This is a genomic window from Vibrio nereis NBRC 15637 (assembly GCF_001591105.1).
In the GTDB taxonomy this organism is placed as follows: Bacteria; Pseudomonadota; Gammaproteobacteria; order Enterobacterales; family Vibrionaceae; genus Vibrio; species Vibrio nereis.
This window is the reverse complement of record NZ_BCUD01000014.1, coordinates 1-57,671: the sequence shown is the minus strand read 5'-3', so window position 1 is coordinate 57,671 and position 57,671 is coordinate 1. Positions and strand designations below refer to the sequence as shown.

Genomic DNA, 57,671 nt, shown 5'->3' with positions numbered 1-57,671 from the left:
TAGTTCTTCACACACTGCTGCGATAACACCTTGTTTAATGCTGTCTGTTGTCCAGTCTTGAAGCGCTTCGGCTTTCGCTAAAGCTAGCTCTAGTGGCTGCTTGGCTACACCGCGTAAGTGCTTCTTAGCTGCACCTGCTTCAAACTCCGAGAAGTCTTCGTAGAAGTAGCGGATCTGCTCAGCAAGCTCAATAAGGGTATTACAACGCTCACCTACTAGCTTGATCACTTCTGTTAGCGCCGGGCCATTTTCTACATTCAGGTTCTGCTGATCTAGGTGCCATTGAAGGTGCTTAGCAACATACTCTGGTTCTGATGTTTTGATGTAGTGGTTGTTTAGCCACAGTAGTTTTTCAGTGTTAAACGCTGAAGCAGATTTAGAAATTGCATTTAGGCTGAACAGTTCGATCATTTCTTCTTGAGAGAAGATTTCTTGGTCACCGTGAGACCAACCCAAACGCACTAGATAGTTGTTTAGTGCGTTTGGTAAGTAACCTTCGTCGCGATATTGCATTACCGATACAGCGCCGTGACGCTTCGAAAGCTTCGCACCGTCGTCACCAAGGATCATGGCACAGTGTGCAAATGTTGGTACGGGTGCACCTAACGCTTCATAAATGTTGATCTGACGTGGTGTGTTATTGATATGGTCTTCACCACGAACAACGTGCGTAATGCCCATATCCCAGTCATCGACAACCACAACGAAGTTGTAAGTTGGTGCGCCATCGGTACGACGAATAATCAGGTCGTCCATCTGTTCGTTGCTGATTTCGATACGACCACGGATCTGATCGTCAAAAACCACGCTACCTTGTTTTGGGTTGCGGAAACGAACGACACAAGGGTCACCTTCTTTCGCAGCCGCATTTGCCGCTACGATTTTCGGGTGATTCGCATCGTAACGAGGCATTTCTTTGTTTGCTTCTTGCTCTGCACGAATTTCTTCAAGCAGCTCTTTAGGTGCATAACATTTGTATGCTTTGTCTTCAGCAAGCAGCTTTTCAATGACTTCGTTGTAACGGTCAAAGCGTTTTGATTGGAAATAAGGACCTTCATCCCACTCCATGCCTAACCATTTCATACCTTCTAGGATCGCATCTACCGCTTCCTGAGAGTTACGCTCCAAATCCGTATCTTCGATACGCAGAACGAATTCACCACCCTGACTTTTAGCGAATAACCATGAGTAAAGTGCTGTACGCGCACCGCCAACGTGAAGGTAGCCTGTAGGGCTAGGAGCAAAACGAGTTTTAACCGTCATGTAAAATACCTTGATTGTCTAAATGACAGCACCGTGTAACGATGCTAAAAATTGCGCGTTATTTTAGCACCGATATGCAAATCTACAATCCGTCATTGATAGGTTTTCCAAGTTAAAAACAAAGTCACGCGCCATAGCTACCCCGCCACTTACTCTAATATTATGTTTCAAGCTTGACCTTACCCTTGAGTCAAGGTTTATTCTCAATGACAGTTATCGTCAGAGGGCTTTGATTATGTATCAGTTCGATATTCCACTATCAGGCTTAAATTGCATGGGATGTGCAAGAAAAGTGGAACGTGAGCTCTTATCTAAACATCATGTTTTGATTCAAGAGCTATCCCCTACTCAAATCGTGTTAGAAAGCGACAGCACATTTGCAGAACTAGAAAAATCCATTAGTGAACTTAGTTATCAAGCTGGTTATAAACACCATTTCTATTTGTCAGGGCTTAACTGTGGCAAGTGTGTCAATAAATTAAAGTCGCAGCTTGAAGAGAGTCCGTCAATTGGTGAATTCGACGTGTCGAAAACAGAGCTTACTGTTTCGACCCTACTATCAGCAGAGGAAATTAAAGCGCTTGTTGCAGAGTGCGGTTACAAGGCTGATGAGCAAGCCTCTTCGCCAACACCAAACACACAAGAAGATCTAGCGGATACGCAGCCGTCTGAGCCAGTAACCAATAGCGAACAGCATCAAGTCAGCGATGAGAAAACAATACACCTAGTACTATCAGGCATGACGTGCGCGAGTTGTGTCTCTTCGGTCGAAAAAGCGTTAACAAGCATTCCCGAAGTCACACGTGCACAAGTGAGTTTGGCAGAGCAAAGTGCTTTGGTCTTTTCTGATTCAGTTGCGCCTGAAGTGGCTGAAGCCCTTCTTGGCGCGGTTAAAGCCGCTGGCTATCAAGCCGAAGTGATTGACGATCCTCAAACACAACAACAAAGACAGCTTGAGCAACAAATTAAAACTCAGAGCTACCACAAGAAAAGTGCTTGGGCTGGCATTGCTGTTGGTGCTCCGCTTATGGTTTGGGGCATGGCTGGCGGCAACATGATGATCCGCAATGGCTCAGACCAGTTAGCTTGGGGCGTAATAGGACTAGTTTGTTTGGCTCTACTAGCCACTGCGGGTAAAAGCTTTTTTGTTAACGCCTGGCAAGCACTGACCCATAAACGTGCCACCATGGATACGTTAGTCGCCTTGGGTACAGGGGCTGCGTGGCTTTTCTCTATGTTAGTTGTCGCGTTTCCACATTGGTTCCCCGAAGCCTCTCGCCACGTTTACTTTGAAGCCAGCGCGATGATCATTGGTTTGATTTCTCTCGGCCACTACATTGAAGCCAAAGCCAAAGCCAAAACGACGCGCTCTCTGCAAGCCCTCATTAACCTGCAACCCAACGAGGCCACGCAGGTTACTGAACAAGGCGATGTGACCATTCATATCGACAGCATCACACTAGGAATGCAACTACGCATCAAACCCGGTGAGAAGGCTCCCGTTGACGGTAAAGTGATTTCGGGTCACTCCTATATTGATGAGTCCATGCTTACTGGCGAGCCCGTCCCTGTTTACAAGCAAACCAATGATGCGGTTTCCGCAGGTACGCTTAACCAAGATGGCAGCTTAGTGATTGAAGCGACTGGGATCGGTAGCAATACGATGCTCTCTCGGATCATCAAAATGGTAAGAGAAGCTCAAAGCAGTAAACCCGCCATTGCCAAGCTGGCTGACCAAATCTCGGCGGTCTTCGTCCCCGTTGTGGTGGCTATTGCTCTTTTATCCGCCGCGATCTGGTTTATGGTTGGCCCAGACCCGAAAGCCAGTTATATGCTGGTTGTCTCAACCACAGTATTAATCATCGCGTGCCCATGTGCGCTCGGACTCGCGACCCCACTCTCCGTGACCGTTGGGATTGGTAAAGCAGCCGAAATGGGTATTCTGATTAAAGATGCTGATGTACTTCAAAGCGCCAGCAAACTGGATATGGTGGTGTTCGACAAGACAGGGACATTGACCCAAGGCAAACCTGAGGTACAAAACCTTTTTGCGCTAGATGGCAACGAAGATGAACTTCTGGCTTTAGCAGCAGGTATAGAGCAGCACTCCGAGCACCCATTAGCAAAAGCGATTGTTAATCAAGCCAAAGCGAAAGGCGTCGTGTTTGCGGAAGTGAGCAAATTCGAAAACTTACGTGGGCAAGGTGTACTCGGGCAGTTCCAAAATAACACAGTATCAGCCACTTCCCTTGGATATGCGAAAAAACAAAACTGGGATTTGTCCAAAGTCGACTCAGTGGTTGAGCAGTATCAAGCTCATGCCTCGACCCCTATTCTGATCGCAGTAGACAACGAAGTTATTGGTGCTATCGCGATTGCCGATTCAATTAAAGAAGACGCCAAACAAGCGATCGCAGCACTGAAAAGCATGCAGATCAAAACCGTCATGCTCACTGGTGATAACCAACACGTAGCTAATGCTATTGCCAAACAACTTGGGATTGAGCAAGTGATTTCTGAAGTGTTGCCCGATGAAAAAGCCGCTCATATTCAGGCACTCAAATCTCAAGATGCTTGCGTAGCGATGATCGGAGATGGGGTGAATGACGCTCCTGCACTCGCCTTAGCGGATATCGGTATTGCTATGGGCAGCGGCAGTGATGTCGCGATAGAAAGCGCTCAGATGACTTTACTCAACTCCTCTCCTCTTGCCGTCGTGAGAGCAATAGAACTCTCTAAGGCAACGGTAAAAAATATGAAGCAAAACTTATTTGGAGCCTTTGTTTACAACTCACTGGGGATCCCCATCGCAGCTGGTGTTCTTTACCCGGCATTTGGCTTTTTATTGAGCCCAGTCGTCGCCGGGGCAGCGATGGCACTGTCATCGATTACCGTCGTAAGCAATGCGAATAGACTAAGATTATTTAAAACAGAAATACACTCATAGAGGTCATTATGAATAAAACCATTTTATCCTTAGCAACGTTTATGTTGTTGTCTGGCCCTGCGGTTGCTGCGGATGTGCTGAATCACAAGTCACCTTACTGCGGCTGTTGTACAGAGTGGACAAAGCATATGCAAGAAGCAGGTTTTAATGTGCAAGAAGAATTACATAAAAACATGAACCCGATAAAGCAGGAACTTGGGATCACTCCTGAGCTGGCGTCATGCCATACCGCACAAATCGATGGTTACGTTTTCGAAGGACATATCCCAGCGGAAGATATCAAAGCATTCTTAGAAAACCCGCCTAAAAACGCAATTGGTCTAGCTGTTCCGGGGATGCCTATGGGCTCGCCGGGTATGGAGTATGGCGATAAGAAAGATGAGTTTTCTGTGTACGCTTTCAATGACAAGGGTCAAGTGTTTGAATACCGTCATTACGACAGCAAATAATACACAGAAATAAATATTACGCATTAAGGGCTGCACAGGCAGCCCTTAATAGTATTAGCCGATATAAACTAGCTTTTAATCAGCTCAGCCATCATTTCGATATGAAGATCATCATCGTTCAAACATGGGATAAAGTTAAAGCGGCTTCCCCCATTCTCCATGAATATCTCTCGACATTCTTCAGAAATCTCTTCTAACGTTTCCAAACAATCAGAAGAGAAGGCCGGTGACATAATGTCTAGATTCTTTATGCCCTTGCCAGGCAAAGTTTCTAACGTTTTATCGGTGTATGGCTGCAACCACTCTTCTCGACCAAAGCGAGATTGGTATGTCATGCCAATCTGATTCGGCTCTAAACCCAGTTCACGCGCCAGTAGTGTAGTGGTCCTATCACAATGATTAGGGTAAATATCACCATTGTCAGCGTAACGCTTGGGGATGCCATGGTATGAGCAAAGCAAGTAATCGCCTTTGCCTTTCTGCTCCCAGACACGTTTTACGCTTTCTGCCAATGCTTTAATGTACAACGGGTGATCGTGGTAATCACGAATAAACCGATAAGCAGGCATCACCGGAATATTTTTAAACGCTTTCGTCAGGCCATCAGACACTGCGGCTGTCGTTGTCCCTGAATATTGCGGGTATAACGGCAATACGATGACTTCTTCCACGCCTTGCGCGAGCAACGCTTCTACGCCAGCTTGAAGGCTTGGGTTACCGTAAGTCATCCCTAGTTCAACAGGCATATCCACACGTTTTCTCAGCTTTTCTACCTGGCGCTTTGAATACACCATCAATGGAGAGCCGTCATCCATCCATACCGATTGATACAACTTGGCAACTTTCGGAGCACGAATAGGAAGAATTGCGCCATGCAAAAGTGGACACCATAACCATCGAGTCATATCTACGACGCGTTTGTCATGTAAAAACTGGCTTAGGAAACGTTTTACCGCAGGTGCAGTGGGTTCATCTGGCGTGCCTAAGTTAACCAATAACACGCCCTGTTTTTTATCGTTTTGCATAGAATCCTATCGACACTTAATGTGGTTATCTAGGTAAGATCACCGTTGTGAATCAATATGTAAGCATAAAAAAAGCGACCCATCAGGGCCGCCTTCACTATAACAAACTTTCAAACTTACTCGAAGAGTTGCTCAAATAATTGAGCCCTCGATTAAGCTAGTGCTTTTTCGATATCAGCGCTTACTTCAGCTACTTGTTTAGTACCATCAAATTTTAGGTACTTAGTGTTGCCTGCTTCAGCTTCTTTGCCGTAGTAATTGATAAGAGGCGCAGTTTGCTCGTGGTAAACACCAAGACGTGCACGTACTGTTTCTTCTTTGTCATCATCACGAACAACAAGGTCTTCACCTGTTACGTCGTCTTTGCCTTCTTCTTTAGGCGGGTTGTAAACCACGTGGTAAGTACGACCAGAAGCTAGGTGTGCACGACGACCCGCCATGCGCTCAACGATAACGTCGTCTGCTACGTCAAATTCGATAACGTAATCAACGTCTACACCCATTTCTTTTAGGCCATCAGCCTGAGGGATAGTGCGTGGGAAACCATCCAGTAGGAAACCTTTCTCGCAATCGTCTTGAGCGATGCGCTCTTTGATAAGGCCAAGGATAATTTCATCAGAAACTAGCTGACCAGCGTCGATAACAGCTTTTGCTTGTTTACCAAGCTCTGTACCTGCTTTGATAGCAGCACGAAGCATATCACCAGTAGAGATTTGTGGAATACCGTACTTTTCCATGATGAAGTTTGCTTGTGTGCCTTTACCTGCACCTGGAGCACCTAGAAGAATGATGCGCATGTTTAATCCTCTTAACATAATAATAATTTATACCGAAGCTCACTATTGCCTGCCAATCAATGATGGCTTAGCTCACGGTAAGTTTCGGTATAACTGTTTAAACAGTTCACAATAAAACAGGCGTGCACATTACACACCTGTCCGCTTCGTTTCAAGATTGCATTCTATCATACAATGTTACATTGAAGCGCGAACTACGACTAAAGAATGCTTAAACACTCACACTTAGCCGCCAGTTTTTCACTTTTTATTCACGATGAACGCAAATAAATCAAAAAGCCCGCATATTGCGAGCTTTTCGAACCTTTTGAGCTATTAGCCCTTAGTCAAAAGCGAATTTACCGCCCCTAAGAACTGTGATGGATCCGCCAAAGAGCCGCGCTCTGCCAGCATGGCCTGACCAAGCAGAACCTCAACCCAGCGGCCAAATGCCTCTTCGTCGGCTTCATCAGCCATACGTTTCACCATTTCATGTTCAGGGTTAATTTCAAAGATGTATTTCACTTCTGGTGCCGCCTGGCCTGCTGCTTCAAGCAATTTCGCCATTTGTGTGCCCATCTCAAAATCATCGGTCACGACCACTGCAGGCGTTGTCGCCAGTTTGAACGTTGTGCGTACTTCTTTCACTCGGTCACCGAGGTAAGCCTGAGTGCGCTCAACAACAGATTTGAACTCTTCTTCAGTTTCTTTCTGCTTCTCTTTTTCCGCTTCGTCTTCAAACTTGCTAAGGTCCAGACCCGCTTTTGTAATAGACTGGAACTGCTTACCGTCAAATTCTGTCAGGTAGTTCATCAACCACTCATCAATGCGGTCGTACATCAGAACGACTTCAATGCCTTTGGCCTTGAACTGCTCTAAGTGTGGGCTGTTCTTAGCGGCTGCGTAGCTATCTGCTGTCAGGTAGTAAATCTTATCCTGACCTTCTTTCATACGTTCAACATAAGACGCCAAGCTAACCGTTTGTTCTGCAGAGTCCACTTCTGTAGAGGCAAAACGCAGTAGGCCAGCAACTTTCTCTTTGTTGCTCATGTCCTCTGCAGGGCCTTCTTTCATCACGAGACCAAACTCTTTCCAGAATGACTGATATTTCTCTTCGTCATTCTTCGCCATGCGCTCAAGCATGGTCAGCACACGCTTAGTACATGCATTGCGTAACGATTGAGTGACTTTGTTGTCTTGAAGGATCTCACGAGAAACGTTCAATGGCAGGTCGTTTGAATCTATCAGACCACGTACAAAACGTAGGTAAGACGGCATGAATTGCTCTGCGTCATCCATAATAAACACGCGCTGAACATACAGTTTAAGACCTGATTTGTGGTCGCGGTTCATCATATCCCATGGCGCTTTTGCTGGGATGTAAAGCAAGCTGGTGTAATCGTTCTTACCTTCCACACGGTTGTGGCTCCACGTCAGTGGATCTGCAAAATCATGCGAAACGTGTTTATAAAATTCTTGGTACTCTTCTTCAGAGATATCCGACTTGTTACGCGTCCAAAGTGCTTGAGCTTTGTTGATTTTCTCCCACTTTTTCTCGCCCGTTTCTTTGCCTTCTTCGTCACGTTCTGCGGTCTGAATTGAAACAGGAATGCCGATATGATCAGAGTACTTGCTGATAACATCACGAAGACGCCACTCATTTAGGAACTCTTTACCGTCTTCACGCATGTGAAGGATGATGTCAGTACCGCGAGACTCTTTTGAGATGCTCTCAATGGTGTATTCGCCTTCACCTGAAGAATGCCATTGAACCGCTTGGTCAGCAGATAAACCAGCAGCACGAGTACGTACTGTTACCGCGTCAGCCACGATAAAGGCCGAGTAGAAACCGACACCAAACTGACCGATCAACTGGGAATCTTTGGATTGGTCTTCTGATAATTTAGAGAAAAATTCAGCAGTACCTGATTTCGCAATTGTACCTAAATGTTCGATCACGTCATCTCGGCTCATGCCAATACCGTTATCAGAGATCGTTAGCGTATTGGCTGCTTCGTCGAAAGAAAGCTTAACACCCAGATCAGCGTCACCTTGATACAATTCAGGGTGAGACAGCGCCTGGAAGCGCAGTTTATCTGAGGCGTCAGATGCGTTTGAAATCAGCTCGCGTAGGAAGATCTCTTTATTGGAGTAAAGAGAGTGAATCATTAAATGAAGTAGTTGCTTTACTTCTGATTGAAAGCCACGAGTTTCTTTGTTTGGTGTCATTGTATCGCTCATGATTGCTCCATTACTTCTATGACATCTCTGGCCTCAAACAAACGTGAGGCCGTCACCAAGTGAATCTGCAGGTAAACATGAGGGTGCCAAATGTAAATTCAAGGTCAAAGGTTATAAAAACAGTGTTTTTTTGTTTCAATTTTGACTATCCTTGCGGCTCGCAAAATTCTAGCTGAAGATACTCCCCCTAAGCTAGACAGCCTACTCCAAGACGGAGCGTGCTGAAAATAGCGCTAAACTACTAATAAAAATGGCTGAAATTGATGAGTAATATAGGTACCAAATTCAATCTCGCAAATAAATTTATCTTTGACCCAAATACGAATTCGCTTGTAGACAAAGAAAACAATAATGAGACCATTCATCTAGGCAGCAATGAAAGCCGGATCTTGAGATTACTGTGTGACAAACCAGGCGAGGTCATAACGCGTAATGACTTACACGACTTTGTTTGGCGTATGCAGGGGTTTGAAGTGGATGATTCCAGCTTAACACAGGCCATTTCCACACTGAGAAAGTCGCTCAACGATTCAACTAAATCGCCTCAGTTTGTGAAAACCGTACCGAAAAGAGGCTATCAGCTCATTTCGTCGGTAGAAAAAACAGTGCCTTTAATGAAAGGAGAATCAAAACCTGACGATCAGCCACCAGCAGAACCTGTCGTTGCTGCCGAGATCATTGATGAGCCCGTAGTTGAGCCAGAAATCAGTGAGGCTCTAGCAGCCCCCCAACCAGAAACGGTAGTAGATACTCCTGAAACTGCCCCTCAACGCTCGTCCAAAGATTGCCGAAACAAGCTGCTATCCAAGGTATCCCTTGCACTCGCATTGTTCTTACCTTTGTGTGTTGTGCTGTTCACAAACCCTGCGAAATCGAGCTTTCGTCAAATCGCAGTCTATGACAACACGCCCGTAAAAACGCCCGCCAACCACCCAAGCCTCAATATGTGGGCTCAATCTATTGAGCAGTGCGTAAAACGCTACAACGAATCTCATACCGACTCGTATGCACCTGTCGAAGTGATTGCCACGGGCGGACAAAACAACAGCGTGGTTCTTAACTACATTCATTCGCTAGAGCATTCAGGTGAAAATATCACGCTAAAAATCTATGCGGATCAAGAAGATCTCAGCAACGTGTGCCAATAGGATGAGTATCATGAATCAGAAACTAGCTGTCGGTTTATTAGTCCTTTCTGCCATTTTCAGTAGCTGGCTCTATTGGGGAAGTGATTTAAAAGTTGAACAAGCCCTCACATCTAAAGAGTGGCAATCAAAAATGGTGACACTGATAACTGAGCCACCGCTAGACAACTCTGTCGGACCGCTACGTAAAGTTGATGTCAGTTCTAACGTGAAATACCTGAAGAGCGGCACATACATTCGCGTCGCCACCGTCCGCCTATATGCAAACGATGCAGAAAACGAAAGTATCATTAGTATCTCCGAGACGGGAGAGTGGGAGATCAGCGACAACTATTTGCTTGTATCACCTACCGAGTTTAAAGATATTTCTTCAGCACAAAGCAAAGACTTCACTGAAGAGCAACTAAAGCTTATTACTCAGATCTTTAAAATGGATGCTCAACAAAGCCGTCGCATCGATATTGTCAATGAGAATACTCTACTTTTAACTAGCTTAAACCACGGTTCTACAGTACTTTTCTCTAATTAATCATTTTGATAAGGGGCAGGACGCCCCTTTGTTTTGTGACTCATGGATTGGATTAACTCTCTCGCACTCTTCTTTGGTTCCTTTGTTTCTAACACTCTTGCTTCGTTATCTGGCGGCGGTGCTGGGTTGTTACAATTTCCTTTACTTATCTTCTTTGGTTTGCCGTTTTCTGTCGCCCTTGCCACTCACAAAGTCGCCAGTGTGGCTTTGGGGTTAGGCGCCGCATTTACACATATCAAGCAAAAAAGTTTTAGCCCGAAAGTCGCCGCATACCTGGTTGTCGTCGGCAGCATTGGTGTCGTTATCGGCGCTAATATCGTCTTATACATTCCCGAACAGATAGCGGAAACACTGCTGGGGTTAATGATTTTAGCGATTGGCATATACTCCCGCGTAAAGAAACAACTCGGGCAATCTGCACGTCCTATCAACAGAGACGCGAAAGGCTGGCTGTTGGGAGGGCTAGGAATAGTGGTTATCGGTATTATTAATGGTTCGCTAACGGCGGGCTCTGGCCTGCTCGTGACCATGTTTCTTGTACGTTGGTTTGGTTTCAACTATAAACAGGCAGTAGCGCTGACGATGATCTGTGTCGGATTATTCTGGAACGGTATTGGCGGAGCTGCGGTCGCACAAGCAGGAGCACCTGTTTATTGGCCTTGGCTACCGATACTCTTGCTAGGGTCATTCTTGGGTGGCGGCTTGGGGGCCTACCTCACTACACGCTACAGCAACCAAACCATTAAAGTGTGTTTTGAAGTACTCACTTTTGCCGTGGGAATTAAACTACTATTTTGAGGATATATGGATAAAGCCGTTATTGATATTTACTACTGTCGCCAGTGCAACTGGATGCTTCGCTCTACATGGCTATCTCAAGAGCTACTCCATACATTTAGTGAAGAGATAGAAACCGTATCTCTTCATCCTGATACTGGAGGTCGATTTGAAATCCATTGTAACGGTCAGATCATTTGGGAAAGAAAACGAGATGGCGGCTTCCCTGAAGCCAAAGTGCTGAAACAAAAAGTCCGTGACGTTATCGACCCTGAGAGAGATCTAGGCCACTCGGATAGCAAATAAAACAATAAAAGGCAGCACCACTCGCTGCCTTTGTGAAAATAGAATCAACCCATATTAATACTGGCCAGTACCTCACCCTCAAAGGTCACCACTTTAAGCGTTTCGCCTTCCATTAAGCCATAACTGGCCGCAAAGCCATTACGAGGAAAAGTGACAGAGCCAGGGTTATAGATGAACTGCTCGCCCTCTTTTTCTGCGACGGGAATGTGTGTGTGACCATGAACAATCACATCTCCCTGCTTTAGTGCTGGCCGCTTTTGTGCGTTATACAAGTGGCCATGAGTTAAAAATAGTCGTTGTCCCGACGCCAACAAAATCCAAGCGTAGTCAGACATCATTGGGAAGGAGAGCAACATTTGATCCACTTCGCTATCGCAATTCCCGCGGACCGCAATGATTTTATCAGCGTACTGATTCAACAATTCCGCCACTTGAGGCGGGTTATAACCGTCAGGGATTGGATTACGCGGCCCATGGTTAAGCACGTCGCCCAAAAGCACCAAGGTTTCTGCGCCCGACTGTTTGAATTTCTCGAGCGCTTTTTCGGTTGCTGGCAAACTGCCATGCAAGTCTGAGGCAAAAAATAATTTCATGACATCATATCCTCATAAATACAGAGGATATTCTACGTTAAACGGTATCTAATCGTCATCCCGCGCCATGCCGTTAATCACAATATTGTTGTAACTCACCATGCCGATCACTTTGCCACAGTCCACAACGGGTGCGCGGCTAATGCCGAAACGCTCAAACAGTCTTGCACAGTACTTCACATGCATATCCGGTGGAACAGACAAAGCGGGCTTAGTCATAATCTCATATATGTTGGTTCGGTCTGGTGAGCGGTTTTTTGCTAACACTTTTTTAGCAATATCGTTCATCAGTACGATCCCGTATTCATCATCATCATGACGTTTATTTACCACCAAAGCCTTGACCTGATATTGCTTAGCCAACTGGATGCCTTCACGTACTGTGGTTAAACCATCAATCATGACATAAGTGTTCGCCATGACATCTCTGACGCTAATTTTCTCATGGCTACTCATAACTCATCCTCTACCACTTTAGTTAGTTTTTCGACCTGGTGAGCAACGCCAACCGCATCTTCAATATCGATTTGAACCGCGATGCCCTGCCCTGACTCCAAGTCAAACTCGCCGACACTGCTGATTGTTTCTAAAATATGCCGGGATAAGTGCTCCTCCACCACGAAGAGCAAAACGTCTTTTTGCACATCCAATGTCAAACCTAAAAACGTTCGCTTTTTAATGAGCCCTTCACCTCTGGCATTGTTAATCACGGTGGCCCCTGTAGCTCCTGCATTTCTTGCAGCATCCAGTACAGCGTCTGTTCTGCTGTCCTCGACAAAAGCTAATATCAATTTAAAGCGCATTTTCATTATCCTCCTTCTCTGACCCACGACTGAGCCAGCGAGTGATTTGGGCATAACCCATAACAGAAATGATCGGAAACAAACTCGCAAATGCAATCAAACCAAACCCATCTATCATGGGATTTCGCCCCGGCACTGTCGATGCTAAACCTAACCCAAGAGCCGCCACTAAAGGCACGGTGACCGTTGAGGTTGTGACACCTCCAGAATCGTAAGCAAGGGGCACTATTAATTTTGGCGCATAAAAGGTTTGAACAACAACTACGATATAACCTGCAATGATGTAGTAATGAATAGGATCCCCCACCACAATACGGTAGCTGCCCAAAGCTATACCAATCGCGACCCCAAGCGCGACCGCAAACCGCAAGCCATTCACGCTAATCGTGCCACCAGAGACTCGATTCGCTTTTATTGCGACTGCGATAAGAGAAGGCTCCGCTACCGTTGTGCTAAAACCAATACAGAAAGCAAACAAATACACCCAGTAATAATCTTTCCAATGGATGGCGCCTTGCTCAGACAGCCTAAACTGCTGCAAAAATTCCGGAGCAGTGAGTTGAATTGCCATTGTTTCCCCCAATGGAAACAACGCCATTTCTAAACCAATTAGAAACAGTGATAAACCCAAGATGACATACACAAATCCGAGGATAATTTTGGGTAAATTCGTGACAGGCTTTCGAAGAATTGCAAACTGGAAACCAAAGAGAATGGCCGATATAGGCAGTACATCACCGATGGTACTAATAAACGTCGCGGAAAAATGGGACCACTCAATCATGCCACCACCATTCCATACACCATGACAAACATCATCGGCAGTAGTGACGCGAAAGCGATCAGACCAAAACCATCAATCATGGGATTACGCCCTTTAATTGCAGAAGCAAGACCCACTCCCAATGCAGTGACCAACGGCACCGTGATGGTCGAGGTTGTCACACCACCAGAGTCATAAGCCACGCCAATAATGCTTTCTGGTGCAAACATGGTCAGCACAACCACACCGATGTAACCTATGATGATCATGTATTGAATCGACCACCCTTTTAAGATTCTTAGGACGCCAAGCATAATCGCGAACCCAACCGACAAAGCGACACTCAACCTTAACCCATTGGCGTATTCCTCCATCGCCACCTCATCATTTGGGATCATTCCCCCTTCAGCGGCGACTTCTGCGGCTTCATCTGCAACCGCGGTCAAAGCCGGCTCTGCCACTGTGGTGCCAAAACCAAGGCAAAATGCAAACACCATTAGCCAGAACAGACTTCCTTTGCGCGCAAATGCCTGCGCCATGGACTCGCCAATAGGAAATAACCCCATTTCCAAACCGAAGATGAAAAACGTCAACCCGGCCACCACGAGCAACAGGCCAAACAAAATAGAGAGCAAGTTAGGAAGTGGTTCCTGCAGCACAATAAGCTGAAAAAATGCGATAACAATAATAATAGGCAGGAGATCTCTCAGACTCCCTAAAAACGCTTTTATTAACGCAGCTATTGCTTCCATATGTGTCCCTACTCACTATGCGGTAACTACATAATGACAAATGAGTTTCTGATTTGATGTGATAGTGCTTGAGAGACGATCAATAAACGTAACAAATTGTTAATTTTGTGATAACCATTATCTTTGCATAAACAATGCCCCGGTATTGATCTAACTCGCTATAATAAATAGGGTTACGTACAGTCATTAACCTGCACATATGTTCAAGGAGAGATGGATGAAGATACTGCTCACTGGGGGCACTGGGTTTATTGGTAGGGAACTAATTAAGCATCTGACAACCCATCATCTGGTCATGCTCACCCGCTCACCAAGTAAAGCAAAGTCCATCGTCAATCATGCTGATATGGGCAATATTTCATACATATCTAGCTTAGACCATCTTCATGATCTCAACGAGTTTGATGCTGTGATTAACTTAGCTGGGGAACCCATCGCTGATAAACGTTGGAGCAAAAAACAAAAGAAAGAGATTTGTGACAGTCGCTGGAATCTGACTGAGAGGATTGTTGATCTCATCCACGCCAGTACAGCCCCTCCCTCTGTTTTTATTAGTGGCTCCGCAGTCGGCTACTACGGTGACCAACAAGAGCATCCATTTGATGAAGAATTGCAGGTCCACCATGAAGGGTTTCCGCACCAAGTGTGCGCGACTTGGGAAAACATAGCCAACCGTGCTAGCTCTGAGTCAACGCGTGTCTGCACCCTAAGAACAGGCATTGTGCTTTCGCCTGAAGGGGGCGCACTGAGTAAAATGCTGCTGCCATACAAACTCGGCCTTGGTGGCCCGATTGGTAATGGCCAACAATATATGCCTTGGATCCATATGCTAGATATGGTTCGTGGCATTGTTTACTTACTGGAAACCGAGCACGCACACGGTCCGTTTAATCTTTGTGCCCCCCACCCTGTGACCAACACATTTTTCAGTAAAGCGCTCGCGAAGACATTAAAACGTCCTCATTTACTCTTTACGCCTAAATGGGCACTTAAGTTAGCCATGGGTGAAAGCTCGGTACTGCTGTTTGATAGCATCCGCGCCAAACCGAAAAAGTTGACTGAGCTTGGGTATAAATTCAGTTACTCTCGACTCGCACCTGCTCTAAAAAACTTATTACAACATCATGAATAATCTTTTACTCTAATGACTTAGTGAAGTCTTAGAGAATGGAAACATGACGAAATCAATTCTTATCACCGGCTGTTCAACGGGCATCGGATACGTCAGCGCACACGCACTTCATCAGCGTGGCTACCAAGTAATCGCATCCTGCAGAAAGCCTGAAGATGTTGATAAGTTGAGGACGGAAGGCTTAACATGCATTCAACTCGATCTTTCCGATCCACAAAGTATCTCGAATGGCGTAAAGCAGACCCTGAAACTCACCGATGGCCGTTTAGATGCACTGTTTAACAATGGCGCTTATGGACAACCGGGCGCAATTGAAGATCTCCCGACTCAAGCATTACGTGAACAGTTTGAAGCTAACTTTTTCGGCTGGCACCAATTAGTTTGTGAGTTGCTGCCAACTATGCGAAAGCAAGGCTATGGCCGAATTGTACAGAATAGCTCTGTGCTTGGGTTTGCAGCGATGAGATACCGTGGCGCGTACAATGCGTCTAAATTTGCACTAGAGGGTTGGACTGACACACTAAGGTTGGAGCTTAACGATACGGATATTCATATCAGTCTACTGGAACCCGGCCCAATCGAAACTCAGTTTAGAGCCAATGCAAAACAAGCGTTCTTGAAATGGATTACTCTCGAAGGCAGTCCCCATGAATCTCAGTACCAACAACAATTGCAGCGCTTAGAGCAAGAAACATCAAACAACGCGTTTGTGCTTCCACCAGAATCTTGTGTTGATCCTCTTATCCATGCATTAGAGTCCCCAAAGCCCAAGATCCGCTACCGAATCACAACACCAACAAAAGTATTCGCCATACTAAAGCGCCTACTTCCAACGAGGCTACTCGATAAAATCTTGATAAAGGCCACATAAAAATGTCGCTCAATGTAATTTTACCGTAACAATATTGCGTTAATTTTAACCACAACACTAAGTACAAGTTAATTAACCCAAGGTTACATTCGGTCAAATTGCATGTCATTAAACCAATTAAACTGGCTTGGTGTGGGTGTTGCGCTCGTTTTGTTTATCGTTTTGTAACCACCTTCACCGCTTATCAGTAGCAAAAGGCACCATACAACTTGTGGTGCTTCTTGTCTCCTCCAACCCCTTGATATCTGTATGCTCTGCCCATATCTTAAATGTATAGAAACCGCAGCAAGGATACGTTAGATGCAATCACCTTTTATTGTCGAGCTAAACGAACAGAACTTCCGTCAAGTACTGGAAGGCTCAATGCAAACTCCTGTGCTTATTCATTTTTGGGCACCGATGAGCCAAGAAAGTGCACAAATTATTCCCGAACTTCAAACCCTAGCTCAGCAATATAATGGCGCATTTACGCTAGCACTGCTTAATTGTGAACAAGAGCAAGTCATCGCCTCTCAGTTTGGCGTTCAGGCACTACCGACAATTGCGCTATTTGTTAATGGACAACCTGTTGATGGATTGGGTGGTCCGCAAGAGCGTTCAGCTATACAAGCTATGCTGGCCAAGCATCTTCCTAGCCAAGAAGAAATGAGCTTAAAACAAGCCCTAGAGTTAATTCAGCAAAGCCAACACGCGCAAGCGCTGCCTATTCTTCAGCAACTTCCTGTTGATATGCAGCAAAAGGGTGATGTGAAACTGGCTTTAGCCGAGTGCTACTTAGAAACGCAAGATTTCACTGAAGCCAAAACACTGCTAGAGCATATTCCTCTGGAATACCAAGACAACTACTACAAGAGTCTTGTTGCCAAGCTTGAGCTTCACGAGCAATCAGCCAATAGCCCTGAAATACAACAGCTTGAATCTTCGCTTCAAAGTAACCCTAGCGATACAAAAATCGCAGCCGAACTGGCGCTTAGCTACCATCAAGTCAACAGAGATGAAGAAGCGTTAGAACTTTTATGGGGGTTTTTACGTACAGACTTAAATGCACAAGATGGCGAACTGAAAAAGCACTTTATGGATATCTTGTCTGCACTTGGCCAAGGCAATGCTATTTCAGCCAAATATCGACGCCAACTGTATTCATTGCTGTACTAGTTTCCTACCTAGCATTCACAAAGCCGGTTTTGCCGGCTTTTTATTTTCCTAAACTTCGCTGCACTTCTCATTTATTTCTTTGTCCGCAGTGTTTAATTACGCAACAATCGACATATTTAATTAATCAAGGAAATGAAATATGGTTGTTGAGTCACTTATCACAATTGGCGGCTTTCTTATTGTCGCTATCGCCTTTATCTTCGCTGGTGTTAAAACCGTCCCTCAGGGTAGCCACTGGACGGTAGAACGCTTTGGACGTTACACACATACGTTAAAACCTGGGCTAAACTTTATTATTCCATTTGTCGATGGGATCGGTCATAAAGTCAACATGATGGAACGTGTGCTTGATATTCCAGCGCAAGAAGTGATCTCTAAAGATAACGCGAACGTTACCATTGATGCCGTTTGTTTTGTACAGGCTATTGATGCGCCAAAAGCCGCGTATGAAGTGAACCAACTTGAGCATGCGATCCGAAACTTAACCTTAACCAACATCCGTACGGTTCTCGGTTCCATGGAGCTTGACGAGATGCTCAGTCAACGCGATATGATCAACACCAAGCTGCTTACTATTGTCGATGAAGCAACAAACCCTTGGGGCGTCAAAATTACCCGTATCGAGATCAAAGATGTACAGCCACCGACAGATCTGACCGCGGCTATGAACGCTCAAATGAAGGCAGAGCGTAATAAGCGTGCTGAAATTCTTGAAGCAGAAGGGATTCGTCAAGCCGAAATTCTTCGTGCCGAAGGGCAAAAACAATCGGAAATTTTAAAAGCAGAAGGTGACAAGCAGGCCGCTATTTTACAAGCTGAGGCCCGCGAACGCGCGGCAGAAGCTGAGGCCAAAGCGACAACAATGGTTTCTGAAGCAATTTCACAAGGTGATATGCAAGCAGTCAATTACTTTATCGCGCAAGGCTACACCGACGCGCTAAAAACTATCGGACAGGCAGAAAATGGTAAAATCATCATGCTACCACTAGAAGCATCTGGTTTGATGGGCTCGGTGGCAGGTATTGCGGAAATGTTTAAACATCAAACTGATGAGAAAAAATAGGCACACACTTGGTTGAGTTATTAGATTCGATAAATTATTGGCACTGGCTTGCGCTGGGTTTACTTCTGTTAGCAGCAGAACTACTTGGCGCGGCTGGCTACCTACTTTGGTTAGGGTTATCTGCTCTTTTAGTCGGTATTTTATTGGCTGTAGTCCCTTTAAGCTGGCAGTTACAATGGACATCGTTTGGTTCTTTTTCTCTCATCACCACATGGTTATGGTGGCGACGTCAGTTAACGCACGATAAACAAAGCGATGACCAGAGAGATTTAAATCAAAAACAAAAGCAGCTTGTGGGGCAAGTGATAAAACTTGATGAGGATTTTCCTGCTGGAAAAGGCAGAGTAAAAGTCGGTGATACAACTTGGACCGCTAAATCGGAGACACTTTTGACAGCTGGTACTCTAGTAGAAGTAATCGCTGTTGATGGCATTATCTTAACGATAGAAGCAAAAAAATAACTCCTTCTGGACGGGCTCCTCATATTCTCTTAAGGAGCCCCCGTTTTAAGCTCTCATTCTTAAATGCACTTCCACAAAACACATTACCAATAATAAAAAACAACTGCGTAAGATCGCTTCACACCCAAAAGCCACATAAAAAGATATGTTTTTAGCCATTTATAATAGTTAAAAATAAACATAACTATCTAATTTAATTTTAATAAAATAAAGTGAAACAGCGACAAACTTATCCATTAGCCTATTTTCCGGTTGAATTTAACTAGCGCTAATATTTTCCTTAAAAAGTTTAGAGCCTGCTCAAAGAAAATAACTCTATTTCCCTTTCAAAAACAATACTTAAACAAAAACCACCAACTAGCCACACTTACTTATTTTTAAAAATAAAGCTAATAATTTCAGCCATTTACTTGATGTATCAACCTTCATTTCTATACTAACCAGTATGAGTGAAAAGCTTCACTCTATTGCAGGTCAAAGCACGTATTGCGTTTGGTTTGGAGAGTTTACATGAAAAGTTTAATTGTATTGCTAGTAGGTTTTGGCGTGGCAGTGTTTGGAGCGAATGCAAACACTATGAACTCAACAGGAAGTACTCAACTAGGGCCTTTGGTTCAATGTGAAATGCCAAATGGTGAGCAAAAATACATCCCAGTTGAAATGTGTCGCCTCCAAGGCGGTAAGTCGTAAGAAAAAAGCCAGTGATTTTTCCGTCACTGGCTTTCTACTTTTTAGTAGGATTAATAGTTATTGCATGATCGCCCAAGAAAGAAACTCTTTCTTCTGAGTAGGTGTTAAGCTTTTAAACTGCCCTTTTAAAGCCTCTACTTTTACCGTTTCTCTGAGAGATACTTGTACGTTTCCACTCTGTTCTGATGCTACTTTGGTATCACTTTTTGGTAAATTAGCATCTTTTGATGAGGTTTCAACAACGGTATCACCTACACTATTCAGGTTACCTGAATAAGTAAATGTATAGTCATTGGCCATATTGTAAGCCGCCAACTCTTCTCCAAAGTCTCTAACCAGCCCTTTGCCTCTCGGTAATGTCTGAATATGTGTATCCAATAGTCGCCCATCTGCTTGAGTAATTTTTAGCGTTGGATTTGTTTGAAAGTCTCCAACCTGCTCGGCAGACGAAAACTTCTTGCCTGGCTCCAGGTAAATACCGACGTTGGCGGCATCAAACGTTACGACCAAAGGTTCTGATTTAAATTTAGTGTATACACCGTTTTTACGGATTAACTTTGATACTCGAACGACCATTTGATTTGGTCCGTCATCTAATTCCGCTTTAGTCATTTGGGTAGCGAAAGAACTCACTTCTTCCCCATTAATAAGTAAAGGCTCAATCGCAACATCAAAATCCACGTCAACAGCTGCAAAAGAACTAAATGACGCCATCATACCCGCTGCAAAAATCGTACTTCTTAATAATTTCATTATTTAGTCCTCTAGAGATAAAAATGCGAGTGCCTACCCGGCACTCGCGAAAAGTCAGTGAAATAGCTAAAGCTTGATTAGAAGTAGTACTCAGCACCAAGCAGAAGGTTAGTTGAATCCTTATCTTCAGTTGAACCATTCATGTCGTAGTTACGAACATCTAGGTACAAATAAGTACTCGGCAACAGGTAACCTAAACGACCGGTTAGCGCTTGATCATCCGTATTCGTTGTACCATCAACTTCATCGGTTGCGGCGTAACCGACTTTCATCAGGAACTTATCGGTAAACATATACTGAGCCGTTGCTGACAATGCATTTTGATCTTTACCATCATGCTCCATCATTTTATAAGCTGCCGTCAGTGTTAGTTTATCTAGGTATAAACTACCACCAAAGATGCCATAAGAATGCTCTTTAAACGATTTGTCTGCAGCTTCACTACGGTCATATAAGCCTGCGTGAACACTGAACATATCTTGAGAGTAAGATGCCGCTACAGACGTAACAACGTCTGACGTTGAATCTTCCATACCAGATAGAGACGCTTGGAAGTTAAAGCCGTTCCATGTTGCAGAATCAAAACGGATGACGTTATCAGCACGGTCTTGGAAGCCTTGACCAAGGTCATTATTCCAATCGAAAACGTTACCTAGACCTGGATTACTGTGTGGCCAATCCACGTAGTTATACGCTGCCACTAGCTGACGACCAATTTTGATCGAACCGACATCATCGAAATCTAAACCAATAAACGTATCACGGCCACCTAGAATACCTTTGTCATGGCTGCCACCAGCTTGTCCTTCGTGAGAAGCCCAACCAGATTCAATTTGCCAGATTAGGTTGGGGCCAAAATCTTCAAATACGTGTTTACCTTTAAAACCAATCTTCGATTCAACGCCAACCGTGTTGGTAGTCTCTGCACCGCTAGGCTCCGGCATACTTGTCATATTATACAGCGCTGCTGTACCGTAAATTTCAAAATTCTCGCCGGCTAATTGTACGGCCGCATTTGCAGAACCTGCTGCTGCCACTGTCGCGATTGCAGCACCCACAAGGGTACGTTTAAACATTTTGTCCATGGAAAAACTCCTAAAAAATTGGATATAGCTGTTTTTTCTTTTTCTCACCTTAAGTTGGCCGCCGAAGGGAGAAAGGATTTCCTATTTTTGAAAATCTCGAATTATTAACTAATTTTTTGATTTTCTATTTTCTGCATACACCGTGTGTATCCATGGCTTCAGACTAACTTCGCGACAAAAAACATCAATAGGAACTTAGTTTTCATCTAAAAAAATATGAGCCGCTACAAAGTTTTTGTTACTCAGTGATCGCGATCGACAACAAACGGAATGAAATTCTGTTTAAAGAAACAAAACTCAATAAAAACAAAACCTTAAACAATAAAAACCATAACCCCCTATTGATATGCCTCGCAGTAATTGATAGAGAACACCTTATTTTATGGTTATTTGAACACGATCACTGACGATAATAGTGGGTTTAACATGCTTTATATTGGCAGTTATTTTTGGACAAAAAAAAGCCACCTAAACGGTGGCTCTGACAGCAAAATAAATTAGATTTATTTACAGCATTTCTATGAGATCTTGCTCGCTTCGAACTTCAATACCGAGTTCTTGTGCTTTTGCTAACTTTGAGCCAGCATTCTCACCAGCAAACAAAATATCGGTTTTCTTCGAAACACTGCCAGTCACTTTAGCGCCTAAGTTCTGTAACGCGGCCTTCGCATCATTACGAGATAATTGAGATAAAGTACCCGTTAATACCACTGTTTTGCCCGCTAGAGGCTGTGGGACATCATCGCCTTTGTCTTCAATTTCAGCCCAACAAACGCCTTGCTCAATCAACTCATCAATCACGTTCAAGTTTTTCTCTTGCGCGAAAAATGCCGTGATATGACTCGCAACAATAGCACCAATATCCTGAACTTCTATCAATTGTTCATGCGTTGCGATCTTCACTGCCTCAAGAGTTTTAAAGTGTTGGGCGAGATTCGCTGCAGTCGCCTCACCGACTTCTCTAATTCCTAAAGAATATAGAAAACGAGGAAGAGAAGTCTCTTTTGATTTATTTAGTGCATCTACAACATTCTGTGCTGACTTTGGTCCCATACGGTCAAGCACGGTGAGAACGCCTGCCGATAGCTTAAATAGATCCGCTGGGGTTTCTACCATTTCTCGGTCAACAAGCTGCTCAATGACTTTGTCACCTAGTCCATCAACATCCAGTGCTTTTCGGGATACAAAGTGCTTCAATGCTTCTTTGCGTTGAGCTTGGCAGACTAGGCCACCAGAGCAACGAGCAACCGCTTCCCCTTCTACTCGCTCAACCTCTGAGTTACAAACCGGGCAGTGGGTTGGGAAAGTAATCTCACGTGCGTCATCAGGGCGACGTTCCGTCACGACCGAAACAATCTGAGGAATCACGTCACCGGCACGTCGAATCATGACGCAATCACCAATCATCACGCCCAAACGTGCAATCTCATCTGCGTTATGTAAGGTCGCATTACTCACTGTCACACCACCCACAAAGACAGGCTCCAGTTTTGCTACTGGCGTAATTGCACCGGTACGCCCTACTTGGAACTCGACCTCATTTAGTGTGGTGATTTCTTCTTGTGCTGGGAATTTATACGCGATGGCCCAACGCGGTGCTCTCGCCACAAAACCAAGCTGTTCTTGAAGCGAAACGTCATCGACTTTGATCACAACGCCATCAATCTCATAACCGAGCTCGTCTCTACGAGCCAATATGTCTTGATAGTAAGCTTTCACTTCATCCAAGGTGCCGACAAGACGTGTCTCAGGGCACATTGGTAATCCCCAACCTTTAAGCTGTAAGAATCGCTCATAATGGCTTTTTGAAAGTGTTGCACCTTCGACAACTCCTACGCTATAGGCGTAAAAACTGAGTGGACGGGTTGCGGTAATCTTCGAATCCAATTGGCGCAAACTACCCGCCGCCGCGTTACGTGGGTTAACGAAAACTTTTTCCCCTTTTTTTAACGCTTGTTCGTTTAGCTTCTCAAAGCCTGCTTTAGGCATAAATACTTCGCCACGCACTTCGATTCTTGCTGGCCAACCGTCGCCATAAAGTTTTAGTGGAATGGCCTTAATCGTACGTACATTTTCCGTAATGTTCTCACCTGTAGCGCCATCTCCTCGAGTCGCAGCCTGAACTAAAACACCATTTTCATACAGTAAGCTTACCGCCAAACCGTCCAATTTAGGCTCACAGCAAAACGCATCGAATTTAGCTAAAGGAAGACGATCGGACATGCGCTTATGAAATGAATTGAGCTCGCTGTCGTCAAACGCGTTATCAAGAGATAGCATTGGGATTTCATGAGCAACCGATTCGAATGCAGATAAAGGAGCCCCACCTACACGTTGGCTCGGAGAGTCCTGACTGATTAATTCTGGGTGTTGGGCTTCTATGTCCAGTAACTCTCGCATTAAGCGATCATACTCAGCATCCGGGATTTCTGGGCTGTCTTCGACGTAGTACTTCACGCCGTGATAATGAAGGGTTTCACGTAACTGGTTGAGTTTATCTTGAATCTGTTGCGACATAACTAACTCTGGTGTGTAAATCATTCCAAACTTGGTACCGTGGTTAAGCGGGATACCAATATATTTGCAATGGAGTATGAACAGACAGCTACCTATTAGCAATAGTTAGAATAGGTATCTACCAAAAAAGAAAAGGCTCCGTAAAGGAGCCCTAAGAATGCATTTTATACATTTAAGCAGTAGCGGATTTGAATGCTTTTATTTGCGCCTTATAAGCATCAATGCGGTTTGGCGTCATTAAATTACGCGCATCATCAAGTACGTTGCCGCCCAAATCATCCGCTATTTGCTGTGCCGTTTTCAGCATCAGCTTGAAGTTATGCTCCGGGTCGCCAAAACAAGGCAATGTCATAAAGAATGAGATCCCGTTTGTGGAGAACTCTGCAGGATCATCGTGCTTTAAGGTTCCTGGTTGCATCATGTTGGCAACACTAAATAACACCTTCCCAGTACCAGAGAGATCAGCATGACGGTGGAAAATATCCATTTCACCGTAGAGAAGCCCATTTTGTTGCATGCTATCAAACAGTCTAGTACCAACAAACGGCTCATCACCTGCACAGTGCACATTGATGACTATGACCTGCATTTCTGGCTCTGGTTTTGGCTCGGCTTTTTTCTCTACCTCAAGCTCAATATTTTCTACTTCAGCTTGGGGCGCTTCAATCACTGGTTCAACCTTGTCTTCAACATCATCAAACGATTTGGTTGATATTGATGGCAAATCGAGCTCTGGTTCATCAATAATTTTTGCTTCGGGTTTAGCAACAGGCTGAGGTTCTGAGTAACCATCTATTAAAGGGTCAGCCATTATAGGCTCAGCTGAAAATTCTGACTCATTTTTGTCTTTGCGGATAATCTCAAAGTCATCTTCAGGAGCAAATGAACGCTCTGATAAAACGTCTGACTCATCTTCATTATCAACATCTAGTTTGCGCAGAGGCTTGTTACCAAACTTAGCCGCACCTTCTTTTTTGCTTGTCCATAAACCGTGGAACAGCAAAGCGGCAATCGCTAGTGCTCCGACAATTATGAGTACGAATCGCAGTTCCTGCATTTTTTACTCTCAATTATTCGATAAATCGCGCCCACAAAGTCACGATATTGAATCTGGTTAAACCTAACTAACAGTAACTCTACCAAAACTCTCACCTGTTTTAGAACAACTTAATGTTAGAAGTTCCCAGAATGTTGTGATTTTGAACACGCTTTTTTCTTGTTAAGATAACTGTCGTTCGTTTTTAAACCACTAAATGATTTTAAAATATGAGTTTTACTACACGTCAACGTTCTGGCTTCGGCTACTTTTTTTATGGTTTAGAGCTCGCGCTTACCCCTGGTATTCGTCGGTTCGTTCTATTCCCACTTCTCACTAACATCTTACTTGTTGGGGGGGCTTTGTTTTACCTATTTTCCAACCTAGATAGTTGGATAAACCAGATGATGGGGCAACTTCCTGATTTTCTTTCTTGGTTAAGCTACATACTGTGGCCAATTCTTGTACTGACAATTTTGGCAACCTTCTCTTATTTCTTCAGCACACTCGCCAATTTTATAGCAGCACCATTCAATGGCTTGCTTGCTGAGAAAGTTGAGGAGCATTTAACCAAGCAAAGAGTCAACGAAGACGGCATGCTTGCTGTAGTCAAAGATGTTCCACGCGTTCTTGCTCGTGAATGGAGAAAGTTGGTTTATGTATTACCAAAAGCCATTGGCCTGTTTCTTCTTTTGCTTATTCCTGGTCTTGGCCAAACACTAGGCCCAGTACTTTGGTTTGTGTTTACTGCTTGGATGCTGGCCATTCAATACTGTGACTACCCGTTCGACAACCACAAAGTCAGCTTTAACGACATGCGTTACAGTTTGAAACAAAAACAAGGGAAGGCTTATGGATTTGGCGCTCTGGTTGCTTTTTTCACAACGATCCCGTTACTAAACCTTATCGTAATGCCAGTTGCGGTCTGTGGCGCGACTGCCATGTGGGTCAACGAGTTTAAAAATAAATAGCCTGCTATGCATTTTTGAAGAAGGGGAGATAGAAACACTCATCTCCCTTCTATTCATAGCCGTGACTACATGTTCATATCATATAACTTTTTAATCCTTTTCTAGTTTTTTCACCTGTCCTACTCTCTACACAGTCAAATTTTAATAGAACATAAGTAGTTTTGAGAGTTAAATACCCTCGAAGCGAATCAATATGATGAAGGATCACGCCATGAGCAAAATCTACGAAGATAATTCACTGACTATCGGTAACACACCTCTAGTACGCCTGAACAAAGTAAGTAACGGGAAAGTACTTGCTAAGATCGAAGCGCGTAACCCGAGCTTTAGCGTGAAGTGCCGTATCGGTGCAAACATGATCTGGGATGCAGAAAAACAAGGCAAACTGAAACCAGGTGTTGAACTAGTAGAGCCTACCAGTGGTAATACAGGTATCGCGCTTGCTTTTGTTGCCGCGGCTCGTGGTTACAAACTGACTCTGACTATGCCGGAGTCAATGAGTTTAGAACGTCGTAAGCTGCTAAAAGCACTAGGTGCAAACCTAGAATTAACAGAAGCAGCTAAAGGCATGAAAGGCGCGATTACTAAAGCAGAAGAAATTGTGGCAAGCAACCCAGAAAAATACCTACTGCTTCAGCAATTCAACAACCCAGCAAACCCAGAGATCCACGAAAAGACAACAGGACCTGAAGTTTGGGATGCAACAGATGGTGAAGTAGACGTGTTTGTTGCTGGTGTTGGTACTGGCGGTACTATCACAGGTACAAGCCGCTACATTAAAGGCGAGAAAGGCAAGAACATCGTGTCTGTTGCCGTCGAACCTGCTGAATCTCCAGTGATCACTCAAGCATTAGCCGGAGAAGAAATTCAACCAGCGCCACACAAAATTCAAGGTATTGGCGCAGGCTTTATCCCTGAAAACTTGGATTTAGAGCTTCTAGACCGCGTTGAGACAGTAACTTCTGAAGAAGCAATTGAAATGGCTCGTCGCCTAATGGAAGAGGAAGGTATCCTAGCTGGTATTTCATCAGGCGCAGCGGTTGTGGCAGCGAACCGATTAGCAGAACTCCCTGAATTTGAAGGAAAAACAATCGTTACCGTTCTACCAAGTTCAGGTGAGCGTTACCTAAGTACCGCACTCTTTGCAGGTATCTTTACGGAGAAAGAGAACCAGCAATAATATGGTTCGAAATCAATTTTTCGTTTAAAAAAGCCCCGTGTAGGGGCTTTTTTGTTGATCCTTACCTCACCTTTGGTAATATCAGGACAGTTTTATTTCTAGCTTCAAAATAAAAAGCTTAATAAGAAATTATCTCGCTATGAAATCCAACACAGATTGGGGTCATATGTGAAAAATTGATAACCAGTATCAGTTATGACACGGACATTAGGTTCAGTTGATAGCGGATTACAAAGTTAGCAGTTAAGCTAATTCTGGTTAATAAACTATCTAAAATATAAATCAATTGGGGTATATAACATGTACGAGAAGCAAGTAGAAATCACTGCTGAAAACGGTCTTCACACTCGTCCAGCGGCGCAGTTCGTTAAAGAAGCAAAAGCATTTGATGCGGACATCACTGTGACTTCTAACGGTAAAAGCGCTAGCGCAAAGAGCCTGTTTAAACTACAAACTCTTGGTCTAGTGAAAGGTACAGTAGTTTCTATCTCAGCTGAGGGCCCACAAGCTCAACAAGCTGTAGACCACCTAGTTGCTCTAATGGACCAACTACACTAATCCGGTCTACTATTTCTAAAGCCATTTTGTGAAAGCAAAATGGCTTTGTTGGAAATAGAGCAGAATTTAAGCTACTAATTATCGTTAGTGCACTCATTAGTCTCCCGTTTTTAAAGTTGACCAATTTAAGGTAAAGCTATGATTTCAGGCATCCTAGCATCTCCTGGTATTGCTATTGGTAAAGCATTACTACTTCAAGAAGATGAAATTGTCCTAAACACAAACCCTATTTCTGATGCTCAAGTAGAAACAGAAGTTGCGCGTTTCTTTGACGCTCGTAACAAATCTGCTGCACAGCTAGAAACCATCAAGCAGAAAGCACTTGAAACCTTCGGTGAAGAGAAAGAAGCGATCTTTGAAGGTCACATCATGCTTCTTGAAGACGAAGAGCTAGAGGAAGAAATCCTAGCACTTATCAAAAAAGATAAGATGTCTGCTGATAACGCAATTCATACCGTTATCGAAGAGCAAGCATCTGCTCTAGAATCTCTAGACGACGAATACCTAAAAGAACGTGCAACGGATATCCGTGATATCGGTACACGTTTTGTTAAAAATGCTCTAGGCATCAACATCGTTTCTCTAAGCGATATTGAAGAAGAAGTTATCCTAGTCGCTTACGACCTAACACCATCTGAAACTGCACAAATCAACCTAGACTACGTTCTTGGTTTTGCTTGTGACATCGGCGGTCGTACTTCACACACTTCAATCATGGCTCGTTCTCTAGAACTTCCAGCTATCGTGGGTACTAACGACATCACTAAACAAGTTAAGAACGGCGACATGCTGATTCTTGACGCGATGAACAACAAGATCGTTATCAACCCTTCTGACGCTGAAGTAGAAGAAGCGAAAGCAGTGAAAGCGGCATTCCTAGCAGAAAAAGAAGAGCTAGCGAAACTAAAAGACCTGCACGCAGAAACAACTGACGGCCACCGCGTAGAAGTTTGCGGTAACATCGGTACTGTTAAAGACTGTGACGGCATCATCCGTAATGGCGGTGAAGGCGTTGGTCTGTACCGTACTGAATTCCTATTCATGGACCGTGACGCACTTCCAACTGAAGAAGAGCAATACCAAGCGTACAAAGAAGTTGCAGAAGCAATGAACGGCCAAGCTGTGATCATCCGTACTATGGATATCGGCGGCGACAAAGATCTACCATACATGGATCTACCAAAAGAGATGAACCCGTTCCTAGGCTGGCGTGCAGTACGTATCAGCTTGGATCGCCGTGAAATCCTGCGTGACCAGCTACGTGGTATCCTACGTGCATCTGCACACGGTAAACTACGCATCATGTTCCCAATGATCATCTCTGTTGAAGAAATCCGTGAGCTTAAGAAAGCGATCGAAGAGTACAAAGCAGAACTACGCTCTGAAGGTCATGCATTCGACGAAAACATCGAAATTGGTGTAATGGTTGAAACCCCAGCTGCAGCAGCAATCGCACACCACCTAGCGAAGGAAGTGTCTTTCTTCTCTATCGGTACTAACGACCTAACTCAGTACACGCTAGCGGTTGACCGTGGTAACGAGATGATTTCTCATCTATACAACCCACTATCACCAGCAGTACTAACCGTGATCAAGCAAGTGATTGATGCTTCTCACGCGGAAGGTAAGTGGACTGGTATGTGTGGTGAGCTTGCAGGCGATGAGCGCGCAACACTTCTTCTTCTAGGTATGGGCCTAGATGAGTTTTCTATGAGCGGTATCTCTATCCCTAAAGTGAAGAAAGTCGTTCGTAACTCTAACTTCGCAGAAGTGAAAGCGATGGCAGAAGAAGCCCTTTCTCTTCCAACCGCTGCAGAGATTGAAGCTGTTGTTGAAAAATTCATCGCAGAGAAAACTCAATAAACAGTTAATTCCAATAAGATAGACGGCGAAAATAGTCGTCTATCTTGTAAGATTGGTATACTATAATTCGACAGAATTACATAAAAACGTTAGGAGCATGACACAATGGGTCTGTTTGATAAACTTAAGAAGCTTGTATCTGATGACAGCGCTGACGCTGGTGCAATTGAAATCATCGCGCCACTTTCAGGTGAAATCGTAAATATCGAAGATGTGCCAGATGTTGTTTTCGCTGAGAAAATCGTTGGTGACGGTATTGCTATCAAGCCAACAGGCGACAAAATGGTAGCTCCAGTTAACGGTACTATCGGTAAGATCTTCGAGACTAACCACGCATTCTCTATCGAATCTGATGACGGCGTTGAGCTATTCGTTCACTTTGGTATCGACACTGTTGAACTTAAAGGCGAAGGCTTCAAACGTATCGCAGAAGAAGGTCAATCAGTAAAAGCTGGTGACACTATCATCGAATTCGATCTAGCTCTTCTTGAAGAAAAAGCTAAGTCTACTCTTACTCCAGTAGTGATTTCTAACATGGATGAAATCAAAGAGCTGAACAAGCTTTCTGGTTCTGTAACTGTAGGTGAAACTCCAGTTCTACGTGTAACTAAGTAATTCAAACTTAGCGAAATATAAAAAAACGCTGCCAATGGCAGCGTTTTTTGTTGTTCTTAATTTATCTATTTTAACCCAAGAGCATACTTCAAGACCTGCGTTTTAATCGGCCCTGACATTTCGGCCATTTTTAACGCGGCATTTCGAATGAATTTCAATGGCGGTAAGTCGTTGCTAAAGCCCTTATAAAAGAAATCCATTCCCGACTGCATTAGTAAATTATCTGGACGACGCTTACGCTCATACTGCTCAAGCAACTCATTAGACAAGTCTTCTTTGCCATCCGTCACTTCCAGCAAGGCTTCAACATCTTTAAATCCGAGGTTTACCCCCTGCCCCGCTAGTGGATTAATGGTATGTGCGGAATCTCCCACCAATACACACCCTCGATTAAAATAGGATTGCGCATGTCGTCGCGTAAGAGGGAACGCCCCAAACTGCAGAACGCTAATGTCACCCAGTTCTGCTGGAAAGTGGGCAAGAACCTCATTTCTTAGCTGCTCTTTACTCATCGCACAGAGTTGCTTAATACGCTTTGGTGAGTCATACCAGACCAGTGAACCTTGATGCCCACAAAGCGGTAAAAATGAACGTGGGCCGGATGGATTAAACTGCTGCCAAGTAATGTCTTGCTGAGGAAGCTCGGTTTCAACATTGATGAGCATACAATGTTGGCGGTAACCCCACGCGGTGACACCTATTCCCGCTAAATCACGAACCTTGGAGTTTGCACCGTCCGCGCCCACAACTAAGTGAGCTTCGATACAGTCACCAGATGCCAAAGTAATCTTAGATACATCGCCAAATTCAATATGTTCAAGAGTCTCAGGGCATCTCACCTTGATAGTCGAGTGTTTTTCAAATTCCGCCCACAATCCTAACTGTATGAGGCGGTTTTCAACAATGTAACCTAAACGCTCCATATGCAGCTCATCAGAATGGAAACGAGTTCGGCATTCAGGGTGCTCCCACGTTTCTAAGCGGCGATATGGACACACTCGCATTTGTGAGATGTTACCCCAAGCACCCAATTTGTTTAAAACCTCAACTGAATGCTCCGATATTGCAGAAACTCGAATATCCATTGGCTGGTCGGCAGAAAACGGTTGTGGCTCTCTTCCTTCAATGACAACCACTTGCTTGCCCTGCTTAGCAAAACCCAACGCTACCGCAGCACCCACCATGCCCCCACCGATGACGGCAACATCATACTTGCTCATATTTCGTACTTCATCATATTGATTATTTAGCTATTTTTTATTGTACGGTTTCATTACTAAAATGTAACTAAAAACCTTGCCTGTTATCTGGGCAAAGCCCTTGTACAGCATAGGTTTTAACAGAATAAGTGACAACACTAGTCAGTAGGTTTTTAAAGCAGTACAATACGCCGCTTACCGCCGTGAGGGCGGCTAAAACTTGGTCACCAACGGTTAATATCGTCGGTGACTTACTGGAAATATTGGGCGATTTGCTCCCTTAATTTAAACTAACGATCGAGCGAACAACATGAGTAAAAAACTGCTAATTAAAACCTGGGGCTGCCAGATGAACGAATACGATTCATCAAAAATGGCGGATCTGCTGAACGCGGCTAACGGCTATGAACTGACAGAAGAACCAGAAGAAGCAGACGTACTACTACTTAATACCTGTTCAATCCGCGAAAAAGCGCAAGAAAAGGTATTCCACCAGCTAGGTCGTTGGAAAACGCTAAAAGATAAAAAAGAAGGCGTAGTGATCGGTGTTGGCGGCTGTGTTGCCACTCAAGAAGGCGACCACATTCGTGAACGTGCGCCATTTGTAGACGTTATCTTTGGTCCACAGACACTGCACCGTCTACCTGAGATGATCAAACAGTCACAGTCAGATGACGCGCCAGTCATGGACATTTCTTTCCCAGAGATCGAGAAATTCGACCGTCTGCCAGAACCGCGTGCAGAAGGTGCAACAGCGTTCGTGTCTATCATGGAAGGTTGTTCTAAGTACTGTACTTACTGCGTAGTACCTTACACACGTGGTGAAGAAGTAAGCCGTCCAATGGATGACGTGCTATTCGAAATCGCACAGCTAGCTGAGCAAGGTGTACGTGAAGTCAACCTACTCGGTCAAAACGTAAATGCGTACCGTGGTCCAATGCACGACGGTGAAATCTGCTCATTTGCAGAGCTGCTACGCTTAGTTGCCTCAATCGACGGTATCGACCGTATTCGTTTTACCACTAGCCACCCGCTAGAGTTTACTGATGACATCATCGCAGTCTACGAAGACACGCCAGAGCTAGTGAGCTTCCTGCACCTGCCAGTACAAAGTGGTAGTGACCGCATCCTAACCATGATGAAGCGTCCACACACTGGCATCGAATACAAGTCAATCATCCGTAAATTACGTAAAGCGCGTCCTGATATTCAAATCAGTTCTGACTTCATCGTGGGTTTCCCAGGTGAAACAGATAAAGATTTCCAAGACACAATGAAGCTTATTAAAGACGTAGATTTTGATATGAGCTTTAGCTTTATCTTCTCACCTCGTCCAGGCACGCCTGCCGCTGATTATCCATGTGACACTCCTGAACAAGAGAAGAAAGATCGTCTTTACGAACTACAACAAACCATCAACAGCCAAGCGATGCGTTACTCACGCCTAATGCTAGGCACTGAGCAACGTGTTCTTGTTGAAGGTCCATCTAAGAAAAACCTGATGGAACTGCGTGCCCGTACAGAAAACAACCGTGTGGTTAACTTCGAAGGTAACGCTGAGCTGATTGGCCAATTTGTTGATGTGAAGATCACCGACGTATTTGCAAACTCACTGCGTGGCGAAATTGTACGTACTGAAAAAGAGATGGATCTGCGTACTATCATCTCGCCAACGCAAATGATGGCGAAGACAAAACGCGAAGATGAGCTAGGTGTAGCAACGTTTACGCCTTAAAGCTTGAAAATACCTGACTAAGTGACCATCTTAGAAAAAGGATGTAAAGCCATTAGAAGCCCGGTCTAAATCGGGCTTCTACAAAATGGCACAAAATGAGAGGCTACTTTGAGCAATAAAATTGTAACTCTAGAAATCAATCTAGAACCTTCAGATAATCGCCGCTTGGCAAGCCTTTGCGGTCCTTTCGACGACAATATCAAACACTTAGAGCGCCGTTTAGGTGTTGAAATTAGCTATCGTGGCAATTTTTTCACCATCGTGGGTAAACCTCACACCTCTGCGGCAGCACTTGAAATCATCAAAACGCTTTACGTAAACACAGCCCCTGTGCGTGGCAATATTCCTGATATCGAACCAGAAGAAATCCATTTAGCCATCAAAGAAACTGGCATTCTGGAACAAAACACAGAATCGAATATCGAGCACGGTAAAGAAGTTTTTGTAAAGACCAAGAAAGGCATCATCAAACCCCGCACACCGAACCAGGCTCAATACTTGGTCAACATGGTGACACACGATATCTCTTTCGGTATTGGCCCTGCTGGTACGGGTAAAACCTACCTAGCCGTTGCCGCCGCGGTTGATGCGCTTGAGCGCCAAGAAATTCGTCGTATTTTGCTTACACGTCCAGCGGTTGAAGCGGGTGAAAAACTGGGCTTTCTACCTGGCGATTTAAGCCAAAAAGTCGACCCCTACCTTCGTCCACTGTACGACGCATTATTCGAGATGCTAGGCTTTGAGCGTGTTGAAAAACTCATCGAGCGTAATGTCATCGAAGTCGCGCCGCTTGCATACATGCGTGGTCGCACACTCAACGACGCGTTTATCATTCTTGATGAAAGCCAGAACACCACCGTGGAACAAATGAAAATGTTCCTAACACGTATCGGCTTTAACTCGCGTGCTGTTATCACTGGTGACGTCACTCAGATTGACTTACCACGAGGCGCGAAATCAGGCTTACGCCATGCTGTTGAAGTGCTCAATGAAGTCGACGAAATCAGCTTTAACTTCTTCCAGTCAGATGACGTGGTACGCCACCCAGTAGTTGCGCGAATTGTGAACGCCTATGAAAAATGGGAAGCTCAAGATCAAAAAGAGCGCAAAGCCTACGAGAAACGTCGTCGTGAAGAACGTGAAGCAAAGCTGTTAGAATCTCAAAGCACCACCACAGAACAAGCTACTGCGAGTGAGAATAAAGAATAATGAGCATCGAACTAGATCTTCAGCTAGCTGTCGAAGATGAAAATGGTCTACCTAGCTTTGACGATATCCACCGCTGGCTTTGCAGTGCGATTGAAAAGTTTCAACCGCAAGCAGAAGTAACTGTACGAATCGTTGATGAAGAAGAAAGCCACCAACTCAACCATGAGTATCGCGGCAAAGATAAGTCAACCAATGTGCTGTCGTTCCCATTTGAAGCGCCTCCAGGAATGGAGATAGACCTGCTTGGCGACTTAATCATTTGTCGCCAAGTGGTTGAACAAGAAGCCAAAGAGCAAGACAAACCTTTGATGGCACATTGGGCGCATATGGTTGTACATGGTAGCCTGCATCTGCTAGGTTATGATCATATCGAGGATGACGAAGCTGAAGAGATGGAGTCACTCGAAACAGAAATCATGCAAGGTATGGGATTTGAAGACCCGTACATTGCTGAAAAGCAGAGCTAATCCTTAACATCTCGATTAGCTTACGTGTGCTATCACACATCTGATAGCGTTACTTAAATGAGAAACAATGAACGAAGACAATTCGACCTCATCTCTAGAAGGTAAGAAAGAAAAATCTGAAGGTCCGAGTAGAAAGTCCTTCTTCGGCCGCCTAGGTCAAATCTTCCAGGGTGAACCTAAAGATCGCCAAGAGCTTGTGGAAGTAATCCGCGACTCTGAAGAGAACGACCTGATTGACCATGACACACGCGACATGCTCGAAGGTGTTATGGAAATCGCTGAAATGCGAGTGCGCGATATCATGATCCCGCGTTCGCAAATGGTCACCGTTGACCGTAGCGACGATCTCGACGCTCTGGTTAACCTAATCACAGATGCGGCGCACTCGCGCTACCCAGTGATCAGTGAAGATAAAGACCATGTAGAAGGCATCCTGCTTGCGAAGGACTTACTTAAATACTTAGGTTCAGACTGTGCGCCATTTGATATCGAACAAGTCATCCGCCCTGCGGTGGTTGTTCCGGAAAGTAAACGCGTTGACCGTCTACTTAAAGAGTTCCGTGAGGAACGTTATCACATGGCGATTGTCGTAGATGAATTCGGGGGTGTTTCTGGTCTAGTGACTATTGAAGACATTCTTGAAGAAATCGTTGGTGAAATTGAAGATGAATTCGATGATGAAGAAGAGTTAGATATTCGCAAACTGAGTAAACACACCTACTCAGTAAAAGCGCTGACCACCATTGAAGAATTCAATGATAATTTCAAAACCTCTTTCAGTGATGACGAAGTCGATACGGTTGGTGGCATGGTAATGACAGCGTTTGGTCATCTTCCTTCACGTGGTGAAGTGGTAGATATCGAAGGCTACAGCTTTAAAGTCACCTCAGCGGACAACCGCAGAGTGCTGCAGATTCAAGTTACCATCCCCGATGAAGAGCCTCTTCCAGAAATTACCGAAGAGTAACGCTAATATCCCATTAGGGACACTCGAATAAGATACGATGAATAATACGATTTTTCATCGCCTAAAACGGCCGCTCGCGGCCGTTTTTGTTGGCGCTATTACCACACTTTCTTTCGCTCCTTATCAGCTTTGGCCGCTTGCTATTTTAAGCCCAGCCTTGCTACTACTCCTCATCCACCGCCAATCTGCAAAAAGCGCACTAGGGATTGGCTATGCTTGGGGCTTAGGTCAATTTGCCACTGGCATCAGTTGGGTACACATCAGTATTGATACTTTTGGTGGTATGCCAAAGATTGCCAGCCTATTCTTAATGGCGTTGCTGGTCGGTTACCTCGCACTCTACCCCGCTCTCTTCTGCTGGAGCTTGAATCGATTCTTCCCATCAGAAAATCGGATAAAGTTTTTCCTCGTCGCCCCAGCGCTTTGGCTAATTTTTGATTGGCTACGCGGATGGGTCATGACAGGCTTTCCTTGGTTATGGCTCGGCTATAGCCAAATCGATAGCCCACTCGCGAATTTTGCTCCGGTTGGTGGGGTGGAGCTCCTCACATTGCTGGTGATGATAAGCGCAGCCTGTATCAGTTACACCTTGATAAAAAAGCAGTGGATGCACCTGCTCATTCCTGTCATTATTTTTTCCGCAGGTTATGGACTAAAAATTGCCAACTGGGTGACCCCAAATCCTGACAGCACAACTAAGCTCGCGCTCATTCAAGGCAACATTGCTCAAGAACTCAAATGGGTACCAAGCCAGCGTTGGCCAACCATAATGAAGTACACTGACCTTACGCGAGAAAACTGGGATGCGGACATCATCATTTGGCCAGAAGCCGCCGTCCCTGCGTTTGAGTTTGAACTGTCTTCTTTCCTGAGCAATCTAGACTCAGCGGCCAAAATGAACAACAGCGCGGTCATTACCGGGGTCGTCAATCAAGGGGAAGATAAAAAGTTTTACAACAGCATTCTAACGGTGGGTGAAACGACCTACGGCGATTACAGCTATGACATGAGCCAGCGCTATCACAAGCATCACTTGTTGCCCTTTGGCGAATTTGTACCATTTGAGAGCATATTACGACCGCTGGCGCCGTTTTTTAACCTGCCGATGTCATCATTCAGTCAAGGGGACTTTATCCAAGCCAACATTGATGCAAATGGTAAGCAAATGGCCCCCGCCCTCTGCTACGAAATCATCTTTAACGAACAAGTTCGCCAAAACGTCACTGAAGAGACGGATTTCATCCTAACACTATCGAACGACGCTTGGTTTGGTCGTTCGATAGGACCGCTGCAACATATGGAAATAGCGCGGATGCGCGCATTAGAGTTGGGCAAGCCAGTGATTCGCTCAACCAACAACGGGGTAACAGCGGTCACTGATTTCAAAGGAACCGTTGTCGCACAAATCCCACAGTTTGAGACTGGCGTTCTTCGAACTGAAGTCATGTCTACATCTGGGCAAACACCTTACCGACAAGTAGGCAGTTGGCCTTTGTACTTCTGGATTGCTCTTAGCTTGGTGCTAGGGCTCAGAATCAGAGACTAAATAGAGACAATTAAAAACACCCGATACCAAATCCTGATATCGGGTGTTTCAATTTGTTTAAACCATCAGCGTACATTGAGACATAACTTATGGCTTGAGCGATTGTCGGCTAAAACCTGTACAGCCGCATTTAGTGCAAGGAATAATAACAGTCGGATGGTTATATTCGGTTTTATGACCACATTGGTCACAGACTAATACCCCGAGTCCAATCACTTCTCCCGCCTGGTATAACCCTTGGTGCTCAAGATCTTCAAAAAGCTCCACCCACTCCACCTTCGTGCGGTCGGTAATTTCCAGTAAACCCTGCCAAATGGAATCAGCAACCATAAGATAGAAAGGGCCGCTTTTCGACTCTTCATAGTTCTCGGCAAACTCTTTTAAATCCGATTTAACGTAAGCGGAAACCAGCGCTATCTCATCTTTGGTTAAATCATTGGCAGCTCCAACAACCTTACCAGATGTTTCTAAAACGCGGTTAACTTCTTCCGGACTATGTTTGAGTGTATCAACCACGTCCTCAAACATTTCCTCATAACCTTCTTTACGTTTAGGCATAGTTACCCTCCTTACTAAGATTTGAAGAGTGTAGGCTATTGTTGTACCTCTCTCCTTTAGGTATTCTATGACGATCTATTAATGTCTGTTCTAACCGAACTCACAAATTCCAAGATAACCGGATATCATCGATGCAAGAACAATACAACCCACAAGACATTGAACAGAAAGTTCAAAAGCACTGGGACGACAACAAAACCTTTGTTGTAAGTGAAGACCCAAATAAAGAAAAATTCTACTGTCTATCTATGTTCCCATACCCAAGTGGTCGACTGCACATGGGTCACGTGCGTAACTACACCATCGGTGACGTAGTATCTCGTTTCCAACGCCTACAAGGCAAAAACGTGATGCAACCAATAGGTTGGGATGCGTTCGGTCTACCTGCAGAAAACGCAGCAGTAAAAAACAAAACTGCGCCAGCACCTTGGACTTACGAAAACATCGAATACATGAAGAACCAGCTTAAACTTCTAGGCTTTGGTTACGACTGGAACCGTGAGTTCGCAACTTGTACGCCTGAGTACTACCGCTGGGAACAAGAATTCTTCACTAAGCTGTATGAAAAAGGCTTGGTTTACAAAAAGACATCTTCTGTTAACTGGTGTCCAAACGACCAAACTGTTCTAGCAAACGAACAGGTTGAAGACGGTTGTTGCTGGCGTTGTGATACGCCTGTAGAGCAAAAAGAGATCCCTCAGTGGTTCATCAAGATCACTGAATACGCGCAAGAACTACTAGACGACCTAGACAACCTAGACGGCTGGCCTGAAATGGTAAAAACCATGCAGCGCAACTGGATCGGCCGCTCTGAAGGCGTTGAGCTTAAGTTCGAAGTAAAAGGCCAGCAAGACCTAGAAGTTTACACCACGCGTCCAGACACGCTAATGGGTGTGACTTACGTAGGTATCGCAGCGGGTCACCCTCTTGCCGCATTAGCAGCGGAGAACAACCCAGAGCTTGCGGCGTTCATCGAAGACTGTAAGAACAACAAGGTTGCAGAAGCAGAGCTAGCAACAATGGAGAAAAAAGGTATGGCAACTGGCCTTACTGCTATTCATCCATTGAACGGCCGTGAAGTACCAGTATACGTAGCAAACTTCGTATTGATGGACTACGGTACAGGCGCGGTAATGGCAGTACCTGCACACGACCAACGTGACTACGAGTTCGCAACGAAGTACGGCCTAGACATAGTGCCAGTTATCAAGCCTGCTGATGGCAGCGAGCTAGACATCTCTGAAGCAGCATACACAGAGAAAGGTGTACTGTTCGATTCAGGTGAGTTCGACGGCCTAGAATTCCAAGCGGCGTTCGATGCAATTGCAGCGAAGCTAGAAGCAGAAGGCAAAGGCACTAAGACTGTAAACTTCCGTCTACGCGACTGGGGTGTATCTCGTCAACGTTACTGGGGCGCACCAATCCCAATGGTAACGACTGAAGACGGTGAAGTTCACCCAGTACCTGCTGACCAACTACCAGTGATTCTTCCAGAAGACGTGGTAATGGACGGCGTAACCAGCCCAATCAAAGCAGATAAAGAATGGGCGAAGACCACATTCAACGGCGAACCTGCTCTACGTGAGACAGATACGTTCGATACGTTCATGGAATCTTCTTGGTACTACGCGCGTTACTGTTCACCGCAAGCAGACGACATCCTAGATCCAGAAAAAGCAAACTACTGGCTACCAGTAGACCAGTACATCGGTGGTATCGAGCACGCTTGTATGCACCTACTGTACTCTCGCTTCTTCCACAAACTGCTTCGCGATGCGGGCTACGTAACATCTGACGAGCCGTTCAAACAGCTACTATGTCAAGGCATGGTGTTAGCGGATGCGTTCTACCACACGAACGAAAAAGGCACCAAAGAGTGGGTTGCGCCTACTGACGTGACAATCGAACGTGACGGTAAAGGTCGCATCGAGAAAGCAGTCGATAACCAAGGCCGCAACGTTGAGCACTCAGGCATGATCAAGATGTCTAAGTCGAAGAACAACGGTATCGACCCACAAGAAATGGTAGACAAGTACGGCGCTGACACAGTACGCCTGTTCATGATGTTCGCGTCTCCAGCAGACATGACACTTGAATGGCAAGAGTCTGGTGTAGAAGGTGCAAACCGCTTCCTGAAACGTGTTTGGAAGCTGGTTAACGAGCACACATTAAAAGGTGCAGCAGAAGCAGTAGATGCAGCAGCACTAACTGGTGACCAAAAAGCACTTCGTCGTGACGTTCACAAAACTATCGCCAAAGTAACGGATGATATCGCTCGTCGTCAAACGTTCAACACCGCAATCGCAGCGATCATGGAACTGATGAACAAGCTCGCGAAGGCGCCTCAAGAATCAGCACAAGATCGTGCAATCCTTGACGAAGCACTGAAAGCGATCGTTGTCATGCTTTACCCTATCACTCCGCACATCTCATACGAGTTATGGACTGCGCTAGGTGAGTCAGACATCGACAACGCGGCATGGCCAGCATTTGATGAGAAAGCGCTGGTTGAAGACGAAAAACTGATCGTTGTTCAAGTAAACGGTAAGCTACGCGCAAAACTGACGGTTGCAGCAGATGCAAGCAAAGAGCAAGTTGAAGAGCTTGGCCTAAATGATGGGAACGTTACTAAGTTCACCGAAGGCAAAACCATTCGTAAAGTGATTTACGTACCAGGTAAACTTCTAAACATCGTTGCGAACTAATCGGGTTCAACGAAGTCTTAAGCAGGGTGTGAATGCGCCCTGCTTTATTTATCTTAACGCTTTACACATTTCATAAAGTGTTAAGATAAGTATTCCAATAATTGAGAGTCATTAGTCTATGTTTCGTAGAGCATCACGCCTGTTTTCACTTTCTTCTGTCAAGCTCACAGCGGCTATCCTCACAGCTAGTCTACTCACTGGATGTGGTTTCCACCTTCGAGGCGATTACTCTATTCCGGAAGAGCTTAACACACTCTCTCTAACCAGCTACGATTCCTACAGCACGTTCACCAGAATGATGAAAGGTCAGCTTCGTCTGACCGAGATAAACATCGTACCTCCGGCGGAAAATGTACCTAACCTGCACCTGATCAGCGAAAGCGTCAGTGAAAGGACATTATCTCTTTATCAAAACACACGTGCCGCAGAAAAAGAGATCACGTTTAACGCCTCATACCGTGTGACAGCACCAGAAGTGGGCGCAAAGACTTTCTCTACCAGCGTGACGCGTAGCTATCTAGATAACCCACTCAGCGCTCTGGCTAAATCGGTTGAACGTGAAATGATTGAAGATGAAATGCGCAAGCTTGCAGCAACGCAAATCATCCGTCAGATGGCTCGTCTAAAAGCGGATTTAGAGCAAAACACACAAACACCGAATGCTCTCGATACTGAAGATAATACTTATCAAATTAACACCTTCAATACCGATAACGACACCAGCGACAAACAAGCCGTATCCGCTCAATAAGAGGCCACAATGCGCATTTTCGCTGACAGATTAGCGGAGCAGCTCAATAAGCAGCTCCAGCCTACTTATCTTATTTTTGGTAACGAGCCTTTGCTTTTGCAAGAGTCTCGTCAAGCCATCCAAAAAGCAGCCTTTACCCAAGGCTTTGAAGAGCGACATCGCTTCTCTATAGACTCTTCTTTTGATTGGAATGTCGTTTACGACTGTTGCCAAGCAATGAGTCTTTTCTCCGCTCGTCAACTGATTGAATTAGAGCTCCCAGAAACAGGCGTCAACGCGGCTATCGCCAAAGAGTTGCTGGCCATTTCAGAACTCTTGCACGATGACATCATTCTTGTTTTGGTTGGAAGTAAGCTCACCAAAGCCCAAGAGAACGCAAAGTGGTTTAAAGCGCTTTCGAACAAGGGTTGTTGGGTCAACTGCCTAACTCCCGATATTCAAAGATTGCCGCAATTTGTTCAGGCTCGTTGCCGTGCTCTCAATCTGCAGCCAGATCCCGAAGCGGTGCAAATGTTAGCCCAATGGCATGAAGGTAACCTATTTGCCCTAACACAAAGCTTAGAGAAACTGGCGCTAATCTATCCTGATGGGCAACTGAATTTAATTCGCTTAGAAGAATCATTGAGTCGACACAACCACTTTACCGCCTTTCACTGGGTAGATGCCCTTCTTGCCGGTAAAGCCAACCGTGCTCAAAGGATCATGCGCCAACTGGAAGCCGAAGGGGTCGAGGTCGTTATACTCGCGAGAACCATTCAGAAAGAACTCTCCCAGCTGCTCGCAATGTCACAGATGCTAAACACCGCCCCTATGGGCCAAGTGTTTGAACGTTACAAAATTTGGCAATCGAAGCGCCCACTTTATTCTGCCGCACTCAATCGGCTGCCTGCTGTACGACTCCGTCAGCTCGTGCAGTTACTAGCGAAAGTGGAAATTTTGACCAAAACTCAGTACGACCAATCGAGCTGGCCATTATTACATCAGTTAAGTGTTGAGATATGTCAACCTAACGTGAAGCTATGAAAAGCGTGATATACTTCGCCGCCTTAATTTGAACCAGATGAAACAACGAGGACACCACCTTGCAACTTAAAGAGCTTAATGATTTTTTAGTAGATAAGGTCGATGACATGAAAGCACAGGACATCATGACGATTGATGTTCAAGGGAAATCTAGCATTACAGACTACATGATTGTCTGTACGGGAACGTCAAAACGTCACGTCTCTTCCATCGCCGACCATGTTGCAAAAGAGTCTAAATTAGCAGGCGTTGAACCTTTAGGCATTGATGGTGAAGAACAGGGTGAGTGGGTTGTACTCGATATGGGGACGACGATTCTACACGTGATGCAAGAAGAGCAAAGAGAGCTTTACCAACTTGAAAAGCTTTGGGGCTAATGCATGAAGATACAACTGATTGCTGTTGGCACAAAAATGCCAAAGTGGGTTGAAGAAGGTTTTCAAGAATACCGTCGCCGCTTCCCTCATGATATGCCTTTAGAACTTGTTGAAATTCCAGCCGGAAAACGCGGAAAAAATGCCGATATTGCAAGAATTCTGCAAAAAGAAGGCGAAGCGATGCTCGCAGCCGTGCCAAAGGGCAGTCGAATTGTTACCCTAGACATCCCTGGTAAAAAGTGGGACACCCCACAGCTTGCAGAGCAGTTAGAAAGCTGGAAACTAGATGGTCGTGATGTATCAATTTTGATTGGCGGACCAGAAGGATTAGCACCAGCCTGTAAAGCAGCAGCGGACCAAAGTTGGTCTCTGTCAGCGTTGACACTACCACATCCATTAGTCCGCATTGTGATGGCAGAAAGTTTATACCGAGCGTGGAGCATTACTGCGAACCACCCTTACCACCGAGAATAATGATTCATGTTAAGGAAGCGTGCCCGAATCAGGGACTATCAAGAAGAAGCACGATTATTTAAGAATCGTGCTATTGTCGCTTTCATTGGCATCGTAGCCATGATGGGAATCTTGGTTACCAACCTCTACAACATCCAGATCAATCAGTATCAGGATTACAAAACACGTTCCAATGATAACCGTATTAAAGTCGTCCCTCTTGCTCCGAACCGCGGGTTAATCTACGACCGAAATGGCGTTTTGCTGGCTGAAAACCGTCCAGTATTTAGCTTGGACGTCACCCCCGAAAAAATAGACGATATGGATGAAACCATCGCTCGTCTACAAGAGATCCTGACCATTGAGCCAGAGAAAATCGAGCGATTTCATAAAGAGCGCAAGCAAACGCGCCGCTTTAAGTCTGTACCGCTATTAAGTCAGTTAACTCAAGAGCAAGTCGCCAAGTTTTCAGTTAATCAGCATAAGTTCCCTGGTGTGTCCGTCAACGCATCATTGAAGCGACACTACCCATATAGCGAAGTACTCACTCACGTTATTGGTTACGTTTCTCGTATCAATGATCGAGACGTACAACGCTTGATTCGACAAGAGAAATACTCCAATTATCAAGCTACTCGTGATATCGGCAAGCTAGGTATCGAACGTTACTACGAAGATATGCTTCATGGTACAGCCGGTTATCAAGAAGTCGAAGTGAACAGCCGTGGTCGTATTATTCGTACTCTAAAGTACGTACCACCGATCCCAGGGCAAGACATCGTACTTAACCTCGACATCAATCTGCAGCTTTATGTCCATCAGCTTCTTGATGATAGACGCGGTAGCGCAGTGGTACTTGACCCTAAAGACAACGGTGTACTGGCAATGGTTTCAAGCCCGAGTTACGACCCTAACCCATTTGTGCATGGCATTTCTGGTAAAGCATACAGCGCGCTGTTAAATAACAAGGATCGCCCTCTGGTTAACCGAGCAACACTGGGCATTTACCCTCCCGCTTCAACCATCAAACCATTTATGGCAGTGGCAGCACTGCAGGAAGGCGTGATAACTCCAAATACCACACGCAATGATCCGGGCTACTGGAGAATTCCAAACTCACGAACCAAACCATTTCGAGATTGGCGTCGTTGGGGGCATGGCAAAGTGGATATCGTGAAATCGATAGAAGAATCTGTTGACACTTTCTTCTATCAGATGGCTTACGACATGGGCATTGACCGTATTTCGCGTTGGATGATGATGTTTGGTTTTGGTGATTACACTGGCATCGATATTCACGAGGAAAGCAAAGCCAATATGCCAACTCGCGAATGGAAAATGGCTAGGCACCGCACGCCTTGGTATCAAGGTGACACCATCCCTGTTGGGATTGGCCAGGGATACTGGACGGCAACACCAATGCAGATCGCCAAAGCGACCTCTGTGTTGGTCAATCGCGGTGAAGTAATCGCGCCCCACTTATTGAGATCAACCATAGAGAATGGACAAGGTTTCGAAAACCAGCGTGAGGCAGAAATCGAAACTTACCCTCCTATCACTGGGGTTCAAGACCGCTACTGGGACATTGCCGTTGAAGGCATGCGTCTTGTGAATCATGGTAGAAAAGGCACTGCACGTCGAGCTTTTGTAAAAACAGAATACATGAGTGCAGGTAAGTCAGGGACAGCACAGGTCTTTGGCCTTGGCGAAAATGAAAAATACAACGCGGATGAAATCGCAGAGCACTTACGTGACCACGCACTATTTACTGGCTTTGCACCTACCGATGATCCAAAGCTTATCGTCACCATGGTGTTAGAAAACGCTGGTGGAGGCTCATCACAAGGGGCTCCTGTAGTGCGTAAAATTTTTGACCGTGTCATCCTAGATAAAAAAGAGGCGGATAACTGATGGATTTAAATCCAGCAACTGGGGAAAACCGTGCCCTTTTTGAACGCTTTCACCTCGACCTACCACTGCTCTTAGGCATTTTGGTTCTGATGGGCTTTGGGCTGGTCGTCATGTACAGTGCCAGTGGCCAAAGTTTAGAAATGATGGATCGCCAAGCGATGCGTATGGGCTTATCGCTTGGCGTTATGCTGCTGCTTGCCCAGTTTTCTCCCCGAACCTATGAATCTTTAGCACCGCTGATGTTTTTCGTGGGCGTGGTATTACTTGTGGGTGTGCTCTTTTTTGGTGAAGCCTCTAAAGGGGCACAACGATGGCTAAACCTTGGTTTTGTGCGCTTCCAGCCATCAGAGCTCTTAAAGCTCGCGGTACCTTTAATGATCGCAAGGTATATTGGTAAGCGTTCACTACCACCATCTCTACAGACTTTGCTGCTATCCTTGGTCATGGTCTTTGTTCCAACTATTCTGATTGCTAAGCAACCAGACCTCGGAACCTCTATCCTGATCGCGGCTTCTGGTATCTTTGTTATTTTCTTATCCGGTATCAGTTGGAGAATCATTTTCGGCGCAGCCTGTGCGTTAGGGGCATTTTTACCCGTACTTTGGTTCTTCTTGATGCGTGAATATCAAAAAGTGCGAGTTCGTACTCTATTTAATCCTGAATCCGACCCATTAGGTGCGGGCTACCATATTATTCAGAGTAAAATAGCCATCGGCTCTGGGGGGATTTCAGGTAAAGGCTGGCTACAAGGCACTCAGTCACAGCTTGAATTCTTGCCTGAGCGTCATACTGACTTCATCTTCGCGGTAATTTCTGAGGAATGGGGGCTTATCGGTATTCTTGGGCTGCTGTGCCTTTACTTATTTATAATCGGCCGTGGTTTATACCTAGCAGGTAAAGCTCAGACGGCCTTCGGACGCATGATGGCAGGTAGTATTGTACTCAGCTTCTTTGTATACGTTTTTGTAAATATCGGTATGGTTAGCGGCATTCTTCCCGTTGTGGGCGTCCCTTTGCCTTTAATCAGTTATGGTGGCACCTCCATGGTGACGCTAATGGCAGGTTTTGGCATTCTGATGTCTATCCACACTCATAGAAAAGCATTTTCTAAGGCAATATAATGATGAAAAACAATTACCTTCTAACACTTGCCTGTGCGAGCGTACTATTAGCAGGCTGCTCATCTTCGCCTTCAAAGCGTTATTCTATCGATGATGACCTTGCACCGGACAGCCCCATCTCTGTAGATCATATTGAAGATGCACATCCTCAATATGAACCCTATAGTTTAGGTGGCAACAAAAACTACAACCTTCGCGGTCAAAGCTACAAAATCGTCCAAGAGCCTAAGGGGTTTACTCAAGAAGGCTATGCTTCTTGGTACGGTAAAAAGTTTCATGGTCACCTAACTTCCAATGGTGAAGTCTACGACATGTACTCTATGTCTGCAGCGCACAAAACATTACCGCTACCGAGCTATGTGGAAGTCACCAATAAAGGTAATGGCAAAAAAGTCATCGTTAGAGTCAATGATCGCGGCCCCTTCCATGAAGGACGAATTATTGATTTAAGCTACGCCGCTGCTGCTAAGTTGGATGTTATTCGCACTGGCACAGCCAAGGTATCCATCAAAGTCATCACCATGGATCAACCCACCGATCCAAGAAAACAAAAAGCCTTACCCAAATACGTTGTTCAAGTCGCTTCATCACAACATGAAGGTCGAGTACGAACTTTAGCTGAAGACTTAGGTCAAAGGCTTGAAGTAGACAGTTATGTCGGGTCAGAAAAAAGTCTTCATCGAGTATTTTTAGGACCTTTTACCGATTATATGCTCACTCAAAAAGCACTAGAACAAGTTAAGGCGCTCGGTCATTCGAGTGCATTTATTAAATCATTATAGCGTCATCCATCCTGGTCACTGCACTGGCAGTGTCTTAGAGAATTGATTCTGTTAAGATATGGACAGTTAGAGATAAACTTGTAGTCAATATGAAAAAAACAACGCTCATTAATTCCGTTCTTGCGTCTTCTATTGCGCTTTCCGCAACTTTCGCATCCCCTACTTTTGCAACGCCTATTGTTGTTCCTGATGCACCAATGATCGCGGCGAAAGGCTACGTTCTAATGGATTACCATTCAGGCAAAGTGTTAGCCGAGAAAGAGATGCACACTCAGCTTTCTCCTGCAAGCTTGACCAAAATGATGACCAGTTATGTGGTTGGTCAAGAGCTAGAGCGTGGCAATATCTCATTGCAAGATGACGTCACCATCAGCAAAAACGCATGGGCTAAAAACTTCCCAGATTCATCAAAGATGTTCATCGAAGTCGGTACAACGGTAAAAGTTGAAGACTTAAACCGAGGCATCATCATTCAGTCTGGTAACGATGCTTGTGTTGCGATGGCAGAACATATTGCTGGCTCTGAAGATGCCTTTGTTGACCTGATGAACGCATGGGCCGATACGATTGGTATGGAAAATACGCACTTCGCCAACGTTCACGGCCTAGATGACCCAAATCTATACTCAACACCATACGATATGGCTCTTCTAGGTAGCGCGCTGATTAAAGACGTACCAGACGAGTACCGCATTTACTCGGAAAAGAAATACACTTACAACGGCATTACCCAATACAACCGAAACGGTCTGCTTTGGGATAAAAGCATGAACGTGGACGGCATTAAAACCGGCCATACCAGCAATGCAGGTTACAGCCTAGTGAGCTCAGCAACAGAAGGTAAAATGCGCCTTGTTGCTGTTGTCATGGGTACAAAAAACCAAAATGCTCGTAAGTCAGAAAGCAAAAAGCTACTTAGCTATGGTTTCCGTTTCTTCGAAACAATCGCTCCTCACAAAGCTGGCGAAACGTTTGTTGAAGAAAAAATCTGGATGGGCGACAAAGACACCGTTGCACTTGGTCTAGATCAAGATACTTATGTCACTCTTCCTCGCGGCCAGGCAAAAAACCTGAAAGCGAGCTTTGTTCTTGAAAAAGAGCTTAAAGCCCCAATTATGAAAGGTGACGTGGTTGGTAAACTATACTACCAACTAGAAGACTCAGACATTGCTGAATACCCGCTTCTTGCTCTGGAAGATGTAGAACAAGGCAGCCTATTTAGCCGTCTGTGGGATTACATTGTTATGCTTGTTAAAAGTTTTCTGTAACCCCCAATAATTGCCATATCAGCCAGTAAGACTTGATGAATATTTAAACAATATTTTTATTCAAAGACTTAGTAGCTACGATAATAAAAAGTCGCTGTGTGCGGCTTTTTTGTCCTCATAGGGTACGATGAGGACAGCTTGAGATTTAATGTTAATAGCAGTACTATTCCGCGCTGCTATACCGACTTTCCAACTTGGAGTTTCCTATGCTGAATATTAACTCAGATGCAAAACTGAAAGACCTGCTAGAGTTCCCATGTTCTTTTACTTATAAAGTAATGGGCCATGCGAAACCAGAACTACCAGAAAAGGTACTTGAAGTGATCCAACGCCATGCTCCAGGTGATTACAGCCCAACAATTAAGCCAAGTGCTAAGGGCAACTACCACTCAGTATCAATCAATATCACCGCAACCTCTATCGAACAAGTAGAGACTCTGTACAAAGAGTTAGGTGAGATCGACATTGTACGCATGGTTCTATAATATTATTTGATATATTCAATTTATTTTGAGAGCAGCGAAAGCTGCTTTCTTTTTAAATATCAAGCAGATAATAATCCTGCAAATATACTAGGGTTAAAAATGTGTTGCTGGTATATAGTTGAAAAATCAGAACCAGTTTATAATCTCAAAACTTTATTAACTGACGGTAGGATCAGGAATGCAAAACCAGCTTGTTGTTAGATATCTGGGAAGACAAGATTACGAGCCAATTTGGCAAGCAATGCATGATTTCACAGATAAACGCACTGAAGAGACCCGGGATGAAGTTTGGCTTGTAGAGCACAATCCAGTATTCACTCAGGGGCAAGCCGGTAAAGAAGAGCATCTTCTGAATACGGGAGACATTCCCGTGGTCCAAAGTGATCGTGGAGGTCAAGTGACTTATCATGGCCCAGGCCAATTGGTCGCTTACTTCCTGATAAATCTACGTCGTAAAAAGTTAGGTGTGCGTGATCTTGTTACTCACATAGAGAACCTCGTGATCAAAACACTAAAGAATTACAATATTGAGTCAGCAGCACGACCTGATGCGCCTGGCGTCTATGTTGATGGTAAGAAGATCTGTTCTTTAGGACTTAGAATCCGCAAAGGCTGCTCTTTCCATGGTTTGGCCTTAAACGTAAATATGGATCTCACACCATTCTTACGTATCAATCCATGTGGCTATGCAGGAATGGAAATGGTTCAAGTGAGCCAACTTGGTGGACCAGCAGATCTTGAACAAGTAGAAAAGACATTAGTCGAAGAACTTGTTACTTTGCTTGGTTACGATCAAGTGGAATTCAACACAGAAGCCCCCCTACGCGATACACAGTAAGAGAAGTAAAGAGAAGCATGAGTAAACCAATCCAAATGGAAAAAGGCGTTAAATACCGCGACGCCGACAAGATGGCATTGATTCCTGTTAAGAACATGCCAACTGAGCAAAAAGAAGTCCTGCGTAAGCCAGAATGGATGAAGATCAAGCTGCCTGCTGACAGCCAACGCATCCAAGATATTAAATCGGCGATGCGTAAGAACAACCTTCACTCAGTGTGTGAGGAAGCTTCATGCCCTAACTTAGCAGAGTGCTTTAACCATGGTACTGCTACCTTTATGATCCTTGGTGCTATCTGTACTCGTCGCTGCCCTTTCTGTGATGTTGCCCATGGTCGTCCACTTGCTCCTGAAGCAGAAGAGCCTAAAAAACTAGCGAAAACCATCGCCGACATGAAGTTAAAGTATGTGGTGATTACCTCGGTAGACCGTGACGACCTTCGTGATGGTGGTGCACAGCACTTTGCTGACTGTAACCGCGAAATCCGTGCGCTTAACCCACACATCAAGATAGAAACTCTGGTTCCTGACTTCCGTGGTCGTATGGATGTGGCACTGGATCTAATGAAAGATAATCCGCCAGATGTATTTAACCATAACTTAGAAACCGCTCCTCGCCTGTACCGTAAAGCTCGCCCAGGTGCGAACTATAAGTGGTCTCTAGAGTTACTTAAGAAGTTCAAAGAACAACACCCTGATATCCCGACAAAGTCTGGAGTAATGATGGGCCTTGGCGAAACGAAAGAAGAGATCATTGAAGTACTTAAAGATCTACGTGCACACGGCGTGACTATGCTAACACTGGGTCAATACCTAGCACCAAGCCGCCACCACCTACCTGTAGAACGTTACGTTCCACCATCAGAGTTTGACGAGCTTAAAGAGATCGCACTTGAGCTTGGCTTTACTCACGCAGCTTGTGGCCCATTCGTGCGTTCTTCATACCACGCAGATCTTCAAGCGCAAGGTATTGAAGTCGGTTAAAAGTTCAATCGACTCAAGCCTCTAAAAGCTGGCTGACTAAGCCAGCTTTTTTGTATCCGTAATCTCAATAAGTGAGTAATTTTCCTGCCAGAACGCTCCCTTTCACAAACCTCTCTCGCTCAAAAAACACCAGGCAAATAAAAAGGCCCTCAATTGAGGACCTTTAATAGTTCAATTTGCAAAATAGATGCGTCGAGTTCTAGGAGCACACACGGAGTTTGCGTGAGCAAATACGTATGTTCGACACCGAAATCGGCTCACTCTATAAAGAAACTATCGTTTACAAACAAAGTTATGCGTAAACTGGCAGACGCTTACAGATAGCCAGAACTTTCTGTTTTGTCGCTTCGATAACTTCTTCGTTGCCGATGTTATCCAGTACGTCACACATCCAGTTTGCTAGCTCTTTCGCGTCTTCTTCAGTGAAGCCACGACGAGTGATCGCTGGAGTACCAACACGGATACCAGAAGTCACAAACGGGCTACGAGGGTCGTTTGGTACTGAGTTCTTGTTTACAGTGATGTTTGCTGCACCTAGCGCTGCATCGGCATCTTTACCTGTAATATCTTTGTCGATTAGGTCAACAAGGAACAAGTGGTTTTCTGTACCATTAGACACGATCTTGTAGCCACGCTCTTGGAACTGAGCAACCATCGCTTTTGCGTTTTTCACTACGCGCGCTTGGTAAGCTTTAAATTCTGGCTCCATTGCTTCTTTGAACGCTACTGCTTTACCCGCGATAACGTGCATTAGAGGACCACCTTGGCCACCAGGGAAAACTGCTGAGTTAAGTTTCTTGTACATGTCTTCGCCAGCGTTAGACAGGATAAGGCCACCACGTGGACCTGCTAGCGTTTTATGCGTCGTTGTCGTTACAACGTGTGCGTGTGGAACTGGCGTTGGGTATTCACCTGCTGCAATAAGACCTGCAACGTGAGCCATATCTACGAATAGGTAAGCGTCCACTTTGTCTGCGATTTCACGCATGCGTTTCCAATCAACGATTTGAGAGTACGCTGAGAAACCACCGATGATCATCTTAGGTTTGTGCTCAAGCGCTAGCTGTTCCATCTCGTCGTAGTTGATTTGACCAGCTTCATCGATACCGTAAGGGATAACGTTGTAGTGCTTACCTGAGAAGTTTACAGGAGAACCGTGAGTCAGGTGACCACCGTGCGCTAGGCTCATACCTAGAACTGTGTCGCCTGGGTTAAGAAGCGCCATGTAGACCGCGCTGTTTGCTTGAGAACCTGAGTGAGGCTGTACGTTTGCGTACTCACAACCAAACAGTTTACATGCACGCTCAATCGCTAGAGATTCAGCTTTGTCTACGTACTCACAACCACCGTAGTAGCGCTTGCCTGGGTAACCTTCAGCATACTTGTTTGTTAGCTGAGAACCTTGAGCTTCCATTACACGTGGGCTTGTGTAGTTTTCAGAAGCAATCAGTTCGATGTGTTCTTCCTGGCGAAGGGTTTCTTCTTGGATAGCTGCGAACAATTCCGCATCGTAATCCGCGATGTTCATATCACGCTTTAGCATCTGTATCTCCTGACTCAGATTTAGACTTAAAGTTTCAAAAAACCTACTTATGACACCAACGCAAACGTTTGCATCAAGCTAATGACGCGCATTCTACATAAATTGATCTTGGTCATAAAGAGAAAATTTTTATTTTCTCATGCAGATTTTTCATAGTGTTTTACAACGGATGTCATAATGAGCATATCTCTTTGATAACCTCTCAAAAAGATGTGTCAATCTTATCCTTTACACCCGTAAAACGATAATTACATAGGTTTACCTTAAATTTCCCTCTCAAGCTACCGAAATCCTTAACTTTTCACTAGTATTCGCGCCATTATTTACTGTAAAAGTTTCAATTTGATGGAAAAACACTCACGCAAAGAAGATTGGATTGCGATTCTGACTGGGACCTTTTTGGTTGCCCAGGGCGTCTTCTTCCTACAATCCGCTAGCTTGCTGACTGGCGGTACAACGGGATTAGCCCTACTGGCAAGCCAATTTGTTCCCGTTTCATTTGGTACGCTGTACTTCTTCTCCAATAGCCCTTTTTATCTGCTCGCTTGGAAGCGTTTTGGCGCTCGCTTTGCATTCAACAGTGCAATATCCGGAGCGCTGGTTTCAATTTTTGCCGACCACCTTTATTTGGTCATCAAATTGGAAACCGTGAATGAAATCTACTGTGCGGTTGCTGGCGGCTTACTGATGGGGCTGGGAATGTTGATTTTGTTCCGTCACCGTTCAAGCCTGGGCGGCTTCAATGTGCTGTGTCTGTTTATTCAAGATAAATTCGGCATTTCCGTTGGCAAATCTCAATTAGCCATTGATATCTGCATTTTAGTGGCGTCATTCTTCTTTGTTTCGCCGCAAATTATCGGTCTATCGATAGTCGGTGCTATTTTACTCAACCTAGTGCTCGCGATGAATCACAAGCCAACCAGGTATACTGTTAATTACGGTTAAGTAAATCTCCTCTTCAAATAATAAAGCCCGCTAGTTTGCTAGCGGGCTTTGATTTTTAGTGGGTCGCTCGTGCTTTTACATCGTGGCTGAGTTCTTTATTTAGCTCAGCTTCGATATACCCAGGCGAGTGAGTGTTGATTGAAATCAGACGGTACATCGATGGAATTACAAATAATGTCACTAAGCTTGCAAAGCCCATCCCAAAAAAGATCACCGTACCAACGGCCACTCGGCTCTCATAACCCGCGCCAGTCGAAATAAGCAATGGGATAGCGCCTGCCAACGTTGTAAACGCTGTCATCATAATTGGCCTTAAGCGGCGAGCAGATGCATCCACAATCGCCTGTTCAAATGCAAAACCGCGATCGCGCAACTGGTTAGCAAACTCCACGATAAGAATACCGTTTTTGGTCACCATACCGATCAGCATGATCATGCCTATCTGGCTGTAAATATTCAGTCCTTGATTCATTAAGAAAAGCCCTAAGAAACCACCAAATACGCCCATCGGCACGGTAAACATCACCACCAGCGGGTTGATAAAGCTTTCGAACTGCGCGGCAAGCACCAAATACGCCACCAGCATAGCTAAAGCGAACACCACCAATACGCTGGATTGGTTCTCTTTGTAATCTTTCGACTCACCTGAGTAGCTGACAGAAATGTCTCCAGGCAGCAGATCTATCGCTTTTTGATCAAGAAAATCTAGCGCCTCACCTAACGTATAACCTTCGACTAGGTTAGCCGTGATGGTGATGGACTTTTGCTTGTTGTAGTGAGCCAAACGGATAGACGATGCTACCTCTTCAATTTTAGTAACCGTATCGAGCGTCACCAATTCACCAGACGAGGTGCGCAGGTAAATCTGACTTAAATCAGAAGCGTTATTGAAGCTGTTCTCATCTCCGCGTAAATACACATCGTATTCTTCACCGCGTTCCACAAACGTCGTTTCACTTTTACCCCCGAGCATCACTTCAAGTGTATCTGATATATCTGCAACACTAATGCCCAGCTCAGCGGCACGTTGCGTGTCTACCGTCACCACTAACTCTGGTGTTTTTTCAGAGTAGTTGATGTCCGCTCCTTCCATAAACGGAGATTCTTCCGCTAGGCGTTCTAACTCTTCCGCCCACTGTTTGAGTTCAGGGTAGTCAGAACCACCTAAAACAAATTGAACCGGCTCACTAGAGCCACCACGAAATCCGGGCATAAAAGGAAAGACGCGAACATCAGGCATACCCGCTAAGGCTTTCCTCACTTCTCCTAAGGCTTGTTGGGCTGTTACTTCGCGCTCATTCCAGTCCTCTAGGATCATAATCACAAAGCCCGTTTGATCTCCTGCATTGCCGCCAAATGCCGGCGACTGAATACTGAAAGATTTAAGGAAGCCTTGTCCTAACAGGGGTAGCAATCGCTCTTCAACGATGTCCATATTAGCGGACATTCGGTTATAACTGGTCGCATCGGCACCGCGAACAAAAGCGAGTAACACACCACGATCTTCTGACGGAGTCAGTTGCGAAGGTACCTGCTGCATCAGCCCCCAACTTCCGCCGATACACGTTAAGATGATCAGCGGCGCACTCCACTTCCACTTCAATGCCCCCACGAGCACTTTTCGGTAGCCACTTTCTAATCGCTTGAATAGTCGCTCTACCAGCAAACTAAAACGGTTCGGTTTGACGTTCGCTTTAAGTAGTTTACTGCCAAGTACAGGGGTTAAAGTCAGTGCAATCAGTGAAGAGAAGATCACTGACATCGCCAGCAACACAGAAAACTCGGTAAATAACAGTCCGACCATGCCATCCATAAATGAGATAGGCAGGAACACCATCACAAGGACCAGAGTGGTTGCAACAACCGCAAAGCCGACCTCTCGCGTTCCTTTGTACGCGGCAAGTAACGGTTTTTCACCTCTTTCAATATGGTGAAAAATATTTTCTACCACCACGATGGCGTCATCCACAACTAAGCCAATCGAGAGGATCAGCGCCATCAAGGTAATTAAGTTAATTGAAAAGCCAAAGTAGTAAGCGGCGATAAATGATGAAATTAACGACACGGGCACTGTCACCGCAGGAATCAATGTCGCCCTGACCTGGCCAATAAAGATATAGAGCACCAGAATGACCAAGCCACCCGTGATAAACAGGGTGTTGTACACCTCAGAAATTGAGCGGTCGATAAACACCGTCGAATCGTAGTCAATCGCTAACCGCGTCCCCTCAGGTAAGAACTTTTGGATTTTATCCACCTCTTGATGCACAAGGTCAGCAACCTCTAATGGGTTGGCATCAGATTGCGGCACAATCCCCATGCTCACGTTCACCACACCATCGCTTTTAAAGGTGGAACTTTCGTTCTCCGCACCCAGGTAGACATCCGCGACATCTTTTAAATAGATAGGAGAATTATCGCTGGCGCGCTTCACCACTAAATACTGAAAGTCCTCCACTTGGTTATAGCTACGCGCAGTGCGAACTGACATCACAATTTGATCGTTGCGTACTTCCCCACCAGGGCTTTCAAGGTTTTCACTGCGCAGTGCGGAGGTAATGTCAGAAGTAATCACACCACGGCCAGCCATTTGCTCTGGCTTGAGCTTAACGTACATCACTTTGTACAAGCCACCTGAGATATCAACCGAGCTCACACCTGAAATTAAGCTGAATCTATCCATCAGAACTCGTTCAACGTAATCCGTGAGCTGTGTTCGATCCATCTCAGAAGAGCTTAAATTGATATAAAGCGACGCTTGTCCGGAACCATTGTTTTTATAGACGATAGGATCGTCCGCTTCATCCGGTAAGGCGCGCTGAGCACGCGCGACCGCATCCCGAACATCACTTACGCCAGTGTTGAGATCGTAACCTAGTTCAAAAGTAATCGTAATTCGGGAGCTGCTATTACGCGTTGTCGAAGCAATTTCATCGATACCACTGATCCCCGATAGCTGATCTTCGAGTATAGAAGTAATCTGGCTTTCGATGATGGTCGCTGACGCCCCTTCATAACGAGTGCTGATCGACACCACTGGGCTTTCGATATCGGGCATTTCACGGACAGCTAACTTCGTAAAAGAAACAATACCAAACACGCACAGCAATAAGCTCAGTACGACCGCCGCCACGGGTCTTTTGACCGAAACATCAGACAACAACATTAGTTACTGCCCTCTTTTTTCGTAGTGGTCGCTTTACCTTTACCACTTTGACCTAATTCTTTGACCGATGCACCGTCGCGCATATTTACGATCCCTTGTACGACAATCTTCTGACCAATATCTAAGCCTTTTTCAATCACAACAAGGTTATCAACGCGAGCTCCTAGCACCACTTCGGTTCTTTTCGCCTTGTTATCGCTTCCAACAACGTACACATAGCGTTTAGTTCCGGAGTACTCGAGTGCTTGAACGGGAATGATCGGCGCTTCAATAGCCGGAAAATCCATGTTCGCGGACACCAGCATACCCGGCTTGAGTTTGCGCTCTGCATTATCAAAATGGATACGTACGCGCAGGTTCAATGTTTCTTCATTGATACGAGAGTCGATACCAACCACTTCACCTTCAAAAGTTTGCTCTCCCCATGCGGATGTTGTTGCCATCACTTGCATACCAGTCGAGAGTTGGGAGAGGTATCGCTCTGGCACTTGCAGATCAAGCTGCATCACCGAGAGGTTATCAAGCGTAAACAGCTCCGAACCGACGCTCACCATCTTACCCAAGCTGAAATCAATAAAACCAACAGTGGCAGGAAATGGAGCCGTGATATGCAGATCTTTTAATTCCGCATTAGCGGCATCCAAACGCGCTTGTGCAATTGCGACACTCGCTTTTTGCGCATCAATTTCTGTTTGAGTAATCGCATTTCTTTTTACTAACCGTGCAAACTCTTTAAGTTTACGTTGCTCATCTTTGAGGTACGCCCTAGCTTCCGCAACGGCAGCTCGAGCTTTGTCATCGTTGAGTCGAATAAGCAGTTGGCCTTTTTTTACCTCTTGGCTCGCTTTGACTGCAATTTTTTCTACCTTACCCGCGACTTCTGGTGAAATAACGACTGACTGCTCTGCTTCCAACTTACCAACGAGCGAAAGGGATTGAGAAACTTGGTGAATTTTCACTTGCTCAGTCACCACTGTGGTGGCGGAAGGCCCTCTCCTCTCGGCGCTTACCACTGGCATTGCCATCACAGTGGAAAACGTTAAAAGACTCAGAATAATTTTATTTTTCATTGTTTATGATTCTGTCTGGAAAAACTGTATGCATTGTACTCTGGAAAAGGAATGAATAACGTCAATGAATGTAAATGGAGATAAATAAAGTGTAAGTTTAACTGTTGTTTTCATACGCTTTATGGCTAATTACTGACATCTTTGCCCAAAAAGGCAGCATTCAATTCAAAATTACAAGAAAAATCTTTACAGCTTAAATGAGTTTGCTATGATGCGCCCCGCACTTGAGAGATGAGTTGGGAAACATCGA

At 45.0% G+C, this 57,671-nt stretch carries 53 protein-coding genes (1 of these 53 running past the window's edge); 35 read left to right on the top strand and 18 right to left on the bottom strand.

The genetic code is table 11. The features are described 5' to 3' along the window. On the bottom strand, nucleotides 1–1,263 hold the 5' portion of the coding sequence (gene gltX, locus VNE01S_RS14310; RefSeq protein ID WP_053396936.1) for a glutamate--tRNA ligase. 165 nt of this gene lie to the left of the window's left edge; the window shows 1,263 of its 1,428 coding nt (coding positions 1–1,263); its start codon is at nucleotides 1,261–1,263; the stop codon falls past the left edge of the window. A gap of 235 nt (nucleotides 1,264–1,498) precedes the next feature. Here gltX and VNE01S_RS14305 point away from each other — a divergent pair, with 235 nt between their 5' ends. Then, entirely contained in the window at nucleotides 1,499–4,210 is a 2,712-nt protein-coding gene (locus VNE01S_RS14305) for a heavy metal translocating P-type ATPase (protein ID WP_053396935.1), read from the top strand. Nucleotides 4,211–4,218: 8 nt separating this feature from the next. Further along, nucleotides 4,219–4,659, top strand: a complete 441-nt coding sequence (locus VNE01S_RS14300; RefSeq protein ID WP_053396934.1) for a DUF411 domain-containing protein — start codon at nucleotides 4,219–4,221, stop codon at nucleotides 4,657–4,659. A gap of 68 nt (nucleotides 4,660–4,727) precedes the next feature. Here VNE01S_RS14300 and hemH read toward each other — a convergent pair whose 3' ends face one another. The 3 genes from hemH to htpG all read right to left on the bottom strand — a co-directional run bounded on the left by hemH (nucleotide 4,728) and on the right by htpG (nucleotide 8,701). Then, a complete protein-coding gene (hemH, locus tag VNE01S_RS14295) occupies nucleotides 4,728–5,684 on the bottom strand; it encodes a ferrochelatase (protein ID WP_053396933.1) in 957 nt (318 codons plus the stop codon). 152 nt (nucleotides 5,685–5,836) lie between these two features. Then, nucleotides 5,837–6,481, bottom strand: coding sequence for an adenylate kinase (gene adk, locus VNE01S_RS14290; RefSeq protein ID WP_053396932.1), 645 nt, complete (start codon nucleotides 6,479–6,481; stop codon nucleotides 5,837–5,839). A 315-nt stretch (nucleotides 6,482–6,796) separates the two neighbouring features. After that, nucleotides 6,797–8,701, bottom strand: coding sequence for a molecular chaperone HtpG (htpG, locus tag VNE01S_RS14285; RefSeq protein WP_053396931.1), 1,905 nt, complete (start codon nucleotides 8,699–8,701; stop codon nucleotides 6,797–6,799). Between the two features lie 263 nt (nucleotides 8,702–8,964). Here htpG and VNE01S_RS14280 point away from each other — a divergent pair, with 263 nt between their 5' ends. From VNE01S_RS14280 to VNE01S_RS14265, 4 genes are read left to right on the top strand one after another with little or no spacing between them, the layout of a single operon-like run. After that, entirely contained in the window at nucleotides 8,965–9,849 is an 885-nt protein-coding gene (locus tag VNE01S_RS14280; RefSeq protein WP_053396930.1) for a transcriptional regulator, read from the top strand. Nucleotides 9,850–9,859: 10 nt separating this feature from the next. Then, nucleotides 9,860–10,375, top strand: coding sequence for a regulatory protein ToxS (locus tag VNE01S_RS14275; RefSeq protein ID WP_053396929.1), 516 nt, complete (start codon nucleotides 9,860–9,862; stop codon nucleotides 10,373–10,375). A gap of 42 nt (nucleotides 10,376–10,417) precedes the next feature. After that, nucleotides 10,418–11,173 carry a sulfite exporter TauE/SafE family protein gene (locus VNE01S_RS14270; protein WP_053396928.1) on the top strand — a complete coding sequence of 252 codons (756 nt, stop codon included), beginning with the start codon at nucleotides 10,418–10,420 and terminating at the stop codon, nucleotides 11,171–11,173. A gap of 6 nt (nucleotides 11,174–11,179) precedes the next feature. Continuing rightward, the gene (locus VNE01S_RS14265) at nucleotides 11,180–11,458 is read left to right on the top strand and encodes an Rdx family protein (RefSeq protein ID WP_053396927.1); all 279 of its coding nucleotides are present in this window, start codon (nucleotides 11,180–11,182) and stop codon (nucleotides 11,456–11,458) included. A gap of 44 nt (nucleotides 11,459–11,502) precedes the next feature. Here the strand turns inward: VNE01S_RS14265 and yfcE are convergent, their stop codons facing one another. The 5 genes from yfcE to VNE01S_RS14240 are packed head-to-tail and all read right to left on the bottom strand — an operon-like array spanning nucleotide 11,503 to nucleotide 14,369. After that, nucleotides 11,503–12,051 carry a phosphodiesterase gene (gene yfcE, locus VNE01S_RS14260; protein ID WP_053396926.1) on the bottom strand — a complete coding sequence of 183 codons (549 nt, stop codon included), beginning with the start codon at nucleotides 12,049–12,051 and terminating at the stop codon, nucleotides 11,503–11,505. Between the two features lie 48 nt (nucleotides 12,052–12,099). Then, nucleotides 12,100–12,507, bottom strand: a complete 408-nt coding sequence (locus VNE01S_RS14255; protein WP_053396925.1) for a CBS domain-containing protein — start codon at nucleotides 12,505–12,507, stop codon at nucleotides 12,100–12,102. After that, nucleotides 12,504–12,854 (bottom strand): P-II family nitrogen regulator, encoded by a 351-nt coding sequence (locus VNE01S_RS14250; protein WP_053396962.1) that lies wholly within the window; start codon nucleotides 12,852–12,854, stop codon nucleotides 12,504–12,506. The genes VNE01S_RS14255 and VNE01S_RS14250 overlap by 4 nt, the downstream gene beginning before the upstream one ends. Next, nucleotides 12,844–13,638 (bottom strand): DUF1538 domain-containing protein, encoded by a 795-nt coding sequence (locus tag VNE01S_RS14245; RefSeq protein WP_053396924.1) that lies wholly within the window; start codon nucleotides 13,636–13,638, stop codon nucleotides 12,844–12,846. The genes VNE01S_RS14250 and VNE01S_RS14245 overlap by 11 nt, the downstream gene beginning before the upstream one ends. Continuing rightward, the gene (locus VNE01S_RS14240; RefSeq protein ID WP_053396923.1) at nucleotides 13,635–14,369 is read right to left on the bottom strand and encodes a DUF1538 domain-containing protein; all 735 of its coding nucleotides are present in this window, start codon (nucleotides 14,367–14,369) and stop codon (nucleotides 13,635–13,637) included. The genes VNE01S_RS14245 and VNE01S_RS14240 overlap by 4 nt, the downstream gene beginning before the upstream one ends. Nucleotides 14,370–14,586: 217 nt before the next feature. Here VNE01S_RS14240 and VNE01S_RS14235 point away from each other — a divergent pair, with 217 nt between their 5' ends. The 6 genes from VNE01S_RS14235 to VNE01S_RS14210 all read left to right on the top strand — a co-directional run bounded on the left by VNE01S_RS14235 (nucleotide 14,587) and on the right by VNE01S_RS14210 (nucleotide 19,741). Next, complete coding sequence (locus VNE01S_RS14235; RefSeq protein WP_053396922.1) at nucleotides 14,587–15,501, top strand: TIGR01777 family oxidoreductase; 915 nt, start codon at nucleotides 14,587–14,589, stop codon at nucleotides 15,499–15,501. A 43-nt stretch (nucleotides 15,502–15,544) separates the two neighbouring features. Then, nucleotides 15,545–16,372, top strand: a complete 828-nt coding sequence (locus VNE01S_RS14230; RefSeq protein ID WP_053396921.1) for an SDR family oxidoreductase — start codon at nucleotides 15,545–15,547, stop codon at nucleotides 16,370–16,372. Nucleotides 16,373–16,672: 300 nt separating this feature from the next. After that, nucleotides 16,673–17,527 carry a co-chaperone YbbN gene (locus tag VNE01S_RS14225; RefSeq protein WP_053396920.1) on the top strand — a complete coding sequence of 285 codons (855 nt, stop codon included), beginning with the start codon at nucleotides 16,673–16,675 and terminating at the stop codon, nucleotides 17,525–17,527. 139 nt (nucleotides 17,528–17,666) lie between these two features. After that, nucleotides 17,667–18,590, top strand: a complete 924-nt coding sequence (locus VNE01S_RS14220) for an SPFH domain-containing protein (protein WP_053396919.1) — start codon at nucleotides 17,667–17,669, stop codon at nucleotides 18,588–18,590. An 8-nt stretch (nucleotides 18,591–18,598) separates the two neighbouring features. Then, nucleotides 18,599–19,051 carry an NfeD family protein gene (locus VNE01S_RS14215; RefSeq protein ID WP_053396918.1) on the top strand — a complete coding sequence of 151 codons (453 nt, stop codon included), beginning with the start codon at nucleotides 18,599–18,601 and terminating at the stop codon, nucleotides 19,049–19,051. A 510-nt stretch (nucleotides 19,052–19,561) separates the two neighbouring features. Further along, nucleotides 19,562–19,741, top strand: coding sequence for a hypothetical protein (locus VNE01S_RS14210; protein WP_053396917.1), 180 nt, complete (start codon nucleotides 19,562–19,564; stop codon nucleotides 19,739–19,741). A gap of 57 nt (nucleotides 19,742–19,798) precedes the next feature. On the opposite strand, the gene VNE01S_RS14205 is transcribed toward VNE01S_RS14210, so the two are convergent. The 4 genes from VNE01S_RS14205 to zipA form a co-directional block, all read right to left on the bottom strand. After that, nucleotides 19,799–20,494, bottom strand: a complete 696-nt coding sequence (locus VNE01S_RS14205; protein WP_053396916.1) for a DUF2057 family protein — start codon at nucleotides 20,492–20,494, stop codon at nucleotides 19,799–19,801. 77 nt (nucleotides 20,495–20,571) lie between these two features. Beyond that, nucleotides 20,572–21,579 (bottom strand): porin, encoded by a 1,008-nt coding sequence (locus tag VNE01S_RS14200; protein WP_053396915.1) that lies wholly within the window; start codon nucleotides 21,577–21,579, stop codon nucleotides 20,572–20,574. Between the two features lie 507 nt (nucleotides 21,580–22,086). Next, nucleotides 22,087–24,096 (bottom strand): NAD-dependent DNA ligase LigA, encoded by a 2,010-nt coding sequence (gene ligA / locus VNE01S_RS14195; RefSeq protein WP_053396961.1) that lies wholly within the window; start codon nucleotides 24,094–24,096, stop codon nucleotides 22,087–22,089. A 172-nt stretch (nucleotides 24,097–24,268) separates the two neighbouring features. Continuing rightward, nucleotides 24,269–25,153: a cell division protein ZipA gene (zipA, locus tag VNE01S_RS14190; RefSeq protein ID WP_053396914.1), complete on the bottom strand. Its 885-nt coding sequence runs from the start codon at nucleotides 25,151–25,153 to the stop codon at nucleotides 24,269–24,271. A 209-nt stretch (nucleotides 25,154–25,362) separates the two neighbouring features. On the opposite strand from zipA, the gene cysZ reads away from it, so the two are divergent. The 5 genes from cysZ to crr all read left to right on the top strand — a co-directional run bounded on the left by cysZ (nucleotide 25,363) and on the right by crr (nucleotide 30,319). Continuing rightward, on the top strand, nucleotides 25,363–26,103 hold the full coding sequence (gene cysZ, locus VNE01S_RS14185) for a sulfate transporter CysZ (protein ID WP_053396913.1): 741 nt from the start codon (nucleotides 25,363–25,365) through the stop codon (nucleotides 26,101–26,103). A 211-nt stretch (nucleotides 26,104–26,314) separates the two neighbouring features. Further along, nucleotides 26,315–27,283: a cysteine synthase A gene (gene cysK, locus VNE01S_RS14180; RefSeq protein ID WP_053396912.1), complete on the top strand. Its 969-nt coding sequence runs from the start codon at nucleotides 26,315–26,317 to the stop codon at nucleotides 27,281–27,283. Nucleotides 27,284–27,583: 300 nt separating this feature from the next. Further along, nucleotides 27,584–27,841 carry an HPr family phosphocarrier protein gene (locus VNE01S_RS14175; RefSeq protein ID WP_004415108.1) on the top strand — a complete coding sequence of 86 codons (258 nt, stop codon included), beginning with the start codon at nucleotides 27,584–27,586 and terminating at the stop codon, nucleotides 27,839–27,841. A gap of 138 nt (nucleotides 27,842–27,979) precedes the next feature. Beyond that, nucleotides 27,980–29,704 (top strand): phosphoenolpyruvate-protein phosphotransferase PtsI, encoded by a 1,725-nt coding sequence (gene ptsI, locus VNE01S_RS14170; protein ID WP_053396911.1) that lies wholly within the window; start codon nucleotides 27,980–27,982, stop codon nucleotides 29,702–29,704. A 105-nt stretch (nucleotides 29,705–29,809) separates the two neighbouring features. Next, a complete protein-coding gene (crr, locus tag VNE01S_RS14165) occupies nucleotides 29,810–30,319 on the top strand; it encodes a PTS glucose transporter subunit IIA (RefSeq protein WP_053396910.1) in 510 nt (169 codons plus the stop codon). A 65-nt stretch (nucleotides 30,320–30,384) separates the two neighbouring features. On the opposite strand, the gene VNE01S_RS14160 is transcribed toward crr, so the two are convergent. After that, nucleotides 30,385–31,539: a 2-octaprenyl-3-methyl-6-methoxy-1,4-benzoquinol hydroxylase gene (locus VNE01S_RS14160; RefSeq protein ID WP_053396909.1), complete on the bottom strand. Its 1,155-nt coding sequence runs from the start codon at nucleotides 31,537–31,539 to the stop codon at nucleotides 30,385–30,387. A 289-nt stretch (nucleotides 31,540–31,828) separates the two neighbouring features. Between VNE01S_RS14160 and miaB the strand changes: the two genes are divergently transcribed. The 5 genes from miaB to lnt all read left to right on the top strand — a co-directional run bounded on the left by miaB (nucleotide 31,829) and on the right by lnt (nucleotide 37,442). Then, nucleotides 31,829–33,253, top strand: a complete 1,425-nt coding sequence (gene miaB, locus VNE01S_RS14155) for a tRNA (N6-isopentenyl adenosine(37)-C2)-methylthiotransferase MiaB (RefSeq protein WP_053396908.1) — start codon at nucleotides 31,829–31,831, stop codon at nucleotides 33,251–33,253. Between the two features lie 108 nt (nucleotides 33,254–33,361). Then, nucleotides 33,362–34,462 (top strand): PhoH family protein, encoded by a 1,101-nt coding sequence (locus VNE01S_RS14150; RefSeq protein WP_053396907.1) that lies wholly within the window; start codon nucleotides 33,362–33,364, stop codon nucleotides 34,460–34,462. Continuing rightward, the gene (gene ybeY / locus VNE01S_RS14145) at nucleotides 34,462–34,929 is read left to right on the top strand and encodes an rRNA maturation RNase YbeY (protein ID WP_053396906.1); all 468 of its coding nucleotides are present in this window, start codon (nucleotides 34,462–34,464) and stop codon (nucleotides 34,927–34,929) included. Before VNE01S_RS14150 ends, ybeY begins: the two co-directional genes overlap by 1 nt. A 67-nt stretch (nucleotides 34,930–34,996) precedes the next feature. Further along, a complete protein-coding gene (gene corC, locus VNE01S_RS14140; RefSeq protein ID WP_053396905.1) occupies nucleotides 34,997–35,896 on the top strand; it encodes a CNNM family magnesium/cobalt transport protein CorC in 900 nt (299 codons plus the stop codon). Between the two features lie 37 nt (nucleotides 35,897–35,933). Further along, entirely contained in the window at nucleotides 35,934–37,442 is a 1,509-nt protein-coding gene (lnt, locus tag VNE01S_RS14135) for an apolipoprotein N-acyltransferase (protein ID WP_053396904.1), read from the top strand. Nucleotides 37,443–37,529: 87 nt separating this feature from the next. On the opposite strand, the gene VNE01S_RS14130 is transcribed toward lnt, so the two are convergent. Beyond that, entirely contained in the window at nucleotides 37,530–38,000 is a 471-nt protein-coding gene (locus tag VNE01S_RS14130; protein WP_053396903.1) for a zinc ribbon-containing protein, read from the bottom strand. A gap of 131 nt (nucleotides 38,001–38,131) precedes the next feature. Here VNE01S_RS14130 and leuS point away from each other — a divergent pair, with 131 nt between their 5' ends. The 12 genes from leuS to lipA all read left to right on the top strand — a co-directional run bounded on the left by leuS (nucleotide 38,132) and on the right by lipA (nucleotide 50,697). Then, on the top strand, nucleotides 38,132–40,705 hold the full coding sequence (leuS, locus tag VNE01S_RS14125) for a leucine--tRNA ligase (RefSeq protein ID WP_053396902.1): 2,574 nt from the start codon (nucleotides 38,132–38,134) through the stop codon (nucleotides 40,703–40,705). 118 nt (nucleotides 40,706–40,823) lie between these two features. Then, a complete protein-coding gene (locus tag VNE01S_RS14120) occupies nucleotides 40,824–41,456 on the top strand; it encodes an LPS-assembly lipoprotein LptE (protein ID WP_053396901.1) in 633 nt (210 codons plus the stop codon). Nucleotides 41,457–41,465: 9 nt separating this feature from the next. Continuing rightward, the gene (gene holA, locus VNE01S_RS14115; RefSeq protein ID WP_053396900.1) at nucleotides 41,466–42,479 is read left to right on the top strand and encodes a DNA polymerase III subunit delta; all 1,014 of its coding nucleotides are present in this window, start codon (nucleotides 41,466–41,468) and stop codon (nucleotides 42,477–42,479) included. A gap of 59 nt (nucleotides 42,480–42,538) precedes the next feature. Next, nucleotides 42,539–42,856 carry a ribosome silencing factor gene (gene rsfS / locus VNE01S_RS14110; protein WP_053396899.1) on the top strand — a complete coding sequence of 106 codons (318 nt, stop codon included), beginning with the start codon at nucleotides 42,539–42,541 and terminating at the stop codon, nucleotides 42,854–42,856. A gap of 3 nt (nucleotides 42,857–42,859) precedes the next feature. Beyond that, complete coding sequence (rlmH, locus tag VNE01S_RS14105; RefSeq protein WP_053396898.1) at nucleotides 42,860–43,330, top strand: 23S rRNA (pseudouridine(1915)-N(3))-methyltransferase RlmH; 471 nt, start codon at nucleotides 42,860–42,862, stop codon at nucleotides 43,328–43,330. A gap of 6 nt (nucleotides 43,331–43,336) precedes the next feature. After that, on the top strand, nucleotides 43,337–45,220 hold the full coding sequence (gene mrdA / locus VNE01S_RS14100) for a penicillin-binding protein 2 (RefSeq protein ID WP_053396897.1): 1,884 nt from the start codon (nucleotides 43,337–43,339) through the stop codon (nucleotides 45,218–45,220). Beyond that, nucleotides 45,220–46,341: a rod shape-determining protein RodA gene (rodA, locus tag VNE01S_RS14095; protein WP_053396896.1), complete on the top strand. Its 1,122-nt coding sequence runs from the start codon at nucleotides 45,220–45,222 to the stop codon at nucleotides 46,339–46,341. The genes mrdA and rodA overlap by 1 nt, the downstream gene beginning before the upstream one ends. Further along, entirely contained in the window at nucleotides 46,341–47,123 is a 783-nt protein-coding gene (locus VNE01S_RS14090; RefSeq protein WP_053396895.1) for a septal ring lytic transglycosylase RlpA family protein, read from the top strand. Before rodA ends, VNE01S_RS14090 begins: the two co-directional genes overlap by 1 nt. Nucleotides 47,124–47,212: 89 nt before the next feature. Beyond that, nucleotides 47,213–48,391 carry a serine hydrolase gene (locus tag VNE01S_RS14085; RefSeq protein ID WP_053396894.1) on the top strand — a complete coding sequence of 393 codons (1,179 nt, stop codon included), beginning with the start codon at nucleotides 47,213–47,215 and terminating at the stop codon, nucleotides 48,389–48,391. Between the two features lie 206 nt (nucleotides 48,392–48,597). Then, nucleotides 48,598–48,876: a DUF493 family protein YbeD gene (gene ybeD / locus VNE01S_RS14080; RefSeq protein ID WP_053396893.1), complete on the top strand. Its 279-nt coding sequence runs from the start codon at nucleotides 48,598–48,600 to the stop codon at nucleotides 48,874–48,876. A gap of 178 nt (nucleotides 48,877–49,054) precedes the next feature. Further along, nucleotides 49,055–49,714: a lipoyl(octanoyl) transferase LipB gene (gene lipB / locus VNE01S_RS14075; protein WP_053396892.1), complete on the top strand. Its 660-nt coding sequence runs from the start codon at nucleotides 49,055–49,057 to the stop codon at nucleotides 49,712–49,714. Between the two features lie 17 nt (nucleotides 49,715–49,731). Further along, on the top strand, nucleotides 49,732–50,697 hold the full coding sequence (lipA, locus tag VNE01S_RS14070; RefSeq protein ID WP_053396891.1) for a lipoyl synthase: 966 nt from the start codon (nucleotides 49,732–49,734) through the stop codon (nucleotides 50,695–50,697). Between the two features lie 292 nt (nucleotides 50,698–50,989). On the opposite strand, the gene glyA is transcribed toward lipA, so the two are convergent. Next, the gene (gene glyA, locus VNE01S_RS14065) at nucleotides 50,990–52,240 is read right to left on the bottom strand and encodes a serine hydroxymethyltransferase (RefSeq protein ID WP_053396890.1); all 1,251 of its coding nucleotides are present in this window, start codon (nucleotides 52,238–52,240) and stop codon (nucleotides 50,990–50,992) included. A 345-nt stretch (nucleotides 52,241–52,585) separates the two neighbouring features. On the opposite strand from glyA, the gene VNE01S_RS14060 reads away from it, so the two are divergent. Next, the gene (locus VNE01S_RS14060; protein ID WP_053396889.1) at nucleotides 52,586–53,185 is read left to right on the top strand and encodes a YitT family protein; all 600 of its coding nucleotides are present in this window, start codon (nucleotides 52,586–52,588) and stop codon (nucleotides 53,183–53,185) included. Between the two features lie 55 nt (nucleotides 53,186–53,240). Here VNE01S_RS14060 and vexH read toward each other — a convergent pair whose 3' ends face one another. Next, entirely contained in the window at nucleotides 53,241–56,351 is a 3,111-nt protein-coding gene (gene vexH, locus VNE01S_RS14055) for a vibriobactin export RND transporter permease subunit VexH (RefSeq protein ID WP_053396888.1), read from the bottom strand. Beyond that, nucleotides 56,351–57,421: an efflux RND transporter periplasmic adaptor subunit gene (locus VNE01S_RS14050; RefSeq protein WP_053396887.1), complete on the bottom strand. Its 1,071-nt coding sequence runs from the start codon at nucleotides 57,419–57,421 to the stop codon at nucleotides 56,351–56,353. Before VNE01S_RS14050 ends, vexH begins: the two co-directional genes overlap by 1 nt. Nucleotides 57,422–57,671 lie beyond the last annotated feature (250 nt).

Excerpts from the sequence above, each read along its gene's own strand:
- VNE01S_RS14305 (WP_053396935.1), top strand. The coding sequence starts at position 1,499 with ATGTATCAGTTCGATATTCCACTATCAGGCTTAAATTGCATGGGATGT.
- VNE01S_RS14300 (WP_053396934.1), top strand. The coding sequence starts at position 4,219 with ATGAATAAAACCATTTTATCCTTAGCAACGTTTATGTTGTTGTCTGGC.
- hemH (WP_053396933.1), bottom strand. The coding sequence starts at position 5,684 with ATGCAAAACGATAAAAAACAGGGCGTGTTATTGGTTAACTTAGGCACG.
- adk (WP_053396932.1), bottom strand. The coding sequence starts at position 6,481 with ATGCGCATCATTCTTCTAGGTGCTCCAGGTGCAGGTAAAGGCACACAA.
- htpG (WP_053396931.1), bottom strand. The coding sequence starts at position 8,701 with ATGAGCGATACAATGACACCAAACAAAGAAACTCGTGGCTTTCAATCA.
- VNE01S_RS14280 (WP_053396930.1), top strand. The coding sequence starts at position 8,965 with ATGAGTAATATAGGTACCAAATTCAATCTCGCAAATAAATTTATCTTT.
- VNE01S_RS14275 (WP_053396929.1), top strand. The coding sequence starts at position 9,860 with ATGAATCAGAAACTAGCTGTCGGTTTATTAGTCCTTTCTGCCATTTTC.
- VNE01S_RS14270 (WP_053396928.1), top strand. The coding sequence starts at position 10,418 with ATGGATTGGATTAACTCTCTCGCACTCTTCTTTGGTTCCTTTGTTTCT.
- VNE01S_RS14265 (WP_053396927.1), top strand. The coding sequence starts at position 11,180 with ATGGATAAAGCCGTTATTGATATTTACTACTGTCGCCAGTGCAACTGG.
- yfcE (WP_053396926.1), bottom strand. The coding sequence starts at position 12,051 with ATGAAATTATTTTTTGCCTCAGACTTGCATGGCAGTTTGCCAGCAACC.
- VNE01S_RS14255 (WP_053396925.1), bottom strand. The coding sequence starts at position 12,507 with ATGAGTAGCCATGAGAAAATTAGCGTCAGAGATGTCATGGCGAACACT.
- VNE01S_RS14250 (WP_053396962.1), bottom strand. The coding sequence starts at position 12,854 with ATGCGCTTTAAATTGATATTAGCTTTTGTCGAGGACAGCAGAACAGAC.
- VNE01S_RS14245 (WP_053396924.1), bottom strand. The coding sequence starts at position 13,638 with ATGATTGAGTGGTCCCATTTTTCCGCGACGTTTATTAGTACCATCGGT.
- VNE01S_RS14240 (WP_053396923.1), bottom strand. The coding sequence starts at position 14,369 with ATGGAAGCAATAGCTGCGTTAATAAAAGCGTTTTTAGGGAGTCTGAGA.
- VNE01S_RS14235 (WP_053396922.1), top strand. The coding sequence starts at position 14,587 with ATGAAGATACTGCTCACTGGGGGCACTGGGTTTATTGGTAGGGAACTA.
- VNE01S_RS14230 (WP_053396921.1), top strand. The coding sequence starts at position 15,545 with ATGACGAAATCAATTCTTATCACCGGCTGTTCAACGGGCATCGGATAC.
- VNE01S_RS14225 (WP_053396920.1), top strand. The coding sequence starts at position 16,673 with ATGCAATCACCTTTTATTGTCGAGCTAAACGAACAGAACTTCCGTCAA.
- VNE01S_RS14220 (WP_053396919.1), top strand. The coding sequence starts at position 17,667 with ATGGTTGTTGAGTCACTTATCACAATTGGCGGCTTTCTTATTGTCGCT.
- VNE01S_RS14210 (WP_053396917.1), top strand. The coding sequence starts at position 19,562 with ATGAAAAGTTTAATTGTATTGCTAGTAGGTTTTGGCGTGGCAGTGTTT.
- VNE01S_RS14205 (WP_053396916.1), bottom strand. The coding sequence starts at position 20,494 with ATGAAATTATTAAGAAGTACGATTTTTGCAGCGGGTATGATGGCGTCA.
- VNE01S_RS14200 (WP_053396915.1), bottom strand. The coding sequence starts at position 21,579 with ATGGACAAAATGTTTAAACGTACCCTTGTGGGTGCTGCAATCGCGACA.
- ligA (WP_053396961.1), bottom strand. The coding sequence starts at position 24,096 with ATGTCGCAACAGATTCAAGATAAACTCAACCAGTTACGTGAAACCCTT.
- zipA (WP_053396914.1), bottom strand. The coding sequence starts at position 25,153 with ATGCAGGAACTGCGATTCGTACTCATAATTGTCGGAGCACTAGCGATT.
- cysZ (WP_053396913.1), top strand. The coding sequence starts at position 25,363 with ATGAGTTTTACTACACGTCAACGTTCTGGCTTCGGCTACTTTTTTTAT.
- cysK (WP_053396912.1), top strand. The coding sequence starts at position 26,315 with ATGAGCAAAATCTACGAAGATAATTCACTGACTATCGGTAACACACCT.
- VNE01S_RS14175 (WP_004415108.1), top strand. The coding sequence starts at position 27,584 with ATGTACGAGAAGCAAGTAGAAATCACTGCTGAAAACGGTCTTCACACT.
- ptsI (WP_053396911.1), top strand. The coding sequence starts at position 27,980 with ATGATTTCAGGCATCCTAGCATCTCCTGGTATTGCTATTGGTAAAGCA.
- crr (WP_053396910.1), top strand. The coding sequence starts at position 29,810 with ATGGGTCTGTTTGATAAACTTAAGAAGCTTGTATCTGATGACAGCGCT.
- VNE01S_RS14160 (WP_053396909.1), bottom strand. The coding sequence starts at position 31,539 with ATGAGCAAGTATGATGTTGCCGTCATCGGTGGGGGCATGGTGGGTGCT.
- miaB (WP_053396908.1), top strand. The coding sequence starts at position 31,829 with ATGAGTAAAAAACTGCTAATTAAAACCTGGGGCTGCCAGATGAACGAA.
- ybeY (WP_053396906.1), top strand. The coding sequence starts at position 34,462 with ATGAGCATCGAACTAGATCTTCAGCTAGCTGTCGAAGATGAAAATGGT.
- corC (WP_053396905.1), top strand. The coding sequence starts at position 34,997 with ATGAACGAAGACAATTCGACCTCATCTCTAGAAGGTAAGAAAGAAAAA.
- lnt (WP_053396904.1), top strand. The coding sequence starts at position 35,934 with ATGAATAATACGATTTTTCATCGCCTAAAACGGCCGCTCGCGGCCGTT.
- VNE01S_RS14130 (WP_053396903.1), bottom strand. The coding sequence starts at position 38,000 with ATGCCTAAACGTAAAGAAGGTTATGAGGAAATGTTTGAGGACGTGGTT.
- leuS (WP_053396902.1), top strand. The coding sequence starts at position 38,132 with ATGCAAGAACAATACAACCCACAAGACATTGAACAGAAAGTTCAAAAG.
- VNE01S_RS14120 (WP_053396901.1), top strand. The coding sequence starts at position 40,824 with ATGTTTCGTAGAGCATCACGCCTGTTTTCACTTTCTTCTGTCAAGCTC.
- holA (WP_053396900.1), top strand. The coding sequence starts at position 41,466 with ATGCGCATTTTCGCTGACAGATTAGCGGAGCAGCTCAATAAGCAGCTC.
- rlmH (WP_053396898.1), top strand. The coding sequence starts at position 42,860 with ATGAAGATACAACTGATTGCTGTTGGCACAAAAATGCCAAAGTGGGTT.
- mrdA (WP_053396897.1), top strand. The coding sequence starts at position 43,337 with ATGTTAAGGAAGCGTGCCCGAATCAGGGACTATCAAGAAGAAGCACGA.
- rodA (WP_053396896.1), top strand. The coding sequence starts at position 45,220 with ATGGATTTAAATCCAGCAACTGGGGAAAACCGTGCCCTTTTTGAACGC.
- VNE01S_RS14090 (WP_053396895.1), top strand. The coding sequence starts at position 46,341 with ATGATGAAAAACAATTACCTTCTAACACTTGCCTGTGCGAGCGTACTA.
- VNE01S_RS14085 (WP_053396894.1), top strand. The coding sequence starts at position 47,213 with ATGAAAAAAACAACGCTCATTAATTCCGTTCTTGCGTCTTCTATTGCG.
- ybeD (WP_053396893.1), top strand. The coding sequence starts at position 48,598 with ATGCTGAATATTAACTCAGATGCAAAACTGAAAGACCTGCTAGAGTTC.
- lipB (WP_053396892.1), top strand. The coding sequence starts at position 49,055 with ATGCAAAACCAGCTTGTTGTTAGATATCTGGGAAGACAAGATTACGAG.
- lipA (WP_053396891.1), top strand. The coding sequence starts at position 49,732 with ATGAGTAAACCAATCCAAATGGAAAAAGGCGTTAAATACCGCGACGCC.
- glyA (WP_053396890.1), bottom strand. The coding sequence starts at position 52,240 with ATGCTAAAGCGTGATATGAACATCGCGGATTACGATGCGGAATTGTTC.
- VNE01S_RS14060 (WP_053396889.1), top strand. The coding sequence starts at position 52,586 with ATGGAAAAACACTCACGCAAAGAAGATTGGATTGCGATTCTGACTGGG.
- vexH (WP_053396888.1), bottom strand. The coding sequence starts at position 56,351 with ATGTTGTTGTCTGATGTTTCGGTCAAAAGACCCGTGGCGGCGGTCGTA.
- VNE01S_RS14050 (WP_053396887.1), bottom strand. The coding sequence starts at position 57,421 with ATGAAAAATAAAATTATTCTGAGTCTTTTAACGTTTTCCACTGTGATG.